This is a genomic window from Gordonia hirsuta DSM 44140 = NBRC 16056 (assembly GCF_000333015.1).
GTDB classification, from domain to species: domain Bacteria; phylum Actinomycetota; class Actinomycetes; order Mycobacteriales; family Mycobacteriaceae; genus Gordonia; species Gordonia hirsuta.
Window position 1 is genome coordinate 1 of sequence record NZ_BANT01000037.1, and the last position, 55,865, is coordinate 55,865.

Here is a 55,865-nt window from a genome sequence, read left to right on the forward strand (position 1 = left end):
TTGACCGACTTCTTCTCCTTACGTGCCTTGATCGGTCCCAGGGTGACATTGTCCAGGATCGTCTTGTGGGTGAACAGGTTGAACGACTGGAAGACCATGCCGACATCGGCGCGCAGCCGTGCCAGATCCTTGCCCTCGGCCGGCAGCAGTTCACCGCCGATCCGGATCTCGCCGGAATCGATGGGTTCGAGCCGGTTGATCGTCCGGCACAGCGTCGACTTTCCCGAACCCGACGGTCCCAGCACCACGACCACCTGACCTTTGGGGATGGTCAGGTCGATGTCTTTGAGGACATGCAGGTCGCCGTAGTGCTTCTGGACATCGGTCATCGCGATCATGGGAGCTTCGCTCGGTGATGGCATGGGCACAACCCTAGTGGTACCGGTCACTGGTGTCGCGGGTTCCCCGGCAGTGGCGCGGACGGATTTGCTCGGGCCCGTATCCTGGGAGGCGTGAGTAGTGCCCTGCAAGAACGTGCACCGTCCGAGACCGGAGGGGTGCAGCGTTCGTACACGGTGCGCACCTACGGCTGCCAGATGAATGTGCACGATTCCGAGCGCATCGCCGGTCTGCTCGAGGACGCTGGCTATGTGCGCGCCGAAGCCGAGAACGACGCCGACCTGGTGGTCTTCAACACCTGCGCCATCAGGGAGAACGCCGACAATAAGCTGTACGGCAACCTGTCGCATCTGGTGCCGATGAAGAAGCGCCGGCCCGGGATGCAGATCGCCGTCGGCGGATGCCTGGCGCAGAAGGACAAGGACACCGTGCTGGAGAAGGCGCCGTGGGTCGATGTGGTCTTCGGAACCCACAACATCGGCTCGCTTCCGGTGCTGCTCGAGCGCGCCCGGCACAACGAGGCCGCGCAGGTGGAGATCGTCGAGTCACTGGAGGCCTTTCCGTCGACGCTGCCGGCCAAGCGCGAGTCCGCGTACGCCGGCTGGGTGTCGGTGTCGGTGGGCTGCAACAACACCTGCACCTTCTGTATCGTTCCGGCGCTGCGGGGCAAAGAGGTGGACCGCCGGCCCGGCGATGTGCTCGCCGAGGTGCAGGCACTGGTCGACCAGGGTGTGCTCGAAGTGACGCTGCTGGGCCAGAACGTCAACGCCTACGGCATGTCGTTCGCCGACCCCGAGATGCCGCGCAACCGCGGCGCCTTCGCGGAGCTGCTGCGTGCATGCGGCCGGATCGAAGGTCTGGAGAGGGTCCGGTTCACCTCACCGCACCCGGCGGAGTTCACCGACGACGTCATCGAGGCGATGGCGCAGACACCGAACATCTGCCCCCAGCTGCACATGCCGCTGCAATCGGGGTCCGACCGCATCCTCAAGGCGATGCGGCGCAGTTACCGGCGCAGCAAGTTTCTGGGCATCCTGGAGCGAGTGCGGCAGGTCATGCCTGATGCGGCGATCACCACCGACATCATCGTGGGCTTTCCGGGGGAGACCGAAGAGGACTTCCAGCAGACCCTCGAGGTGGTCGAGGCCGCCCGGTTCGCCAGCGCCTTCACTTTTCAGTACTCGCCGCGGCCGGGCACTCCGGCGGCCACCATGCCCGATCAGGTGCCGCCGGAAGTCGTCGCCGACCGCTACCGGCGGTTGATCGCGTTGCAGGACCGCCTCAGCCTGGAGGCCGGTACGGCGCTGATCGGCACCGAGGTCGAACTGCTCGTCGCGGCCGGGGAGGGCCGCAAGAGCTCGGAGACCGGCCGGATGAGCGGCCGTGCCCGCGACGGCCGGCTGGTGCACTTCCAGCCGGGCGAGGGCGCAGCGGACATCCGGCCGGGTGATGTGGTGCACACGGTGATCACCGAAGCCGCCCCGCACCACCTGATCGCCGACGGCGGCGTCACCGCGCACCGTCGTACCCGGGCCGGTGACGCCCATGCCGCCGGAACCACACCGACCACCCCGCCGGTGGGTGTGGGGCTGGGACTACCGAGCCTCGGGCGAAAACAGAACACCGAACCGGTCGATGCGTGCGGCAGCGGCGGCTGCTGCTGATCGACGCAGACAGCCACAGCAGTGATCCGGCGGTCTACGCCGGACAGATGAGGAGATGAGCAACCGATGAGTGAGCTTCCGGGCGACAAGCGTGGTCCGCAGCCGCCGACGGCCAGTCAGGACCGCGAGGCGCTGCGCGCCTACGAGAAGGATCTGCGCAAGGCCGAACGCAAGGTGGCCGGCGAGATCGACCCGGGCGCACGCGCCCTGGTGGTGGGGGTGCTGGTCCTGCTGGCGATGGTCTCCCTGCTGATTCCCCATGCCGGCGGTGCCCGCGGTGTGGACGTGCTCACCATGTCGACGGCCGCGCACGATGAGCGGATCGCCCTGCCGTCGCAGATCTTCATCTGGCTGATGGTGGTCTTCGGGATCGGTTTCTCGATGCTGGCGCTGCTTACCCGCCGCTGGGTGATCGCCTGGATCGCATTGTGCGGTTCGGCTGTCGCCTCGGTGGCCGGACTGTTGGCGATCTGGACGCGCAACACCACCGGTGTGGGCGGCATCGAACCGCCCAGCGGGCCCGGTGCGGGCTTGATCCTGGGCTGGCTGGTCATGATCGTGATGACCTTCCACTGGTCGCGCGTGGTCTGGGCACGCAGCTCGTACCAGATGGCGCTGGAGGCCGAACGTCGCGAGCAGGCGGCCATCCACGAGAACTTCAACCGCGCACTGCGTGATCGGCGTGCTTCCGGGCTGCCCAGGCGCTCCTACCAGCAGCCGGGCGGCGCGGCCGCGGGCGGTGCCGGATCAGCCACCGACAAGACCGAATCCGGTGCCGGCAAGGCGGCCAAGGCCGAAGCCGACCGGGTCGCCGCAGACGAGGCCGACGCCGAGGCGACCGACACCGACTAGCGCTCGCCGACCGCGCTCTCGGCCGCCTGTGCCCATTCGGTCCACTGCGTGGCCTGGGCACGCAGCGCGGCAGCCTCGGACCCCTTGCCGGCGGCTGCCGCCTTCTCTGCCTGTTCGGTGAGCTTTGCCGCACGTTCGGCGAACTGTGCGGCCCGGGCCAGCGCCTCGGGGTCGGTGCGCGCCCATTCGGAGTCCTCCTGCGCACGGATCTTCTTCTCCAGCGTCCGGACGCGGCCCTCCAGCGACTGCACCTGATCACGCGGGACCTTGCCGATCTCCTCCCAGCGATCCCGGAACGTCCGGAAGGCCCGGCGGGCGCCGTCCAGGTCGGCGGCCGGATCGATGTTCTTCTCCGCCTCGACCAGCAACTCGAGCTTGGCCTGAGCGTTCTGTTCGAACTCGGCATCGCGCTCGGACAGTTCGGCGTTCCGGGCCGAGAAGAACACATCCTGGGCAGCCTTGAAACGTGCCCACAGGGCGTCGTCGGTGTCGCGCGGTGCGCGGCCGGCGGCCTTCCACTGGGCCATCAGATCGCGGTACTTGGCCGCGGTGGCCGCCCAGTCGGTCGAGGCCGACAGCTGCTCGGCCTCGGCGATCAGTTCTTCCTTGCGTGTCTTGACCACTGCGCGTTCGCGGTCCAGTTCGGCGAAGTGGGCGCCGCGGCGCCGGTTGAACGCATCGCGGGCGTTGGCGTAGCGGCGCCAGAGCGCATCCTCGGCCTTCTTGTCCGAACCACGGATGGTGCGCCACTCCTCGAGGATGTCGCGCAGCCGGTTGCCGCCGGCCTTCCACTGGGTCGATTCGGCACCGATCTTCTCGGCCTCGGTAGCCAGTTCCTCCTTGCGTGCCAGCGCTGCCGCGCGAGCCTGTGCCCGCTGCTTCTTGACCTGACCGGTCAGTTCACCGGCCCGTTCGACGATCGCGGTCAGCCGGGCGTGCAGGGCGTCGACATCGCCGATCACCTGCGCGGTCGGCAATGCCTCGAGCAGATGCTGGGCGGCGGTCTGTGTCTTGCGGGGATCGCCGGATCGGGCGGACAATCGCTCCTCGAGGATCTCGGTCTCGGTGGCAAGGTCGGCGAACTTGCGGGCGAAGTGCGCCATTCCCTCAGCCGGGGTACCGGCCTGCCAGGACCCGATCTGTCGATCACCGGCACCGGTGATCAGCCACACGGTGCCGTCCTGATCGATGCGCCCGAATTGATGCGGGTCGCCCAGATCGGTGTGCGGAGCAGCGACAGCCGGGCGCCCACCCGCCGGCGGCCCCGGACGTGGTCCCGGTCGCGGACCCGGCCGGGGGCCGGGGCGCGGAGTGGTGTCGGGGGTCGGCTGGTTCGGGGTGCTCATCGGTAGTCGCCTTCTCATTCGCTCGCGCCGCGCGTCACGGCTGCCTGAACCGCGGCCGTCGCCGGCTGCATGTCGTGCGGTTCGTCGTTTCCGTTGTTCATTCAAACAGTTCCCCGGGCGCGATGGGGCAGGGCGCGGACATTGAGGCCACCGCGGTAGCGTCGCAGGGGTGTTGGCTCAGATCGCGGTGATCCCCAGTGCCCCCCTGTTGGTGCCCGAATTGGCAGGTCCGGCAGCGACCGATACCGAACCCGTGCGCGCAGCGGTCCTTGCTGCCGGGAATCGGCTCGCGCAGGCCAGTGGACAGTGGATCGCCGTGGGCGTCGGCACCGGAGACCACTGCGCTGTCAGTGGCGACTTCGGCGCCTACGGGGTGCCCGTACCGATCCGGTTGCCGCATCCGAGCGAGTCGACCGCCCCGCCGCCGTTGTCGATGCTGCTGGCGGGCTGGCTCGCCGGACAGAGCCGACCCCAGCCGTCCTCGGTGAGCCCGGTCATCGTCGATCCGGAAACGACGCCGGCGGCGGCGGGCGCACTGGGTGCGGACCTGGCGGCGATCACCGCGTCCGCCGAACAGAACATCGGCCTGTTGGTGGTGGCCGACGGTGCGACCGCGCTGAGCCCCGCGGCGCCCGGCGGCGGTGAGCGGGCTTCGGCGTGGGCGCTGCAACGACGGATCGACGCCGCGGTGGCCGCCGTCGATCCGGACGGCCTGAGCCGGCTACCGGTCGACGAGTGCGCGACCGAGGGCGTCGAGACGCGGGCGGCCTGGCAGGTGCTGGCCGGCGTGCTGTCCTCGCTGCCGCCCATGACCAGCCGGGTCGGCTATGCCGCGGCGCCGTTCGGGGTCGGGTACACCGTGGCCACCCTGCAGCCGGTGGGAACACCATGAGCGGCGCGGCCGACCAGCCCATACCGGTCGCGCTGATCGGTCCGACCGCCAGCGGCAAAAGTGACCTGGCGCTGGATCTTGCCGAAGAGCTCGGCGGAGAGATCATCAACATCGATGCGATGCAGCAGTACCGCGGGATGGACATCGGCACCGCCAAGATTCCCGTCGACCAGCGACGCGGCATCGTCCATCATCAGCTCGACGTGCTCGAGGTAACGCAGACGGCGACGGTGGCCGGCTACCAACAGGCGGCCGGCGCCGATGTCGAACAGTTGCTGCGCGCAGGAAAGACGCCGGTGATCGTCGGCGGTTCGATGATGTACATCCAGGGTCTGCTCGACGGGTGGCGGTTTCCGGCCACCGACCCGGTCGTGCGCGCCCGCTACGAAGAGCAACTCGCGCACCTGGGCGCCGGTGCCCTCCATCGGCGGCTGGCCGAGGTGGACCCTGCCGCCGCCGCCACCATCCTGGACTCCGATGGCCGGCGGATCGTGCGAGCGTTGGAGGTGATCGAACTGACCGGCCGCCCGTTCGCCGCCTCGGCGCCGACGATCGGCCGGCCGCGCTGGGACACCCGGATCATCGCCCTGGACCGCGAGACCGCCGCCCTCGACGAACGGATCCGGCTCCGTACCGCGTCGATGTTCGCCACCGGGTTCGTCGAGGAGGTGGCCGCCCTCTGTGACCAGGGACTGCGATCGGGGAAGACCGCGGCCCAGGCGATCGGCTACGCGCAGATCCTGGCCCATCTCGACGGCGCCTACGATCTGGCCGAAGCCCAGGAGCGCACCTTCATCGGCACACGCCGCTATGTGCGACGACAGCGCTCCTGGTTCCGCCGCGACCATCGGGTGCGCTGGCTGGATGCGGCTGCGGCCGATCTGACCGGGCAAGCGCTGAGCGTCCTGTCGGAGACGGCCGCGCCGGGTCGGTAACCTTCACCTGTGAGCACCGCCCCGCTGCCCTTCGCCAAAGGTCACGGCACCGAGAACGATTTCGTGATCCTGCCTGATCCGGACGGAGCGCTGGACCTGACAGCACAGCTGGTCAGTGCGCTGTGCGAGCGGCGGCGGGGGATCGGCGGCGACGGAGTCCTGCGCGTCGCCCGCGCCGGGGCGCTGGTGCGGTCCGGGGTGCTGGCCGAACTGCCCGCCGGTGTCGCCGGGGACGACTGGTTCATGGACTACCGCAACGCCGACGGTTCGCTGGCGGAGATGTGCGGGAACGGAGTGCGGGTGTTCGCGCACTACTGTCGCGCGGCCGGTCTGGTCGGCGCCGACGAGTTCGTGGTCGCCTCGCGCGCCGGGCCGCGCCCGGTGACGCTGCATTCCTGGGACGACGGCGCTGCCGAGGTGACCGTCGCCATGGGTCGGGCACGCCTGGACGGGCGCAGTACGGTCACGATCGCGGGCCGCGAGCTGACCGGTGAGGCGATCGATGTGGGTAATCCGCATCTGGCGTGCGTCGTCGACGGTCTGACCCCGCAGACGCTGGCCGCGCTCGACTTGTCGGCCGAACCGGTCCTGGTGGCCGGCCGTTTTCCGGGCGGGGCGAACGTGGAGATCCTGACACCCCTGGAACCGGACGCCGCGCCGACCGGCGCCTTCGCTTCCCACCTGCGCGTGATCGAGCGGGGGGTCGGGGAGACCCGGTCGTGCGGCACCGGCCTGGTGGCCGGGGCGGTCGCCGCACTGCATCGACTCGGCCGCGCCGCGGGCGTGGTGGTCATGACGGTGCCCGGTGGCACCGTGACGGTCACGCTGCGGGCAGGCCAGAGCTACCTGCGTGGACCGTCGCGGCTGATCGCACACGGCGAGGTGACCGGCGGTTTTCCGGGCCGATGAACCGGCCGCGACAGTCGGCGGAGACGCGAGCAGAGAAATTCGGATGCACGCAGACCCGAGCATCGGGCATCATGGATGCCATATGACTGAATTGCATGAAACGACCGAAACCGTATCGTCGACGACGCCGACGACCGGTGAACTTCAGCTGGACGACCGTACCGCCCTGCAGCGGGTAGCCGGGCTGTCCACAGAACTGACCGACGTCACCGAGGTCGAATACCGCCGGCTGCGGCTCGAGCAGGTGGTCCTGGTCGGGGTGTGGACCACCGGGACGGCCGACGAGGCGCAGGCGAGTATGGCCGAGTTGGCGGCACTGGCCGAGACAGCCGGCTCGCAGGTGCTCGACGCGGTGATCCAGCGACGGCCCAAACCCGATGCCGCGACCTACCTGGGATCGGGTAAAGCCGAGGAACTGCGCGAGATCGTGCTGGCGACCGGCGCCGACACCGTGATCTGCGACGGTGAACTCACCCCGGCCCAGCTGACCGCGCTGGAGCGGGTGGTGAAGGTCAAGGTGATCGACCGGACGGCCCTGATCCTGGATATCTTCGCTCAGCACGCCACCTCGCGGGAAGGCAAGGCGCAGGTCTCGCTGGCGCAGATGGAATACATGTTGCCGCGGCTGCGAGGCTGGGGCGAGTCGATGTCCCGTCAGGCCGGTGGCCGGGCCGGGAGCAACGGCGGCGTGGGTCTGCGTGGTCCGGGTGAAACCAAGATCGAGACCGACCGTCGTCGGATTCGGGAGCGGATGGCCAAGCTCCGAAAGGAGATCCGCGGGATGAAGACCGCGCGAACGGTCAAACGTGCGCAACGCAGCCGCGGCCCGGTACCTGCGCTGACCGTCGTCGGCTACACCAACGCCGGTAAATCCTCCCTGGTCAATGCGATGACCGGGTCGGGGGTGCTGGTGCAGGATGCCCTGTTCGCCACGCTGGATCCGACCACCCGGCGCGCCCGGCTCGCCGACGGACACGAGGTGGTGTTCACCGATACCGTCGGGTTCGTCCGGCATCTGCCGACGCAGCTGGTCGAAGCCTTCCGGTCCACGCTCGAGGAGGCGGTGCACGCCGATCTGCTCATCCACGTCGTCGACGGCGCCGATGCCTTCCCGGACAAGCAGATCTCCGCGGTACGAAACGTCCTGAACGAGGTCTTCGATGACGAAGAGATCGATCCGCCGCCGGAGCTGCTGGTCATCAACAAGATCGACGCCGTCGATGCCGCCCGGATGACGCAGCTGCGTGCCGAGTACCGCGACGCGGTCTTCGTGTCTGCACGGACGGGGGAGGGCATCGACGAGCTGTTCGCCCGGATCACCGAATTCGTGGAAGCCGGCGATGTGGAGGCGGTGCTGGCGGTGCCGTTCTCCCGCGGTGAGGTGATGGCTCGACTCCATCAGCATGCGCACGTGCTGGAGACCGATCACACCGCCGAGGGCACGCGCGTCCGGGTGCGCATGCCCAAGGCGATCGCCGCCGAATACGCCGACCTGCGGATCGACTGACCCCGCGGGACCGCCGAGTCGGCCCGGGCACCGCAGTGAAAGGTGCCCGGCCCGACTCGCGGCGGACTACTCGGCGTCCAGATCCTGGGCGACCAGGGCCGCGATCTGATCGACGGCATCCTGATCATCGCTCTCGACGATGACGGTGGCGCCCTTCTCGGCGCCCAGGGTCATGATCATCAGCGAGCTGCCGGCGTCCACCGGTTCACCGCCTTCGACGGCGAGGGTCACATCGGCATCCAGGGCCATGGCGGCCTCGGCGATGATGGTGGCCGGACGAGCGTGCAGGCCGACGGCCGAACCGACGGTCACGGTGGTGCTGGGCATTTCTGGGTCCCTTTCGTTGTGGATGAACAGCGTCGATAAGTGGGTGACGAACGGTGTTCCTGCGTCGAACTTACTGCGCGGCAACGGTCTGCGCGGCGGCCTCTTCGGAAGTGGTGCCGATCGCCTTGGCCACGATGACACCGACGGCCGCCACCACCGTGCCCACGGCCAGCGCGATCAGGAACTTCCACCAGGTACCGTTCATCGCGAACAGGACGAATACGCCGCCGTGCGGGGCCCGCAACTGCACGTCCAGGGCCATGACCAGACCACCGGTGACCGCCCCGCCGATCATCATCGGCGGGATGACGCGCAGCGGATCGGCGGCGGCGAACGGAATGGCGCCTTCGGAGATGAACGAGGCACCCAGCAGCCAGGCGGCCTTGCCGTTCTCGCGCTCGGGATCGGTGAACCGGCCCGGACGCAACACCGTCGAGGCCAGCGCCAGCGCCAGGGGCGGTACCATTCCGGCGGCCATGACCGCGGCCATGATCTGCCACTGCGCCACACCGGCCGAAGTCAGCCCCAATCCGGCGACGCCGAAGGCGTAGGCGGCCTTGTTGACCGGGCCGCCCAGGTCGAAGCACATCATCAGGCCAAGAACCACACCGAGGGCGATCTTGGAGCCGCCGCTCATGCTGTTGAGGCCGTCGGTCATCTGCTCGTTGACCCATCCCAGTGGGCGTCCGAGGAACATGTACATGATCACGCCCACGACCAGCGAGGCGCACAACGGGATGATGACCACCGGCATCAAGCCGGCCGCCCACCGCGGCAGGTTCAGCCGGGTGAGCCACAGCGCCACCACACCGGCGAACAGGCCGCCGATCAAGCCGCCGATGAAGCCGGAGCTGACGGCCAGAGCGACCGCACCGGCGGTGAAACCCGGGGCGATACCGGGACGATCAGCGATCGCATAGGCGATGTACCCGGCCAGTACGGGGACCATGAACGCCATGGCCAGACTGCCGATCGCGAAGAAGACCGCGCCCAGATACTGCATGACGCCACCGGGTGGGAGATTCCACAGGCTGTTGTTCAACGCGTAGAACGCAGCGTCGTTCATTCCGTCCATACACCCGGCAGCGGGATACAGGACGGTGCCCTCGTCCAGCCCGCTGGGCACGCAGACCTTCGCGTTGGCGATCTCGTAGCCGCCGAACAGGAATCCCAGGGCCATCAGCAGGCCCCCCGCGGCGACGAAGGGGATCATGTAGCTCACGCCGGTGAGCAGGGCCTGCTTCAGCCGGCCGCCGAAGCCGACCCCGGCGCCGGTCTCCTCCGCCGAGGACCCGCCGTCACCGGCGGCGACGCGCCGGGCGTGCGGATCGGTCGCGGCCGCACGTGCCTCGGCAAGCATCGCATCGGGTTCGTTGATGGCCCGTTTGACACCGGATTCGATCACCGGTTTACCGGCGAAACGTTCGCGGCCCTTGACTCCGACGTCGGTGGCGAAGATGACGGCGCCGGCCCGCTTGATCTGATCGGCGGTGAACGGGGTGGTGCCCGAGGAGCCCTGTGTCTCCACCAGGTATTCCACCCCCGCACGCTCGGCGGCGAGCTTGAGCGCATCGGCGGCCATGTAGGTGTGTGCGATACCCGTCGGACACGCCGTGATCGCCAGGATCAGCTCTCCGGCGGACTCCGGGTCCGCCGCCGCGCCGGAGGATCCGGCCGCAGGCGCTGTGGCCCCCGCAGGAGTCTGGGCCGACGCCGAAGTCTGGGCCGCCGCCGAAGTCTGGGCCGACGCCGGCCGGGTCGCGGAAGATTCGGCGGCCGGTTTCGCAGCGGCCGGTTTAGGCGCGACCGCCTCGCCGACCAGCGTGACGATGGCCTCGGTGTCGGGGGCTTGGCGCAGCTCGGCGACGAAATCGGGCCGGACGAGCGCCCGGGCCAGGGAACTCAGGAGCTTCATGTGCTCGGACCCCGCTCCGGCGGGGGCGGCGATCAGGAAGACGATGTCGGCCGGTCCGTCCGGTCCGCCGAAGTCGACCTTGTGCGACAGCCGCGCCATGGCCAGCGAGGCGGTGCTGACCGAGTCGACCCGGGCATGGGGAATGGCGAGACCGCCGGGCAGCCCCGTCGGCGATTTGGCTTCGCGTTCCAGAGCAGCCTCGGCCAGTTCGCCGGGGTCGCTGCAGCGCCCGGCCTCGGCGAGCAACTGGGCCAGACGCTTGATCACGGCGGCGGCATCGCCACCGGCATCGGCGTCGAGCAGAACCAGCTCCGGCACGATTATCGGTTCGGACATGGGATTTCCTTCACTAGTCGGCCGGTCAGGACAGTTGCCGGACAGCAACGCCGGCGAGATCGAGCTGTTTCGGCGTCGGCGGGGTGGTGCCCGGCAGCGCGGCGGCGGCCGAACCGTAGGCGACTGCGGTGCGCAGACACTTGGCCGGAGCGGACCCGCGTTGCTGGGCGATCAGGTAGCCGGCCAGAGAGGCATCGCCGGCCCCGACCGTGCTGCGCACCCGCACCGGCGGCGGGGTGGCGAACCACGTGTCGGCACCGACGGTCAGCAGCGCCCCCGCGCCGCCCAGAGTGGTCAGGACCGTGCCGCCGGTCCGCTCGGCCAGCGACGCGGCCGCCGTGGCCGCAGGGGCCAGATCACCGGCATCCGCGGCGGCCTCGAGCATCGCGCCGTCACCGCCGGTGAGTTCAGCGAGTTCGAAAGCGTTCGGCTTGAGCAGGTCGGGCCGCACCCCCGGGATCGCCAGCAGCGGGGAACCGGAGGTGTCCACAGCGACCTTCAGTCCAGCAGCATGCAGCCGGACGGTGACGCCGACGTACCAGTCCGCCGGCACCCCCGGGGGGAGCGAACCACTGAGCACGACCCAGGAGGCACCCGCCGAGCAGTCGACGATCAGGTCGGTCAGATGCGCCAGGGCGGTGGGCGACAGTTCGGCGCCGGCCTCGTTGATCTTGGTCGTGGTGCCGTCGGGTTCGGCCAGCGTCAGGTTGACGCGGACATCGTCGTCGATCACCACACTGCGATAGGGCAGACCTGCCGAATCGAGTTGTTTGAGCAGCCGATCGCCGGGCGCGGCCGGGAGCAGTGCCAGCGTCGGCAGTCCGGCTTCGGCGATCGCGCGAGCGACGTTGATGCCCTTACCGCCCGGCTGACTGCGGACGCTCCGGGCGCGCAGCACCTCGCCGCGCGTGAGCGGGCCGGGTAGTTCCACCGTCCGGTCCACGCTGGGATTGGCCGTCACGGTCACGATCATGCGATCACCACTTCGATATCCAGGGCCGTCAGGTCGGCCATCAGTGAGGGGTCGGCTTCGGCGTCGGTGACGAGGACGTCGATATCGGTCAGATCACCGAAGCTGACCAGGTCTTCCCGGTTGAATTTGGACGAATCGGCCAGCACGACCACGGTGTTGGCGGCCGACAGCATCGCCCGCTTAGCGGCGGCCTCATCGGGGTCGGGGGTCGACAGACCATGGTCCAGGCTCAACCCGTTGACGCCCATGAACGCCACCGATGCGCGCATCCGGCGCAGGGTGTCGACGGTCGTCGCGCCCACGGCTGCCTGCGTCTTCCCGCGGATCCGTCCACCGACCACGGTCACTTCACACCGGGGCAGGGTCGAGAGATGGGTGGCCAGCGGGAGGGCATTGGTGATGACGGCCAGATCGCGGTCGCCGGCCAGCGCCAGTGCCGCGCGCAGTGTCGTCGTACCGGCGTCGAAGATGACCGAGCCGCCGGCGGGCGGCAGGAAGGCCTGCGCGGCCCGGCCGATGGCGGTCTTCTCGGCGAGCCGGGACTGCTCCCGTTGAGCCAGGTCAGGCTCATCGATCACGGCGACGATGTCGGGACGGACGGCCCCGCCGTGCACCCGCTGCACCACGCCCTGCCGTGCCAGCACCGCCAGGTCGCGGCGCACGGTCTCACCGGTCACCTCGAAACGCTGTGCCAGCTGGGTGACCGCCACGCGTCCACGTGCGCGGACCTCGCTGGCGATCGCCTGCTGTCGTTCTTCGGCGTACACGCCGGCTCCCTGCGTAGAGTCCACGAATACGGGGCGGTGGGCCCGCTATCCGATTTGGGTATGCCTGTTTTTACCTGTGAATATGTTGACAAGTCAAGCACTTTTAGTAACGTACATCACATGAGCGGAGGAGTGGGCATGGTGGAGAACTTCGGCGCGACGACGGTGGTTCAGGGCACGCCCGTGGTGCACGGCCTCGCCTACGGACCGGTGATCCGGCCCGCCGGTCGACCGGACTTCGGCCTGGACCCGGAGGCGACCGTGCCGCAGGAGGAGCGCGAAGCCGAGGCGCAGCGCTTCACCGCAGCAGTTGCCACGGTCGCCGATCGCTTCTCCGCACGGGCCTCGGCCAGTACCGGGAGCTCGGCTGAGGTGCTGTCTGCGACGGCGACCCTGGCCAAGGACCGCGCGTGGAATCGCGCCGCGACCAAGGCGATCGCCGACGGCACTCCGGCCGCCGCGGCGACGGTGGCGGCCATCGAGCAGATCGCCGAGATGTTCCGGGGACTGGGCGGGCTGATGGCCGAACGAGTCACCGACCTCGACGACATCCGCGACCGGGTGGTTGCCGAACTGCTCGGCCTGCCCGAGCCCGGGATCCCGATGCCGGACGAGCCGTCGGTGCTGTGCGCCGATGACCTGGCTCCCGCCGATACCGCCGGCCTCGATCCGCAGCGAGTGATAGCCCTGGCCACGCGGCTGGGCGGGCCGTCGAGTCATACCGCCATCATCGCTCGGCAACTGGGGATTCCGTGCGTGGTCGCGATCGCTGAACTGGACAGCATCGCTGCCGGCAAGCAGATTTTCGTCGACGGCACGCGAGGACTGGTGGGCGTCGATCCGAATCCGGAGGCGATCGGCGAGGCGGTGCAGCAGGCGCGTGAAGCGGCCGCCGCCGCCGAAGCCTGGCGGGGACCGGGTCGCACCGCCGACGGGACCGAGGTCCTGATCCTGGCGAATGTGGCCGACGGAGCCTCGGCGCGGGCGGCGGCCGGGCTGGGCATCGTCGAGGGAGTGGGTCTGTTCCGTACCGAGCTGGCGTTCCTGGACCGGCCGGACGAGCCCTCGGTGGCTGAGCAGACCGAACTCTATCGCGAGGTGATCGATGCCTTCGACGGCCAGAAGGTGGTGATCCGGACCCTGGATGCCGGTTCGGACAAACCACTCAAGTTCGTCGGGCTGCCCGAGGAGGCCAATCCGTCCCTGGGTGTCCGCGGGAACCGGATCGTTCTCACCGCACCCCAGATCCGCGAGCACCAGCTCGATGCGCTCGCCGCAGCGGCACGGGGAACCACGGTGGTGCCGTGGGTGATGGCGCCGATGATCGCCACGGTCGCCGAGGCTCGGGAGTTCGCGGCTTTGGTGCGGGCCCGGGAGATGGTTCCCGGGGTCATGGTCGAAGTGCCCTCGGCAGCGGTGCAGGCCGACAAGATCCTGGCCGAGGTCGACTTCGTCTCCATCGGCACCAACGATCTGACCCAGTACACGATGGCTGCCGATCGGATGTCGCCGGAGTTGGCGGCGCTGACCGATCCCTGGCAGCCGGCGGTACTGGCGCTGATCGACCGTGTCGGGGCGGCCGGACTGGCGCAGGGCAAGCAGGTCGGGGTGTGCGGCGAGGCCGCCGCCGATCCGTTGCTGGCCTGCGTTCTGGTGGGCCTGGGAGTGCGCTCGCTGTCGGCGGCGCCGGCCGCAGTGGCACCGGTCGGCCTCAAACTCGGTGGTGTGACCCTGGACCAGTGTCGAGAGGCGGCTGCGGCGGCCGTGGGCGCCGAGAGTGCCGCGGGTGCCCGCGAGGCGGCTCGCGCGGTGCTGGGCTGAACGGACGCGGAATCATTCAGGGTGGAGGTCGTCTGGCCCCGGTGCGACCTCCAGGCGATTTCGTCCCAGCGCGCTGATGCCCGGACCGTTCGGTCCGGGCATCAGTGTCGCGAGCGGGTGAGCCGGCGGGTCAGACTCGGCGCATCACGGTCACGACCTTGCCGAGGATCGCTGCATCGTCGCCCGGGATCGGGTCGAAGTGCTCGTTGTGCGGCATCAGCCAGACGTGCCCGTCGATGCGCTTGAAGGTCTTCACGGTCGCCTCGCCGTCGATCATGGCCGCGACGATGTCACCGTTCTCGGCGACGTTCTGCTGGCGTACGACCACCCAGTCGCCGTCGCAGATGGCCGCGTCCACCATCGACTCGCCGACCACGCGCAGCAGGAACAGGGAGCCCTCGCCGACCAATTCCTTGGGCAGGGGGAACACGTCCTCGACGGCCTCCTCGGCCAGAATCGGACCGCCGGCAGCGATCCGGCCGAGGACCGGAACGTATGCGGGCGCCGGCATGCCGGACTCGTCCGAGGCTGCGGCGGCTGCACTCCCCGGCGGCGGTGTCCGGTTGTCGTCGCGGACGTTGACCGCACGCGGCCGGTGCGGATCGCGCTTGAGCAGGCCGCGCCGCTCCAGGGTGCGCAACTGATGGGCGACCGACGAGGTCGACGTCAGCCCGACCGCTTCGCCGATCTCGCGGATGCTGGGTGGATAGCCCCGTTCACGCACCGACGATCGGATGCACTCGAGCACCTCGCGCTGACGCTGCGTCAGCGAGGCCTCCAGGGTCGCTGTCGCCAACAGCGGATCCACATTCGAGCTGCCGTGCGGTCCGTCGTTCATCTCCGGTCCTTTCGTGGGTGGTCACCGGGGGCGGTGATCCCCAAGTTAGTCGAGTAGGTCACAGAAATCAAACAATTGTTCGACGTGTCGCGACATTTGTCGGAGGGGTGGTGTTAACTATCGAACAAGAGTTCTTCGAACATACGAACGACGGAGTTTGACGATGACTATGACGCTGAATCTGCGGACCGCCGACGCCGCCCAGAATCGCCATGCATTGACCGTGACCTGCGATGTTCCGGTCGTCGCTATGCGTGGGCAACGGCCGACCGCAGCGGCCGCCCCCACCTGCCGACCGACCGGGCGTCGCCGGGAGAACCGGCGTCCGGTGGTCCGATCGAGCGATTCCGGGCCGGCGCCGGCCACCTGGACCTCCCGCACTGTTCGAACGACCGAGCCGATGCGGTCCACTCGTTCGAACAGCGCAGAGACGTCCATGTCGGCGCGCAGGGTCTGGGCCGTCGCCGTCCTGACCGGTGTGGCGCTGGCCGCGTTGGTGCTGCTGCTCGGTGCTCTCGGTTCGGACTACGAGCGCGCGGCCACCGGTGCTCCGGCGCAGACGCAGGTGGTGCATGTGCGCTCGGGTGAGTCGTTGTCGTCGCTGGCCGCGCGCCTGGCTCCGGAACAGTCGGCCGCCGCGGTGATCGCCGCGATTCGGGAACTGAACGGGCTGGAGGGTGTGGGCCTGCGCCCCGGGCAGGCGCTCGTGGTGCCGGCGTACCGGTGAACACCGGCGCTGAAGTCGACGGCCCGGGGCCGGTAGGCCGGGGTGTCGGGGGACAGGTGTGCAAATCCTGGCGGCCGTGCAGGTACGCTGAGGGCATGCGCTGCCCGTTCTGCAAGAACGACGACACCCGGGTGGTCGATTCGCGTGCATCCGACGACGGTCTGACCATCCGGCGCCGTCGCGCATGCGCTGAGTGCGGCCGACGGTTCACGACGGTCGAGTCGGCCGTGCTGGCTGTGGTCAAGCGCAACGGAGTCACCGAACCGTTCAGCCGTGAAAAGGTGATGAAGGGCGTGCGGCGGGCATGCCAGGGCCGGCACGTCGACGAGGATTCGCTGGCCAAACTCGCCGAAGCCGTGGAGAACACGGTGCGGGCGTCCGGATCGGCGGAGGTTCCCAGCCATGAGGTGGGGCTGGCTATCCTCGGCCCGCTGCGCGAGCTTGATGAGGTCGCCTACCTGCGTTTCGCCTCGGTGTACCGCTCGTTTGAATCGGCCGACGACTTCCAGCGCGAGATCGACGATCTGCGCAAGGACCGCAGCCCGGTCGCCTGACTCAGCGGAAGCTGTCGAGCGCCTTGATCAGGCGCTTCTCCGAGACCGGACCGGCGGTCCCGAGTTGCTGAGCGAACAGACTGACCCGCAATTCCTCGAGCATCCAGTGCGCCAGGTCGTTCAACGGCTCCTGGCGAGATTCGGGCACCTGCGCCAGTCGCTGATTCCAGTGCGCGATCACCCGGTCGACGGTGTCCAGACCGGCGCCATCGCGGGCAGCAGAGCCGGGTAGTGCCTCGAGCCGGACCCGCGCGGCCGTGAGGTAGCGGGGCACGTGGCGAAGGTGTGACAACGGTGTCTCGGCGATGAACCCGTCGAAGACCAGGTGGGCCAGCTGCTCGGCGACATCGTCGGCCGCGGCCGAGCCGCTGTGGGCATCGATGGCTCTGCGCAACTCGAAGACCTCGGCCAGCACGCTGACGGTGTGTGTGAAGTACTCCGGTGCCGCCGCCCGGACCTGAGGCGAGAGGCGTTGGGCCAGAGCATTGAATTCCTGGGGGGTGCGCAGGGCCGCCACATCCGACTCCGCTCCGAGCGCATCGGCGATCGCCCGACGAGTACAGTCGGCGAACATGCGCGCCGGATCGGCGTAGGGACACTGGCTCAGCGACAGTCGCTGCGCCGGCGGCAGGCCGTTGGCGATCTTCTTGGTCAACGGAGTGATCGTCTGCTCCAGCAGGATCTGGACCCCGGCGTGCAGGCCGGCATCCCGGGCGGCAGGGCTGGTGACCGCAGTGACACGCACGCCGTCACCGGCGGGCTCGAGGGTCGGATAGGTGACCACGGGCTGACCGGAGACCACGGTGTCGAGGCGATCGGCCAGAACTCCGATCCCATCGTCGCTCCAGGCACGGTAGACCGGAGCGGTCGGGGGTGCCGGGCGGCGGGCGGTGAACTGGCGACGCAGTTCGTCCAGATCGTCGGAGGTGCCGATGATCACGCCCTGTTCGTCGGCGACGGCATAGTGCATGCGCAGATGGGTGGGCAGGGTGTCGATGCGGAAGTCGGCGGGGGACAGGCTGATGCCGGTGATCACTCCCAGTTCGCGCGCCAGCGCCGGCACGAACGGCTCGGAGCGGGCCTGGAGGGCCGATAACGCCAGTTCCGCGTACTGGGAGGCCGGGGACAGCGATTTACGGAGCCCTTTGGGCAGTGATCGGATCACCGCGGTGGCCAGCTCGACCCGCAGCCCGGGCACCAGCCAGTCGAAGCCGGCGGCCTGCACATGGGCCAGCAACGGCTGCGGGATGACCACGGTGACACCGTCGTCGGGCTCACCAGGAGCGAAGTGGTAGCGCAACTCAAGCCTGGTCTGACCCTGCTGCCAGGCGGCTGGATAGTCCGCTGCCGCGGGGACACCGGTCGCGGCGGGCCCGGCTTCGTCCAGGTGGAGCAGCCGCGGGTTCTTCCGGCTCTCCTTCTTCCACCACGAATCGAAGTGTCGGGCCGACACCACGTTCGCCGGGATCCGTGCGTCGTAGAAGTCATAGACGTCGGCGTCGCTGCGACGGACCACCCGGCGCGAACGATGCTCGAGATCTTCGGCTTCGGAAAGCAGGCGCTGATTGTGAGCGTAGAACTCGTGGCGGGTGCGCCAGCGTCCCTCCACCAGTGCCGCCTGCAGGAAGATCGCGCGCGACTCCGCCGGGTCGATGCGACCGTAGTTGACCCGGCGAGCGGCGACCAGGGGCACTCCGTACAGGCTGACCTTCTCGTCGGCCATGACCGCTCCGCGACGCGACGACCAGGCCGGTTCGCTGTAGGTGCGGGTGACCAGCTGGGGGGCGATCTGCTCGACCCATTCGGGATCGATCGAGGCGACGGTGTGCGCGAACAGGCGGGAGGTCTCCATCAATTCGGCGGCCATCACGAAGGCCGGCGGCTTACCGGCGAGCTGGGATCCGGGGAAAAGGGTGAACTTGGTGCCGCGCGTGCCCAGGTAGTCCCGGCCGTCACCGAACTTGACCCCGATGTTGGTCAGCAGACCGGTCAGCAGACTGCGGTGGATCGCCGCGGCGTCGACCTGCGTCCGGGGCACCTCCCAGCCGAGTTCACGGACGGTGCGCCGCAACTGCCGATGCAGATCGAACCACTCGCGGATCCGGAGGTAGTGTAGAAAGCCGCGCTCGCACTGTCGTCGGAACTGGTTGCCCGACAGCGCTTCTCGCTGCTCCTGCAGGTGTTCCCAGAGACGCAGCCGACTGAGGAACTCCGAACCGGCCACCGCGTACTGACGATGGGCGGCCTGTGCGGCTTCGCGCCGGTCGGCGGGGAACTCGCGAACGTCGGGCAGTGCGAGTGCCGCGGCGATCACCAGCACATGATCCAGACAGCCGTTCTCGTGAGCGGCGATGAGCATCCGGGCCAGACGCGGGTCGATGGGCAGCCGGGCCAGGTCGCGACCGACCTTGGTCAGCTGGGCCTGTGCAGAATCGAGCTCGGTGACCGCACCGAGTTCGGAGAGCAGGGCCATACCGCCGTTGATCGCTCGTGGAGACGGCGGTTGCACAAAGGGGAAGTCGGCGACGTCGCCCAGACGCAGCGACAACATGGACAGGATGACCGCCGCCAGATTCGCCCGCAGAATCTCCGGATCGGTGTACTCGGGGCGGGTATCGAAATCGTCCTCGGAGTACAGGCGGATGCAGATTCCCGGGGCGACGCGGCCGCACCTGCCGGCGCGCTGGCGGGCGCTGGCCTGCGACACCTTCTCGATCGGCAGTCGCGTCACTTTGGTCCGGCTGGAGTACCGCGAGATCCGCGCGGTACCGGTGTCGATGACATAGCGGATCCCCGGGACCGTCAAGGACGTCTCGGCGACGTTGGTCGACAACACGATTCGCCGCCCGTTCGACGGGGTGAAGATCTTCTGCTGTTCGGCCACCGACAGGCGTGCGTACAGCGGAACGATCTGCGCGTCTCGCCGGTGTTTGAGGGCATCGGCGGTCTCGCGGATATCCCGTTCGGTGGGCAGAAACACCAGGATGTCGCCGCGCTGGGCCGACCACAGCTCGCCGACGGCCGCGTCGATCGCGGCGATCTGGTCCAGATCGGCCTGCTCGGGATCGTCGGTTTCCAGCGGTCGGTACCGGATCTGCACCGGATAGGTGCGGCCGGAGACCTCCAGCATGGGGACCTGGTCGTCGGCGGTGGCGAAATGCCGGGCGAAACGATCCTGTTCGATGGTGGCCGAGGTGATGATCACCTTCAGGTCGGGGCGCCGGGGCAGCAGCCGCTTGAGATAGCCGAGCAGGAAGTCGATGTTGAGACTGCGTTCGTGGGCTTCGTCGATGATGATGGTGTCGTAGCGCCGCAACTGCGGGTCCGAAGTGATTTCGCGCAGCAGGATACCGTCGGTCATCACCTTGACCTTGGTCGCTTTGCTGGTCTTATCGGAGAAGCGGACGCTGTAGCCGACGAGGTCGCCCAGTTCGGTCCGGGTCTCATCGGCGATGCGCCGGGCGACCGATGTGGCCGCCAGCCGCCGCGGTTGCGTATGTGCGATGGAGTCGCGGCCCAGCTGCAGGCAGATCTTCGGCAGCTGGGTGGTCTTTCCCGAGCCGGTTTCGCCGGCGATCACCACGACCTGGTGTGCTGAGATCGCCTGGGCGATCTCGTCGCGGCAGGCACTGACCGGAAGCTCCGGCGGAAAAGAGAGAACGGGGACAGCCATGATGTCCCGAGTCTAGGGCTCGAGGAAACATGATCCCGGCCACACCGACCCGGTCGCCTCGTGCAATATTGAATCCATGGGTTCTCTCTGGCATGGATTCGCCGATATGGGCGCAGTCACCGACAACGGTCCGTTCGTGATCACCCGCGGGGAGGGTGCGCGGATCTACGACGCGGACGGCAACGAATACCTGGATTCGACTGCGGGTCTGTGGTTCACCAATGTCGGCCATGGCAGAACCGAGATCGCCGACGCCGTTGCGCGTCAGCTGTCGACGATCGCACATTTCTCCAATTTCGGTGACCACGCCAACGACACCCTGATCGAACTGGCCGAGCGGGTTGCCGCGATGGCACCGGTACCCGGCTCCAAGGTGATGTTCACTTCCGGTGGCAGCGATGCGGTCGACTCGGCGTTCAAACTCGCGCGCCGCTACTGGACCGAACAGGGCCGACCGGAGAAGCGGATCATCGTCTCGCGTACCAAGGCCTATCACGGGATGCATATCGGCGGGACGGCGCTGGCCGGGATCCCGCTGAATCGCGAGGGCTACGGGCCCGATTTCATGACCGACACCGAATGCATCGACTGGGACGACGCCAAGGCGCTGCTGGGGCTGATCGAACGGGTCGGCGCCGAGAACATCGCCGCCTTCATCGCCGAGCCGATCATCGGTGCCGGCGGGATCTATCTGCCACCGGACGGCTATCTGCGTGAAGTCCGCGAGATCTGCCGCGACCACGATGTGCTGTTCATCGTCGACGAGGTGGTGACCGGTTACGGCCGGATCGCCCACGGCCACTGGTTCGCGGCGGGCCGCTTCGACCTGGCCCCGGACATCATCACCTCAGCCAAGGGACTGACCAGTGGATATGTCCCGATGGGTGCGATGATTGCGGCGCCGCACCTGGCCGAGCCGTTCTTCGCCGGTGGTACCTGGTGGCGTCACGGCTACACCTACGGCGGTCACTTCGGCGCGGCGGCGGCCGCACTGACCAACTTCGACATCATCGAACGGGAGAACCTGCTCGATGAGGCCACGCGACTGGAAGGGGATCTGGCGTCGGCGTTCGGTCCGCTCGCCGATCTCGATGCGGTAGCCGAGGTCCGGACCGGATTGGGTGCGGTGACCGCTGTGCAGCTGGCCGACCCGTCGGACGCGCCGGCGGCGGTGCTGCGTCTTCGCCGCCTCGGGGTGGCCGCTCGGGCCGCCGGAGCGGGCGCGCTGCAGATCTCGCCGGCGTTCGTGATGAGCACCGAAGACGTCAACGAACTGGCGGCCCGGTACGCCCAAGCCCTGTCCTGACCGGACAAACGAACTGCCCCGCCGGGATCACCGGCGGGGCAGTCGTCGTTTATCCGACCCAGGGGGTCAGGCGGGGGTGCCCGCCAGATCCTCAGCGATCGTGATCGCCTGGGCGACGCCCTGGATGATCGAGGCGGCCTTGAGCGCCTCGAAGATCGGCTCCCGGTCGAGACCGGCCTCGCGGACCACGTGCTCGTGGGCGCCGACGCAGTGCTCACAGCCGTTGATGGCCGAGACGGCCATCGACCACAGCTCGAAATGCGCCTTGTCCACGCCCGGGTTGCCGATGATGTTCATCCGCAGACCCACGCGCAGGTCATCGTACTGACCGCCCAGGTAGCCGCGGCCACGGTAGAACACATTGTTCATACCCATGATCGAAGCCGCGCCCAGGGCGGCGTTGTACGCCTCCGCCGACAGGTTGTCGGCGGCCTCGTCGGCGATCTCCCGCAGCACGGTGGTGTTGCGCGTTGCGGCGGCGCAGGCCAGCAGGGTGCCCCACAGCTGCTCCTCATTCAGCAGCGTGGTGCGGCTGAGCGAACTGAGGTTGAGCTTGAGGTCCTTGGCGTACTCCGGAAGGGCGTCCTTCAGGTTGTCGATGCTCATAGAGGTGAGATCTCCTTGTGGTGGGGAAAGGAACGCGATCGGGCCGGATGCACCGGCCCGCGACCGGTCAGGCCGAAGCGCTCATCAGTTCGCCGGCGTCGATGGTCGGGTCGCCCTTCTTCCAGTTGCAGGCGCACAGCTCGTCGCTCTGCAGCGCGTCGAGGACACGCAGGACCTCGTCGACGTTGCGGCCGACGCTGCCGGCGGTCACCGAGACGAACTGGATCTCGTTGTTCGGGTCGATGATGAAGGTGGCGCGATCGGCCACGCCGTCGGCGTTCAGAACGCCGGTGGCCTCGACGAGCTCACGCTTGAGGTCGCTCATCATCGGGAACGGCAGGGTCTTGAGGTCCTCGTGCTGGGCGCGCCACTGGAAGTGGACGAACTCGTTGTCGGTCGAGGCGCCGAGCACCTGGGTGTCGCGGTCCTCGAACTCGTCGTTCAGCTTGCCGAACGCCGCGATCTCGGTCGGGCATACGAAGGTGAAGTCCTTCGGCCAGAAGAAGACCACGCGCCACTTGCCCTTGTAGTCGTCGGAGGTGACGGTGGTGAAGTAGTCGTCCGGCTGCTGAGCGTCGACCTTGCTCAGGTCACCGCCGATGACCGCGGTCAGGTTGTACTCGGGGAACTGATCGCCGATGGTAAGCAGCGCCATGTCATGACTCCTTTGTCGTGGGGTGAATCACTCGGCCGGGCTGCGGGATTCCGCTGTCTGGTTACTGCCCGGCGGTGACTTCCATTCTGCCTCAGAACGTCTAAAAATAAAAGGTGATAACACGCACTATATTGATAGGTATGAACGATCAGAGTTATCAGCCGACCCTGGGCGGCATCCGGGCCTTCGTCGCAGTGGCCAAGAAGCTTCACTTCGGTTCGGCGGCAACAGATCTGGGAGTCAGTCAGCCGTCACTGTCGCAGGCTCTGCGCGGTCTGGAGCAGGGGCTGGGAGTGCAGTTGGTGGAACGGACCACACGGCGGGTGATGCTGACCGCCGAAGGGCAGCGGCTGCTGCCGGCGGCGATGGCCGCCTGCGACGCGGTCGACAACTTCCTCTCCGATGCCGCCGGCCAGGATGATCCGCTGCGTGGTCCGCTGCGGCTGGGACTGATCCCCACGATCGCCCCGTACCTGCTCCCGCGCCTGCTCAAAGGTCTGCCCGTACGCCGGCCAGAACTGGACCTGCGGGTGGTCGAGGATCAGACCTCGCGCTTGCTGGAGCAACTGCGTGAAGGAAGTCTGGATGCGGCGGTGCTGGCTCTGCCGGCCAACTCGCCGGGTATCGGGGAGATCGAGATGTACGACGAGGACTTCGTCCTGGCGGTGCCGGCCGGTCATGCGCTGGCCGGACGCAAACAGCTGGCGCCGACGATGCTCGCCGATCTGCCGCTCCTGCTGCTCGACGAGGGGCATTGTCTGCGCGATCAGGCGCTGGAGGTGTGCCAAGCGGCCGGGGTCCACCCGGATCTGCGGCAGACCCGGGCCGCCTCACTGACCACGGCCGTCCAGTGCGTGGAAGGGGGGCTGGGAGTGACGCTCATCCCGCGTACATCGGTGGCGGTGGAGACCGCTTCGGGGGGCCTGTCGACCGCCGAATTCGCCCGGCCGCGGCCGGGGCGCCGAATCGGGCTGGTCTACCGGATGTCTTCGGGTCGGGGACCGGCCTACAGTCAACTGGCCGCTGAGATCGCGGCGCTGGCACTGGAATCCGGGGAGGTGACCGCGGTCTGACGGCTGGTCCTGCTCGAGGGCTCGAGCAGGACCAGGGGAGAAACGGTCTCAGACCGGTGCGGTCAGCTCTTCCCATTCGTCGATCAGACTCGAGTCCACAGCGCGGATCAGATCGCCCAGATCGTCGGTGATGTCCTCGATCCGTTCGGTGACCGCAGACATCGGCAGCCCGCTGCGCAATGCCCGATAGCAGTCGGTGAGATAGCGCAGTACGACGCCCTCGCTGCGCTGCAGGCCGAATTCACTGATCAGATCGGCGAACGTCAGATCGCGCTCGAGCATGTAGCGCAGCACCGACTTGGGGGACGGTACGGTTCCGGCCAGCCACGGATGGCCGCGCCGGTAGGTCTCGTAGGCGAAACCGATCTCTTCGGCGAGCGGTTGCGGCCAGCTGATCTCCTCGAGCCTGGCCATCCGTTCCTCGTACTCGATGCCGTCGGCCTTCATCTCGGCGATGGCCGCGTCCCGGGCGATCTTGCGCTGGGCGAGCAGGACCTGCCGGGGATCTTCCAGGGTGGACTCCAAGACCGAGACGACGTCGAGCGGGAAGTCTGCCGAGTCCGGATCGAGCAGCTCGAAGGCGGCCACGGCGAACGCCGACAGGGGATTGGTCAGGGCGAAGTTCTCCGGTAGATCCACCGAGATCTCCACCTGTTTGCCGTCGGCGGCCGGGGTGTCGAGCCGTGCGACGATGCCGGTGTCGATCAGGTCCCGGTACAGGGCGATGGTGTGCTTGATGTGTCGGAGCTGACGTTTGCGCGGTTCATGGTTGGCTTCGAGCAGATGGCGCAGCGCCGTGAAGCAGTCGCCGGGCCGTTCGAGGACCTCCATCAACATGGCGGTGGTGATCTTGAAGTGGGAACGCAGTTCCTCGTCGGGGGCGTCGACCAGCCCGAAGAAGGTCTGCTCGCCCCAGCCGACGAACCCCTCCGGTGGTTTGCGCCGCACCAGTTTGCGCAGCTTCTTGGGGTCGTCGCCGGCCTTGGCCACCAGGCGTGCGTTCTCCACGTCGTGTTCGGGCGCCTGGGCGATGACGTAGCCGACGGTGTCGAAACCCGCGCGGCCGGCGCGACCGGCGATCTGGTGGAACTCCCGGGCTCGCAGCCGTCGCACCCGATGGCCGTCGTACTTGGTGAGGCCGGCGAACAGCACGGTGCGGATGGGCACGTTGATGCCCACGCCCAGGGTGTCGGTGCCGGCGACCACCTTGAGCAGCCCGGCCTGAGCCAGCCGTTCGACCAGCCGCCGGTAGCGCGGCAGCATCCCGGCGTGGTGCACGCCGATCCCGGCGCGCAGCAGCTTGGACAGGGTGTTGCCGAAGCCGGTGCGGAACTCGAAATCGCCGATGGCCTCGACGATGGCGGCCTTCTCCTCCTTGGTGCAGATCTTGGCCGACAGCAGGGCCTGCGCGCGTTCGACGGCCTGGGCCTGGGTGAAGTGCACCACGTACACCGGTGCCTGACCCGCGCCGACCAGTTCTTCGATGGTCTCGTGGATCGGCGTCATCGCGTAGCGGTATTCCAGCGGGACCGGCCGCTGGGCCCCGGAGACCTCGACGGTCGGGCGACCGGTGCGCCGGGTCAGATCGTCGACGAAGAACGAGACCTCGCCCAGGGTCGCCGACATCAGCAGGAACTGCGTGTGCGGCAACTCGATGAGCGGCACCTGCCAGGCCCAGCCGCGATCGGACTCGCCGTAGTAGTGGAACTCGTCGGCGACGAGGACTCCGATGTCGGAGGCCGGTCCGTCACGCAGCGCGATGTTGGCGACGATCTCGGCGGTGGCGCAGACGATCGGAGCGTCGGGGTTGACGCTGGCGTCGCCGGTTGCCAGGCCGACGTTCTCGGCGCCGAACTGCTCGCACAGGTCGAAGAACTTCTCGCTGACCAGGGCCTTGATCGGCGCGGTGTAGTAGGCGCGCCGGCCGGTGCACCGAGCGAAGTAGATCGCACCGGAGGCCACCAGCGATTTACCCGAGCCGGTCGGGGTCGCCAGGATCACGTTGCTGCCGGAGACCAGCTCCAGCAGGGCATCCTCCTGATGCGGATACAGCTCGATACCGCGGGACGCCCACCACGACAGGAAGTGCTCGAAAGCGGCATCTTCGTCGGTGGTGGGCGTCAGCGGACCCGGGTCGGGGTGGTCGTCGTTCGCCGGCTGGTTCAGGGCGTGTCCTGCTCGTCGGGGTGTTCGGGATCCTCCGGCTGGTCGCCGAGGCCGCCGAATTCGGCGGCGTGCTCGGCCAGGAACTTCTCGAACTCGGCGCCCAGTTCGTCACCGGACGGCAGATCGTTCTCGCCGACCAGCAGTTCGCGTTCGGCTTTGGCCTTCATGTACGCGTCGTATTGCTGCTCGAGCGCCTGAACCACCGTGCCGATCTCGGCATTGTCGCCGACCTCGGCGTCGATCTGCTGGTGGACCTTGGTCGCCGCGTTCTCCAGTGCCGCCACCGGCAGGTTCAGGCCGCTGACCTTGCTCAGCGCCTCCAGCATCGCGGCCGAGGCGGCGGGGTAGTTGCTCTGGGACAGGTAGTGCGGAACCTGGGCGGCCAGTCCGGCGGTGCGGTAGCCGGCCTCGCCCAGGCGTAACTCCAGCAGCATCGACGCGCTCGAGGGCAGTTTCATCTCGTTGCCCCAGCGCGGCAGATCGCCCAGTGCGGCGGCATCGTTGCCGTGGGCGATCACCGCGGACGGCCGCGTATGCGGAACGGCCATCGGGATCGAGTTGAGCCCGACCACCTGGCTGACTCCGAACTGCTGGGCCAGGGCGGCGATGGCGGTGACGAACTGTTCCCAGCGCAGGTCCGGCTCGGCGCCGTCGAGCAGCAGGAACGGACTGCCGTCGTTGTCGACCAGGGCGTGCATGGTCAGCTTCGGCATCGTCACCTCCTCGAACTGTTCGCCGGAGAACGACATCATCGGCCGCCGCGAGCGGTAGTCGATCAGTTCGTCGGTGTTGAACGTCGCCACCAGCTGGCCGTCGAGTGCCTCGCGCAGATGTGTCGCGGCAAGGGTGACAGCGTGCCCGGCATCGGCGAAGCCTTCCAGGGCGTGGACCAGAACCGGGCCATCACCCTGCGGTCCGGAGACGGCCGGGGCGGGGAACTCGAGCTCGTACAACGGCGGGCTGTATTCATGCTCATCCATGGAGGGTTCTCCCTTCGGTAGTAGAGGTAGGGGCGCTGCGCAGCCGGTCCTCTGCAGGCCGGTACCGCATTCAGTCTCCCAGGTATTGGATGCTCGATCGAGTTCAACGCTGAACCCGGGCGGGTCATTCCCGGATCCGGGCGGGACTTGCTGGCACAGTGGACGGTGTGAAGATTGTTGCCTCTGTTGCTGCAGTTGTCGCTGTGGGTATTTTTGCGACCGGGTGTTCGGTATCGGGAACGCCTCAGGCTGCGCCCGACCACGCGGCGCTGCTGCTGCCCGCGGACAGCTTCCCCGGCGGAGCCGGTACGACGGTGCCCGACGCACAGATCCCCGGCATCATCGCCGATGTCACTCAGCGACCGCTGCGAGGGGAGGTGGACCCGGCCGAGTGCACGCCGCCACAGGTGCACGCGGCCGGCGCGGCAGCGGTTGTCGGTCCTGCCTCGGCCGGTGGCGCGACGCTGACCGAACTGGTTGTGGAGGCGCCCGATTCGCTTGAGCGGTTCGCGACGGTCACCTCCGCGTGCAACACCTTCCGCAGCGGCGCCACCGGGAACCAGGAGGTGTCGACCACGGTGACCGCGCAACCCTTGGAGCGGGACGGTGTCTCCCGCATGCAGCTGACCAGAACACTGCGGTCGGCGGGGGCAGACACGACGACCGACCTGGAGGACTGGATCGCTCAGCGTGGCCGGACCCGGCTGATCGTCCAGCTCCGCGGTCAGGGCCCGGCCTCGGACAACGATCGGCAGGCCGCCCAGACGTTCTTCGACGAGGCCGTGACGCACGCCTTCTCCCGCCGGTGACTGCGGCGCGCCGGGCGCGATCCTACGGCGGCCGGGCGCATCCGGCAAGGCCGCGGTGGCCGGTCCTGTGGATGGTGCCCGGCGACGAGGTGGTCGTCCACAGGCTCTAGTGCCGGGTCCTTTTCCCGGCGGGCGAGGCGGTGGAACGTGAGGCCCATGACCTCACTACCGCACCTGCCCGAACGCCCGACCGTCGTCGTAGATCCGGATCCGCTGCTGTCCTCGGTGCCCGGCCTGATGGGTTTCACTCCCGAACGTTCGGCCGTGCTGATGGCGTTTTCGCCGGAACGGGTTCTGCTGGCCACCATGCGATTGGATCTGGTGTTCACCGCCCAGGGCCGGCCGGACCGGCAGATGCGCGCGCAGGTGCACCAGCTGGGCACCATCGTCGCCGAGTACGGCGCCGCCGGGGTGGTGTGCGTCGTGGCCGACGATCGTTTCGACAGCTCCGATCTGGCCGGTGAGATGGTCCGCTACGGATCGACGTTCCGCCTGGTCGAGCGCAGTTGCCGTGCGGCCGGCGGTTTGTCGGCGGGCTTCGTGCTGCCCGCGTTCGCCGCCGGTGCACAGTGGTTCACCGGCTGGTTCCCCGAGTGCCGCCGGGGAGCCTCGAAGCCGCCGGCACCGTTCGCCGGACCGGTCGCCGATACCGGCCTGCTGAGCGATCCGGCACTGTCGTCGGTGGCACTGCAGCGGGCGGTCTACAACGGGCGGCCGGTGCTGGCGCATCGCTCCGACCTGGCCGCGATTCTGACGCCGGGGCCGCACTGCGACTCGGCGCGTTGCCGCCCGGTGACACCGATCGTCCCACCTGCTGCACCGGGGCCGCGTGACAGCGAAGGTGCGATCCGGGTGCTCGAGGTGGTGCGCCGCGCCGCCGACCGTGCACGCGGGGCCGAACTGACCCTGGACTGCACGCAGGTCAACAGCCTGGCCGAGGCCCTGTATGCGGTGCACACCCGGGATGTGCTGCTGGCCTTGGCGGTCACCGAACTGCGTGAGGCCGCCGAGTATCTGTGGATCCGGCTGGCCCGCGGTCTGCGCGGTCGCGCCGGCGCCGCGGCGGCGACGCTGCTGGGCCACCTGCACTATCTGCGCGGAGAAGGCGCCCTGGCGTCGGTCGCCATCGAACGGGCCCTCGAGCTGGATCCGGAATACAACCTGGCCCGGCTCATCGACTCGGCGCTGTACCACGGGATGCGCCCGTCCGCCCTCGCCGAAGTGGTGGCCTACTCGTTCGAACTCGGCGCCGAACTGGGAGTCGACCTACCGCCGCAGGTGTATGCGGCGGCCGGTTAGCCGCGAAGGCGGCGCCGGCGCCCGGTCAGCAGCGTTCGACGAAGATCGCGTGAGCCATCTCCGAGGACAGCGACAGGCCCTGGTGGCCCGGGGAGCTGATCTCCACCGAACGAGGATTGACCACGATCGCGACCCGAGCGTTGGGAACCACCCCGGCCTCGCGCAGTTCGGTGATCAGCTCCGGATCGGCCTGGACGTGCTCGCCCATCCGGCGGACGATCACCACCGACTCACCCTGCGGCATCTCCACCAGCCGCTCGGCCTTGTCCTCGGGGACCTCGACCTCCAGACCCAGCTCCTCCAGTCCGGGGATCGGGTTGCCGTACGGGGAGGTGGTCGGATTGTCCAGCACCTTCAGCAGTCGCCGCTCGACGTTCTCGCTCATCACGTGTTCCCAGCGGCAGGCCTCCTCGTGGACCTCGTCCCAGGGCAGACCAATCACATCGACCAACAGCCGTTCGGCGAGGCGATGTTTGCGCATGACCTGTACTGCCAGGCTGCGGCCGGCCGGGGTCAGCTGCAGGTGCCGATCACCCCCGACCCGGACCAGACCGTCGCGCTCCATCCGGGCAACGGTCTGGGAAACAGTGGGACCACTCTGCTCAAGCCGTTCCGCGATGCGTGCTCGCAGGGGAACGATCCCCTCCTCTTCGAGGTCGTAAATCGTGCGGAGATACATCTCGGTGGTATCGACGAGTTCGTTCACGAGTGACTCAATTCCTTTCGCCGCTGTACAGATTACCTGGATAACGTGACGAAGGAGGCACTAGCGTGCTGGTGTGACACATGAAGGGGATCAGCGGTGAAGACAGCTGTCATCTGGAGCGACGAGTTCCTGGACTACAAGTGGGCGTACACCCATCCGATGAGTCCGGTGCGCCTGGCTCTGACCATGGATCTGGCGCGCAGCCTGGGGGTGCTCGACGACGTTGAGACGATACCGCCGCTGCCGGTCGGCGACGACATTCTGCGCACGGTGCATACCCAGGGGTACATCGATGCGGTGCGGGCGGTCGGCTCGGGGATGGCCTCGCTCAGCGGCCCGATGCTCGAGCGGCTCTTCGGGCTGGGCAGTGAGGACAATCCGGTCTTCGACCGGATGCACGACGCCGGCGCCATGCTGGTCGGCGGCACCCTGGCAGCCGCGCAGGCGGTGCACTCCGGTCAGGTGCAGCGCGCGGTCAACATCGGCGGCGGGATGCACCATGCGATGGCCGGGCATGCGGCCGGATTCTGTATCTATAACGACGCCGCGGTGGCCATCGAGTGGCTCCTTGCCCAGGGCTACGACCGGATCGCCTATGTCGACATCGACGCCCATCACGGCGACGGCGTCCAAGTGCAGTTCGAGCATGATCCGCGCGTGATGACGATCTCCCTGCATCAGCACCCGGCGACGCTGTGGCCCGGAACGGGCTGGCCGACCGAGGTCGGTCCCGACGATGCCGCCGGCACCGCGGTGAACGTCGCGCTCATGCCCGGGATCGAGGACCGGTTGTGGCTGCGGGCCTTCCACGCGACCGTCCCGTCGATGATCGCGGCGTTCAAACCGCAGATCATCATCAGTCAGATCGGGGTCGACAGCCACCGGGCAGACCCGCTCACCGATCTGGCGCTGACCGTCGACGGTCAGGCGATGGCCATGCGCGCGCTGCGCGATCTGGCCGACAAGTACTGCGAGGGTCGCTGGGTAGCGATCGGTGGCGGTGGCTACGGCGTGATCAACGTCGTACCCCGGGCCTGGACGCACCTGCTGGCCACCGCCCTGGATCGGGATATCGATTTCACGACGCCGGTCGGCGCCGAATGGCTGGCCAGTGCCGTGGATCTCTCTGCTCAGGTCCACCCGGACTACTCCCGGCCGCCGGTGGGCATGATGGGAGACAACGGTGACGTCGACTATGTCCCCTGGGACGGGGACGCCGGCGCCGCCCCGCCGGACGGCATCAGTGACGCCGCCCAGCAGCAGACCGACCGCGCGATCCTTGCGACCCGCCGCGCGGTCTTCCCCCTGCACGGACTCGACCCGGAGGATCCACGTGACTGACCAGCCGACATCTGCTGCCGAACCCGAAGCGGCCGACCCTGCGCCGCAGGCCGGCCAGACCGAGGCCGGTGCGGCCGCCGGCACCGATCCGGCGACCGGCACCACCGATGTCGAGGTGGTCGAGGCCCCCGCGACACGGACCGCGCCGCGGCATTGGGCAGCCGATGTGTTGGCCTCCGACGGCGGGGTGGTGAACCTGCGTCCGATCACCCCCGAGGATGCCGACGCTCTGGTCCGCTTCCATGAGGGGCTGTCCGAACGCACCCGCTACCTGCGCTACTTCGGTCCCACTCCGAAGCTCCCGCCCCGGGAGGTGGTGCGGATGACGACCGTGGACTACCGGGATCGGGTCGCCATGCTGGCCTGGCTCGGTGACGACGTCATCGCGATGGGCTTGTACGAAGGGCTGGGCGAGAGCGGCAAACCGCATTCGGCCGAGGTCGCCTTCGTGGTGGCCGACGAACATCAGGGCCGGGGACTGGGCCCGATCCTGCTCGAGCACCTGGCCGGTGCCGCCGCCGAGAACGGCTTCGCCAAATTCGAGGCGGAGGTCCTGTCGGAGAATCCGAACATGGTCGCGGTGTTCAAAGCGGCCGGTTATCAGATCAGCCGCAGCTTCGACGGCAGCACGGTACACGTCGAGTTCGACATCGATCGCACCGACGCGATCGAGGCGGTGCGTAATGCGCGCGAACGTGCCTCCGAGGCCCGCAGTATCGCCAACCTGCTCAGTCCGCAGTCGGTGGCGGTGATCGGCGCGTCGTCGGACCCGAAGAAAGTCGGTCACGTCCTGTTGGCGAACCTGATCGCGGCTGGTTTCACCGGACCGGTCTATCCGGTCAACGGCCCCGGCCAGGCCCGATCGGTGCGTGGCATCCGGGCCTACGAACGAGTGATCGACATCCCCGATCCGGTTGACCTTGCCGTCGTGGCCGTGCCGGCGGCTGGGATGGCCGAGGTGCTCGACGACTGTCTGATCAAGGGGGTCAAAACCCTCGTGGTGGTCTCGGCAGGCTTCGGCGAACTCGGCGACGAAGGACTGGTGACCGAACGGGCGCTGGTCCAGCAGGTCCGGTCGCACGGCATGCGGCTGGTCGGCCCCAACGCCCTGGGTGTGGTGAACAACGCTACCGAGATCAGGCTCAACGCGACGCTGGCCCCGCGCATCCCCGGACCCGGACGCGTCGGCTTCTTCTGCCAGTCCGGTGCGCTGGGCATCGCGATTCTCGATCATGCCGCACAGCGTCATCTGGGGCTGTCGACCTTCGTCTCGGCCGGCAACCGCGCCGACGTCTCCGGTAACGACGTGCTCCAGTACTGGGACTCCGATGAGAGCACCGATGTGGTCCTGCTGTATCTGGAGAACGTGGGTAACCCCCGCAAGTTCAGCCGCATCGCCCGCCGGGTCACCCGCAAGAAACCGGTGGTGGCGATCAAGTCCGGCCGCGGCGCGATGACCCGCGTCGGCGAGCAGAAGGAACGGTTCGGGGCCGTCGACGATCGCATCGCGCAGATGATCCTGGCGCAGGCCGGAGTCATGCAGGTCGACACTCTCAACGATCTGTTCGACGCGGCGACCGTGCTGGCCTACCAGCCGCTTCCCGCCGGTCCGCGCACCGCGATCGTCGGCAACTCCTCGGTCATCGCCTCCCTGGCCGGCCACACGGCCCGGAGCTCGGGACTTGAGGTGGTCTCCCTGATCGATCTGGGTCCGGCCGTCTCCGAAGATCAGTTGTCCGAGGCCGTCACCGGTGCGCTGGACGATCCCGGTATCGATGCGGTGATCGTTGTCTTTGTGCCGCCGGTCGCCGTCGATGCCGCGCAGTACTCGCGGGCGCTGATGAGTGCGGCGGGCAACTGTGCCGATCCCGGCGCCAAGACGATCGTGACGACGTTCCTGGCCACCGAGGGCATTCCGGAGGGGTTGTCGGTGTTCGGGCCGGAGGGGGTGCCGATGCGCGGTTCGATCCCGTCGTACCCGACCCCCGAACGGGCCGCGAGCGCCCTGGCGCTGAGCTGGCGGTACTCGCAGTGGCGTTCCCGGCCCGAGAGTGGCGAGGTGGAGCTGGAGAACGTCGCCACCGAACACGCCCGCAGCTATGTGCGTGAACTGATGGGCGAGGGGACGCGCGAACTGACGGCGGTCGAGGCGGCCACGGTGCTGGCCTGGTACGGCATCGACGTCGTCGAATTCCGCGAGGTGCGGACCCTGCACGAGGCCTCGGCCGCGGCCCGGGAACTGGGCTTCCCGGTCGCGGTCAAGGCCTCCGATCCCGAGTGGGTGGGCCGGCTGGACCGGGACGGGGCCCGCCTGGACCTGTCCGACGCCACCGCGGTGATCACCGCCTTCGCCGAACTGCAGGCACTGACCGGGGAGGAGGTGCTGCAGGTCCAGCGCATGGCCCCCAAGGGGCTGGGGCTGACGATCAAGGTCACCGACACGACGGCTTTCGGTCCCGTCGCCTCGTTCGGGCTGTCCGGCCAGCTCTTCGAATCCCTGGACGACCGCAGTCACCGCGGCGTGCCGCTGACCGTCGAAGATGCGCACGATCTGCTCGACGAGCCGAGATCGGCACAGCTGCTGAGCGAGGAGGTCGGCGGCCGGCCGGTCGATCGGGAGGCGCTGGTGGATCTGCTGTTGCGGGTCTCCCGGCTCGTCGAGGACATTCCGGAGATCCGGGAGATCAAACTCGACCCGATCCTGTCCTCGGCCGACGGCACGTCGGTGCTGACCGGATACCTGGTGGTCGGCCCGGTGCCGTCGCTGGGCGATACGGGGCCGCGCCGCCTGGGCTGACCAGACGAGGAACGCATTCGGGCCGGTGTCCCCGCGGGGACACCGGCCCGAATGCTTCCGGTTGCCGGAGAGATCAGCTGGCGTAGGCGCGCAGCTTCTCGGCGCGATCGCCCTCGCGCAACTTGCCCATAACCTCTCGTTCGATCTGCCGGACACGCTCGCGGGAGAGCCCGAAGCTGCGGCCGATCTGGTCGAGGGTGCGCGGCTGCCCGTCCTCCAGACCGAAGCGCAGGGTGATCACCTGGCGTTCACGATCGTCCAGGGTGGCCAGTACCGTGCGGATGTCCGAGTGAAGCAGGTGCGAGATCACGACGGTCTCGGCGGAGACCGCTTCGCTGTCCTCGATGAAATCGCCCAGCGGAGCCTCTTCGTCGTTTCCGACGGGCATATCGAGGCTGACGGTGTCGCGACTGTGGTCCATCAGGTCGGCGATCTTGGCCGCGGGGATGCCGGTCTCGGAGGCCAGTTCCTCGTCGGTGGCCTCGCGCCCGAGCTGCTGATGCAGTTCACGGCGGATGCGGGAGATCTTGTTCACCTGCTCGACCAGGTGGACCGGCAGCCGGATCGTGCGGCTCTGATCGGCCATACCGCGGCTGATGGCCTGACGGATCCACCAGGTCGCGTAGGTGGAGAACTTGAACCCCTTGGCGTAGTCGAACTTCTCCATCGCGCGGATCAGTCCGAGGTTGCCTTCCTGGATCAGATCCAGCAGCGGCATTCCGCGGCCGGTGTAGCGCTTGGCCAGGGAGACCACCAGGCGCAGGTTGGCCTCGAGCAGGTGGGCGCGAGCCTGTTCGCCTTCGCGGACCAGGATGTTCAGATCACGCTTGCGGGCCGGGCCCATCCGCTTGGTGGTATCGAGCAGGTGCCGGGCGTAGAGTCCGACCTCGATGGCTTTGGCCAGATCGACTTCCTGTTCGGCGTTGAGCAGTGCGGTGCGGCCGATCCCGTTGAGGTACACGCGGACCAGGTCCGCCGAGGGCGACTGGGCGTCCAGATCCTGGGCGGTGGGAGCGGGACGGGTGCGGGTTGCGGTGGACATGCGGCCTCCTCGTATCGACGGCGGATCTAGCAAGGCATTCACCAGGTCCAACGCCACAGGGGCCCAGAAGGTTCCCGATCCGGCTGAGAACTCGCTGAGGAAGTGTTCCCGTCGAGGTCAGGGCGGGATCAATCGGCCGGATCGGGCCCGGGAGGTTCGACGATGCTGCCGTCGATCACCTCGTCGGCGGTGCCGAGAGCATCGGCGGTACCCGGAAGCGGGCCGGGCGGGGTACCCGGACGGTTCCCGGCCGACGAGGATGCCTCGGCGGTCAACTCGGCCGGGCCGACGGTGCGGCCGGAACCGAACCGGTAGTACTGGACCTCGCCGCGCCGGCGCGGCGGGCGGTCGTTGGCGATGATCACCGCGACCCACGGCAGCGGGATGGAGAACAAGATGATGCCGATCGCCCACCAGGGGCTGCCGGTCCAGATGTAGACCAGACCGGCGATCACCAGCGCCGGGACCCGGAAGCTCATCATGAACAGATACTTGCGGACACGGGCGCGGTGCTGCTCGTCGAGACTGGTCTCGGCGCGGGTGATCAGGAAGGCATCCTCGTCGCCGCGCGAGTGTTTGCCCTCTGCGCTGTCGGCTCCGCCGCTCGTTCGTCCCATACCTCCACTGTGGCACTTCCCGGCGGCTCGTGCACAGGCGGCCCGGTGCTGCTGCGCGCTTGCCCCCGGGTAGGCCACAATGGAGACATGACGACCAAGACCATCGAACGGCCCGACCTTGACGAGCGCACAGACGTCGACGAGCACACCGGCTCCGACGACGACACACCCAAGGTCTTCCACTACGTCAAGAAGGACAGCATCGCCGAGAGCGCGGTGATGGGAACGCACGTGGTGGCGCTGTGCGGCGAGGTCTTTCCGGTCACCAAGTCGCCCAAGCCCGGTTCGCCGGTCTGCGAGCGCTGCAAGAAGGTCTACGCCAAGCTGAAGAAGTAGGGGTTCAGGGCGCCCGGCCGATGTCGTCGGGCGGCTGGCGCCGGTCCGGCCGGATCGCTCGCCGCCGCAGAGTGTCGGTGATCTCGGTGGTCTGCGTCGTCATCCAGTGGCGGACCACCGGCCCGCTGCTTTCGCGCGGCCAGAGTTCCTGGATGGCGGCATTGAACTCGGCGCCCATCACGATGGCGAAACCGAGGAAGAAGCCGAAGAGCAGGAAGGCGATCGGCGTCGCCAGCGCGCCGTAGGTGTATCCCACGTTCGCCAGGGCCGTCAGATAGGCGCGGAGCAGGTAGGTGGCGAGCCAGAAGGCCACACCGGCCAGGAAGGCGCCGGGAACCAGCCGCAACCACGGCAGCGGATAGGGAAGCGCGAAGCGGTACAGCAGCACCAGGACGCCGATCAGCAGCAGCCCGACGAAGGGGAAGTATCCCCAGTCGATCAGGACGTTGACGTAGCTGCCCCAGTCCTGCGGCACGATCTCGCGCAGGTAGGTCGGTCCCAGTGCCACCAGTGGCAGCACCAGCACCGCGGCGATCAGGAAGAACACGTAGATGATCAGCGCGAAGATCCGCTGCCACACCGGATGGCGGACCTGATGCTGGTCGTGCGCGGTCACGATGGCGGCCACATAGCAGCTCATCGCCGACGAACCCGCCCACAGCGACATGACGAAACTCACCGAGATGATCGCCCCGCGCCCGCGGCTGAGCACGTCGTTGACGGTCGGGGCGATCAGATCGTCCACCACCTGCTCGGTGAAGATGCTGCCGGCGAACGAGATGAACCGGGAACTGATGATCTGCACGGTGTCGGGCCCGAACCAGCCGCCGATGTAACCGAGGCTGCCCAGGACCCCCAGCAGCAGCGGGACCAGCGACAGCGACTGCCAGAACGCCGCCTGCGCGGACCAGCCGATGATGCCGTCGTCCCAGGATTTGACGGTGGTACGCCAGGCGACCTGACCGAATCTGCGGAGCACGCCGGGCCGGGCGGCGGCGGGACCGCCGTCACCCGGCGGCGGTGGTGTGCGGCCGTCGATGCTGATGAATACCAGCATGGCCGATCCCGGCCCGGACGTTCGGTTCGGGGCGCTTGCGGCGTGGCGGACCCTGCTGCCCGACGGGCTAGAATCGACTCCGCTATGACAGAACCGGGGAGCTCCACCACGATGGCCGAGGACACCGCAGCGACGACGTCGCAAGGGGGCCGGCGGCAGCCGGTGGCGACCGGGCCGCTGCGTGCCTGGCAGCGCCGTGCGCTGACCAAGTATCTGACCGCCCGGCCCAAGGACTTCCTGGCCGTGGCCACTCCTGGTGCGGGTAAGACGACCTTCGGCCTGCGGGTGGCAGCCGAACTGCTGTCGGACCGGACAGTGGAACGCATCACCGTGGTCGCACCCACCGAACACCTCAAACATCAGTGGGCGCAGGCGGCCGCCCGTGTGGGGATCGCGCTGGATCCGAACTTCTCCAATGCGGCCGGCTCGACCAGCTCCGACTACGACGGCGTGGTGCTGACCTATGCGCAGGTCGCGGCCCACCCCTACCGTCACCGCGAGCGCACGGTGCGGCGGCGCACGCTGGTCATCCTGGACGAGATCCATCACGGCGGTGACGCCAAGTCGTGGGGTGAGGGCATCCGGGAGGCCTTCGACGACGCCGAGCGCCGCCTGGCCCTGACCGGTACGCCCTTCCGCTCCGATGACTCGCCGATCCCGTTCGTCACCTACGAACCCGAACCCGGCGGCGGCGCCCGGTCCAAACCGGACCACGCCTACGGGTACGCCGACGCCCTGCGCGACGGGGTCGTGCGACCGGTGGTGTTCCTGGCCTACTCCGGGCAGGCGGCCTGGCGCACCAGCGCCGGCGAGGAGTTCACCGCCCGCCTGGGAGAACCGTTGTCGGCGGCGCAGACCGCCCGGGCCTGGCGCACCGCCCTGGATGCGCACGGCGACTGGATTCCGGCGGTCCTGGGCGCCGCCCACCGTCGCCTGCAGAAGCTGCGGGACTCCGGTGTCCCCGATGCCGGCGGTCTGGTGATCGCCACCGATCAGGACTCGGCGCGCGACTACGCCGAACTGCTGCATTCGATCACCGGCACCCGGCCGACGCTGGTGCTCTCGGACGAAGCCGGATCCTCGGCCCGGATCGAGCGGTTCGCGGCGTCGGACGACGAATGGATGGTGGCCGTCCGGATGGTCTCCGAAGGCGTTGACGTGCCGCGGCTGGCCGTCGGTGTCTATGCCACCAACGCCTCGACCCCGCTGTATTTCGCCCAGGCGATCGGCCGGTTCGTCCGGTCGCGGCGGCCGGGGGAGACCGCGAGCGTCTTTCTGCCGTCGGTGCCGGTACTGCTGCAGCTGGCCAGCGAGCTGGAGGCGCAGCGTGATCACGTGCTGGGCAAACCGCACCGCGAAGAGTCCGGACTCGACGACGCTGCCCTGATCGAGGCCAACAAGACCGAGGACGAGCCGGGCGACGACGAACCGGCCTTCCAGTCACTGCATGCCAGCGCCGAACTCGACCAGGTGATCTACGACGGTGCCTCCTTCGGAACGGCCACCATGCCGGGTTCGGACGAGGAATCGGACTATCTGGGGTTGCCGGGCCTCCTCGATGCCGATCAGGTCCGGACGCTGCTGCAGCAGCGTCAGGCCCAGCAGATCGCCAAACCGGCGCCGGCCCGCCCGCGGGATGCGACCGAGGCTGCCGCCGCACCCAACGCCGCTGAGCGTCGCACGGGGGAGAACCTGCACGCGCTGCGCAAGGAACTGAACACCCTGGTCGCCTTGCGGCACAACCGCACCGGGCGGCCGCACGGGCAGATTCACAACGAGTTGCGCGAACGCGTCGGTGGCCCGCCGACGGCGATGGCCACCGCCGATCAACTGCGCGAACGGATCGCCGAACTGCGCACCTGGCGGTAACGCCGCCCGATGCGCGACGCCCGGGTGGTCAGCGTGGTCGCTGGCCGCCCGGGCGTCGTCGTTCGTCTGAAGGGGCTACTCGCTGATCAGCGCGCCCAGTTCGGCGAGGCGAGCCTCGTGGCCGTTGTAGTGATGCCGGCAGAACAGCAGTTCACCGCCGGCGGTGAGGGTGGCGCGCACCTTCGCCGCCGCACCGCAGCGATCGCAGCGGTCGGCATTGGTCAACGGGTTCGGGACGATTGTGGTCGTGGCGTTGTCGGTCATGGAATCCACCTGCCCTTTCGGTCATTGGCCTTCGGCGAGGGCACCCGAACGGGAACTCTCACCTCTACTGTGTCAGACGTTGGCGGGGCCGGGTTTGTTCCCCGGCCATATCGGGTGTGTCGCAACGCACTCGTCAGACGGGATCGGCCTGCACCATCAGCAACGCCAGATCGGCGTACGAGCGCGCCAGCGCTTCGGGGGCGGGGGAGCCGGGCGCGGAGTACCAGCGGGCGATGTCGATGTTCATGGACAGGATCGCCAGGTTCACCGTCTGCACATCGGCGGTGTGGAAGTCCCCGGCGGCCACCCCGTCCTCGATGACCGTGCGGACCCGCCGGGTGATCTCCCTGCGCAGTTCACGGATCTGCGCGAAGTGTTCGGGAGACAGCGACGCCAACTCGTAGTTCACGATCCGGGCGGTGGTGTGATCGAGCGCGTGATGCAGAGCGAAGGCGTAGATCAGCCGGTGCAGCCGTGCCGCCGATCCGAGGGCCGGGTCGTCGTTGGCGTTGATTTCGGCGAGCGTCTTCTGATGCCCGGCCAGCGACAGTTCGTAGAGCAGGTGCTCCTTGGAGGGGTAGTGAACGTAGACCGCGGCCGGGCTCATGCCGGCGGCGGTGGCCAGATCACGGGTTGTGGTGCCGTGGAAGCCGCGTTCAGCGAAGGCCTCCACCGCCGCGTTGAGCAGCCGCGTCCGCGTCTGCTGTGCCTTGGACGCGATTTCAGTCACGTTCTCCATCTCTCCTCCCCGGCGCCGCCCACCTGGTGAGGTGAAGGTAGGCCGGTTCCAGGTTCGGTCCGGCCTGCGGCGGGTATTGACGTATCAACCTCTTCCCGGCAGAGTAGAGCACAGATTACTAAGCGAACGCTTGATCGGTCGGATCGGGCAGGAGACAGAGGTATGGAAACGATGAGTGCATTCGATCCGGCTGGGTCGGTCGCGGTGGTGACGGGAGCCGGTAACGGCATCGGCGCGGCTCTGGCCGAAGCTCTGGGCTCACGCGGCGCCAAGGTCGTGGTGGCAGACCTGGACGCCGCCGGTGTCGAACGCACGGTGGCTGCCGTCGAAACCGCCGGTGGTACCGCGGTCGGGGTGGCCGGAGACGCCGCCTCCGAGAGCGGGATCGAGTCGCTGATCGCCGGCGCCACCGAGGCCTTCGGCCCCATCGACGCCTGGTTCGCCAATGCGGGCATCGATCGCGGCCGCGGACTGCAGGCCTCCGAAGCCGATTGGGAGTCGTCCTTCCAGGTGAATGTCATGGCCCATGTCCGCGCCGCCCGCGCCCTGGTGCCGGGCTGGCTGGAATCCGGCGGCGGACGTTTCGTGGTGACCGCTTCGGCAGCGGGCCTGCTGACCATGCTCGGCGCACCGGCCTATTCGGTGACCAAACACGGTGCGGTCGCCTTCGCCGAATGGCTCTCGGCGACCTACCGTCACCGCGGCATCGTCGTGCAGGCCGTGTGTCCGCAGGGCGTGCAGACCCGGATGCTCGACGACTCGGGGCCGTTGCAGGAGATCCTCAGCCACGATTCGGCGCTGACGGCCGAACAGGTGGCCGCCGATGTCCTGGCCGCTCTGGACGGCGACGACTTCCTGATTCTTCCGCATCCGGAGGTGGCCGAGTACTACACTGCCCGCGCCGGTTCCACGGACCGCTGGATCGGCGGCATGAACCGGATCCAGCAGCGGCTCGACGAGCACTGATCCGACCTTTCGACACGACCGACACCGACACGAGGAAGCGAACACAGATGAGCGACGACCCCATCCGGACCATCCGCGGAGCGCAGGAGCTCACGGACGCGGTCGGGCAGGTGCTGGGCACCTCCGACTGGAACACCATCACCCAGGAGCAGGTGGATACGTTCGCCGAGGCCACCGGCGATCACCAGTGGATCCACGTCGATCCCGACCGCGCCGCGACCGGCCCGTTCGGGGGCACCATCGCGCACGGCTATCTGACGATGTCGCTGGTGCCGATGCTGCGTAAGCAGGCGTGGGCCATCGAAGGGACGACGATGGGCGTGAACTACGGTGCCAACAAGCTCCGGTTCCCCGCGCCGGTACCGGTGGGATCGCGGCTGCGGGCCACCTTCGAGCTGCTCGAGGTGACCGAGGGCCGGGCCGGCTACCAGGTGGTCGAGCGCGTCACCGCCGAGGTCGACGGCGGCGAGAAGCCGGTGATGATCGCCGAAACCGTCACGGTTCTGGTGTTCTGATGAGCTCGGCAGAGGCTGCGGGTGCCGCGCTTCCCGGACTGGACCTGGTGGCGCTGACGCCCTGGTTCGCCGAGCACGTCGGCGACGTGGGCGACGGCATCACCGCCGAGCACATCACCGGCGGCAAATCGAACCTCACCTATCGCCTGCGGGCCGACGGCCGCGAGTACATCCTCCGGCGCCCTCCGGTGGGCACCCTGCTGGCCACCGCGCACGATATGGGCCGTGAGCATCGCATGATGGCGGCACTGGCCGAGACGGCGGTGCCGGTTCCGGTGATGTACGCCTTCTGCGACGATGAATCGGTGCTGGGTGCACCGTTCTATGTGATGGAGGCGGTCGAGGGTACGCCGTACCGGCGCGCCAGTGAGCTGACGGCCCGGGGAACCGAACGCACCCGGCAGATCTCGGAGCGGCTGGTCGACACGCTGGCGACCCTGCACGCGGTCGACCCGGCAGAGGTCGGACTGGCAGATTTCGGCCGCCCGCAGGGCTACCTGCAACGGCAGGTCGGCCGCTGGCGCAAACAGTTCGATGCCAGCCACACCCGCGAGCTCCCGGACATGCTCACGCTCTACGCGGCGCTGGCCGAGCGCGCAGCGCAGGTCGAGGTCCGCTCGGGCAGTCCGGCCGGCATCGTTCACGGCGACTTCCGCCTGGACAATGTGCTCTTCGATAACAACGACCAGCCGACGGCCGTGCTGGACTGGGAGCTGTCGACCATCGGCGATTCCCTGACCGATCTGGCCCTGATGGGGGTCTACGACACCATGGGCAAGCTGATGCCCGGGGCGGTCAGTGACGTCTCGGCAGCACCCGGGTACCTGTCCGACGAGGAGGTCGTCGCCCGGTACGCGTCGACCTCGACGCGCGACCTGTCCGATTTCAGCTTCTACACTGCACTGTCGTGGTTCAAGCTGGCCGGCATCGTCGAAGGAATCCACTATCGCTACGTCAACAAGCAAACGGTCGGTGAGGGCTTCGCCGGTATCGGTGACGGGGTGTTCCCCCTGCTCTCCGCCGGCCTGGCAGCACTCAACGACCACTGATGATCAAGGAGAACCCAGATGGACTTCACATTCGATGAGACCACGGAGAAGTACCGGGCCGAGTTGCTCGACTTCATGGACAAGCACATCTACCCGGCTGAACCGGTCTTCGCCGAGCAGCTGGCGCAACTGGACGACCGCTGGGACTGGGACAGTGTCCCGGTGCTGGCCGAGCTGCGCGCCGAGGCCCGCAAACGCGGCCTGTGGAACCTGTTTCTGCCGGGCGAACACGGTGCGGGCCTGACCAATATCCAGTACGCACCGCTGGCCGAGATCACCGGCCGCAGTCCGCAGCTGGCACCTGCCGCCCTCAACTGTGCCGCACCGGATACCGGCAACATGGAGGTCCTGGCGGCCTTCGCCAACGAAGAACAGCAGGCGGCCTGGCTCACGCCGCTGCTCAACGGCGAGATCCGCTCGGCGTTCGCGATGACCGAACCCGATGTCGCCAGCTCCGATGCCACCAATATCGAGCTGTCCATCGTGCGCGACGGAGACGAGTACGTCATCAACGGCCGCAAGTGGTGGATCACCGGTGCGATGAGCCCCAATGCGAAGATCTTCATCGTCATGGGCAAGACCGACCCGAATGCCGACCGGCATCGTCAGCAGTCGATGATCCTGGTCGAACGGGACACCCCGGGCCTGGAGATCATCCGCGGGATGGACGTCTACGGTTACGACGATCACAGCCACGGCGGTCACGCCGAACTGCAGTTCACCGATGTGCGGGTGCCGGCCGCCAACCTGATCGGTGAGGAGGGCGACGGTTTCGCCATCGCGCAGGGACGTCTGGGACCGGGCCGTATCCACCACTGCATGCGGTCGATCGGCATCGCCGAACGCGCCCTGGAAATGATGTGCGACCGGGTGGAGCAGCGTGTCGCCTTCGGTAAGCCGCTGAGCGAACAGGGGGTGATCCGGGACTGGATCGCCGAATCCCGCGTCAAGATCGAACAGCTGCGGCTGCTCACCTTCAAGGCGGCCTGGCTGATGGACACGGTCGGCAACCGCAAGGCACACACCGAGATCCAGGCGATCAAGATCGCCACCCCGCGCACCGTCGAGTGGATTCTGGACAAGGCCATTCAGGCGCACGGAGCCGGCGGTCTGTCGCAGGACTTCCCGCTCGCCGAGATGATCGCCGGTGTGCGCACGCTGCGCTTCGCCGACGGCCCCGACGAGGTGCACAAGAACGCGCTGGCCCGCCACGAACTGCGCAAGCAGGCCGCGCGCCACGGCTGACGCCGCCACGGCGAAGACGACGATGGGGCTCCCGCGAATCGCGGGAGCCCCATCGTCGTTCGGTCTGATGTCGCGGCGGCAACGATCAGACCGGCGGCGGACCGGATCAGTCCAGATAGTCTCGCAGGACCTGCGAGCGGCTCGGGTGGCGCAGCTTGCTCATGGTCTTGGATTCGATCTGCCGGATGCGTTCGCGGGTGACGCCGTAGACCTGGCCGATCTCATCGAGGGTGCGCGGCTGACCGTCGGTCAGACCGAAACGCAGTCGCACCACACCGGCCTCACGCTCGGACAGGGTGTCCAGGACATCCTGCAACTGGTCCTGCAGCAGGGTGAAGCTGACTGCGTCGACGGCGACCACGGCCTCCGAATCCTCGATGAAGTCGCCCAGCTGGCTGTCGCCCTCATCACCGATGGTCTGGTCCAGGGAGATCGGTTCACGCGCATACTGCTGGATCTCCAGCACCTTCTCCGGCGTGATGTCCATCTCCTTGGCGAGTTCCTCGGGAGTGGGCTCGCGGCCCAGATCCTGCAGCAGCTCCCGCTGGATCCGGCCGAGTTTGTTGATCACCTCGACCATGTGCACGGGAATGCGGATGGTGCGCGCCTGGTCGGCCATGGCGCGGGTGATCGCCTGTCGGATCCACCAGGTCGCATACGTGGAGAACTTGTATCCCTTGGTGTAGTCGAACTTCTCCACTGCGCGAATCAGACCCAGGTTGCCTTCCTGAATCAGGTCCAGGAACGCCATGCCCCGACCGGTGTACCGCTTGGCCAGGGACACCACCAGTCGCAGGTTGGCCTCGAGGAGGTGGTTCTTGGCGCGATTGCCGTCGCGGGAGATCCAGTTCAGATCGCGGCGCTGGGCGACCGACAGCTTCTCGCCGGCCTCCATCACCCGGCGCAGCCGTTCGGTGGCGAACAGACCGGCCTCGATGCGCTTGGCGAGTTCGACCTCCTCTTCGGCGTTGAGCAGGGCGACCTTGCCGATCTGCTTGAGGTAGGCGCGGACCGAGTCCGCCGAAGCGGTCAGCTCGGCGTCCTTGCGTGCCTGACGCAGCGCCTCGGACTCCTCTTCGTCCCAGACGAAGTCGCTGGAAGACTTCTCGTCGCCGCCCTTGGCCGTCTTATCGCCGCCCTTGGCGTCGGCCGCAGGCGTCTCGTCCTCGGCGTCGAGCTCCTCGTCGGCCAGGTCGATCTCGGTGTCTTCCAGGTTCTCGGGAGCGTCTTCGTCCAGACCGTCGGTGATCACACCGTCGTCGGCCGTCGTCGGCGCCGCCTTCTTCGCCGCGGTCTTGCGTGCGGCGGTCTTCTTGGCGGGCGCCTTCTTGGCGGCGGTCTTCTTGGCGGCGGTCTTCTTGGCCGGTGCCTTCTTGGCGGCGGTCTTCTTGGCTGCCGCCTTCTTCGCCGGTGCCTTCTTGGCGGCCGTCTTCTTCGCGGGAGCCGCTGTAGTGGCGTCGTCGTCAGTGACGGCGGCCTGGGCCGCAGCCTTCTTAGCCGGAGCCTTCTTCGCGGCGGCCTTGGTGGCCGGTGCCTTCTTGGCGGCGGTGGCTGCGGGGGTCCTGGTGGTTGCCACGTACGACCTTTCACACACTCATCTGCGGCACGACGGACCGCGACGGCATCGCCGGTGGTCGCCGTGTGCGGCACCGGCTGCGCCGCGCTGGGGCGTCATACCTGGTTAAGGGCGTCGATCCGGCGTTGCGGGCTCGACGTGTTCCATTGTAACGAAACTACCTGCCGCTCGGGTCTGCCGGTGGCCGGTTCGGGCCCGTCGGCAGCTCACAGGCGGGCGTCGGTGACGGCTAGTGCCGCACCCACGATCCCGGCGGTGTTGCGCAGCTGAGCCGGGACGACGGGGACTTCGTTGGTCAGGAACGGGATCCACCGGTCGGACTTTCGGCTGATCCCGCCACCGACGATGAACAGGTCGGGAGTGAAGATCCGTTCGTAGCTGACGAGCACCTTCGACAGTTGCTTCGCCCACTTCTCCAACGACCAGCCCTTGTCGACGCGGACTTTGGCGGCGGCGCGCTTCTCGGCGATCTTGCCGTCGACCTCGATGTGACCGAACTCGGTGTTGGGGACCAGCGTTCCGTTGTAGAGCAGGGCAGAGCCGATTCCGGTGCCCAGGGTCAGCAGGATCACCACGCCCTGGGTCAGCCGGGCCCCGCCGCCGTAGGAGAGTTCGGCCAGACCGGCCGCATCGGCGTCGTTGAGCACCGTCACCGGGCGTCCCCCCAGAGCGGTGCTGAACAGGTCCTGCACATCGACCCCGATCCAGGCCGGATCGATATTGGCGGCGCTGCGGACGATACCGTGTTTGACCACGCCGGGGACAGTGGCGCCGACCGGTCCGGTCCAGCCGAAATGCTCCACGATCTGAGTCACTGTGGCGGCGATGGCCTCCGGGGTGGCCGGCTGCGGGGTGGCGATACGGTGACGTTCGCCGACGAATTCTCCCGTGCGCAGATCCACGATCGCTCCCTTGACGCCGGTCCCGCCGACATCGACGCCGAAGCTCAGACCGGTGCCGGGGCTCGGGGCGCGGTCGGCGCCGAGGTAGCTGATATCGGACATGGCCAGTTCCTTCGCTGCCGGGAGTCGGTGTCTTCGGCAGCTTACGTTGCCGGTCTGCCAGGGCGGGCGCGACGCACTAAGGTCGAAGCCGTGACCGCAGACCAGTCCCGTCCGACCCCCGAACCGCAGGAACTCTCGGCGATCGCCTGCCGGATCGCACAGGAAGCCGCCGATTACGTCCGACGACGACGGGCCGACCTGTTTCCGGTCTCCGGTTTGAGTGCGACCGCCGAGGCAGTCAGTACCAAGTCGACCCGCACCGATCCGGTGACGGTCGCCGACACCGAGACCGAACAGCTCATCCGTCGGCTGCTGGCTCGGCAGCGGCCCGGCGACCCGATTCTGGGGGAGGAGCAGGGCGACGACGGCGGAGCCGGTGGGCACGTGCGCTGGGTGGTCGACCCGATCGACGGCACCGTCAACTTCCTCTACGGAGTTCCGGTCTACGCCGTCTCCATCGCCGCGCAGATCGACGGCGTCTCCGTTGCCGGGGCGGTCGTCGACGTGGCGCGCTCGGTGGCCTACTGGGCCTGGACCGACGGTGGCGCCTGGGCGCAGGGGCCTGCCGATGTCCAGCCGCGCCGGTTGCGGGCCAACCCGGTCGACGATGTCGCACTGGCCCTGGTGGCCACCGGATTCGGCTACTCGGCCGGCCGTCGCCGCGCGCAGGGGCGTTTGATCGCCGAGCTGGCGCCGCAGGTGCGTGATCTGCGTCGCCTCGGGGCGGCCGCACTGGACCTGTGCATGGTGGCCTCCGGGGCCGTCGATGCGCACATCGAACACGGTCTGTCGCCGTGGGACTGGGCGGCCGGCGGTCTGATCGCCGCCGAAGCCGGTGCGACGGTCATCATGCCGCCGACGTCGTCGACGTCGTCGGACGGCTATCCGACGATCGCGGTGGCACCGGGAATCGCCGACGACTTTCTGGCGATCCTCACCACCGCCGGCGCCGACGAGCGGCTGCCCGAGTAGCGGCCGTCAGCAGGGCTGGCGGTGCACCGCTTCGATCAGTGATTTGTCCACCCCGGTCTTCGGATTGCGCGGATCGACCGACCGCAGCGATTCCAGCGCGGCCTGCTGCTCCTGCGTCGAGGGGGCCGAGTGGTAGAACTCGCCCAGCGCCACGTCGACATCGGCGCCGGCCCGGTCGTCGTTGACCAACTGGGCGCAGGGCACGGCCAGCCAGACCGCTGCGGCCGCATTCTGGCCACCGGGACCGAACCGGATCTGTGCGACGCAGTCCAGATCGCGTTCGGTGTAGAGGGTGTCGTCGCCGTAGGCCGGTTCGCCGGGAGTGAAACCCTGGCGCGCCAGATCGTCGGAGACCGAACGGGCCGATCCGCGGGCAGCCGCCGAGTTGAGCACCGTCACCCGGAAGGTCGACTGGGCCGCCGGTGCCACCTCGATCATCTCGCCGGTGCCGACCACTGTCAGCTTGACGTCCTGCTTCGTGGGCATCGCGCAATCGACGGGGTAGCTCTCGGTGCTGCCTCCGGTCAGCGCGAACGCCCACGCGGCGATCGCCGCCACCGCCAGGACCGTGCCGATCACGATCGCGGGGGTGTAGTTGCGCCGCTTGAACGGGCGGCCCTGCGCGTCGGTGGCATAGCCGGTGGCGAACTGGGAGACCATGGCGCCAACTGTAACGTCCAAGGGCCCACAAGCCCGGGATCAACGAGGCCGAGCCGCACCGTTGATCGGCCGTCTACTGTGCCGGCGGACCCCTGTTGACCCGGCGGGGTCGTTCCCCTAGAATACGGGCGCCGCAAGCGTTTTCCGTACGCTTGACGGGTCGGGGGAGACGTGCCACAAGCGGCGTTTTCTCCGTGAACATCGAACGCATAACGACCCAGTAAGGCGCACATAGATGGCAACCGATTACGACGCACCGCGGCGCAGCAACGACGATGATCTGGCGACCGATTCGCTGGAGGAGTTGAAGGCGCGGCGCAACGAGGCGAGCACTGCCGACGTCGACGTCGACGAGACCGAAACCGCCGAATCCTTCGAGCTGCCGGGCGCCGACCTGTCCGGCGAAGAGCTGTCGGTGCGGGTGGTCCCCAAGCAGGACGACGAGTTCACCTGCGCCAGCTGCTTCCTGGTGTACCACCGCAACCGTCTGGGCTCGGAAGAGGGCGGTCGACTGATCTGTGTCGACTGCGCCTGAACCGCTCTGTGGGCTGACCGTTCAGCCCGGTGACGTCCGGCCGATTCCCTGCGGGGAGCGGCCGGACGTTCGTCGTTTCGGGCCATGCGGATCCCGGTCCGTCAGTGCGTCGGTCAGCCGGTTCCGGGGGCGCCTCGCCCGATCGTGTCGCGCCTCGTTTGGGCACGGCGCGCAGACCGGTGGGGCGCGGCGCGCAGAAATGGGCCGCGACACGACGGTGGGGTATGCGTCACAGAGGTCTGCGCCGCGGGTGCCCGGCGGAGATGATTTGCGACACACCGGGATGCACGGACGCTGTGGTCGTCACCGCCGTCGATGCCGACCGGGGCGATGGCGTGTCGTGCAGCGTCAGGCGTCGCCGGCGGCCGGAGCGTTCTGGGCTGCGGCAGCGTCGTCGATGCCCATCGCGGCGAGCACCTTGTCCGGGTGCCGCGAGGACACCAGCCAATAGGGCGTCGGATCGTCGGGATCGTCGATCACCAGCAGCACCATCGGCTTGATCCAGGAGCGATAGATCAAGAACGCGGCCGGGTCGAGCTGGCGGCCCATCGCGGCCCGGCGTGCCGACGGCGGCACCACCGCACCGCGGCCGACCACCGACGCCGGCAGCATCGCCTTGTGTGCGTGCAGGGTCCCCTCCGCATCCACCCGCAGCTGCAATCGGCCCATCGACAGCAGCAGCCAGCCCACCAGCACCGCCAGGATCGGATAGAAGACGATGCTCCAGGACTGCCCGTAGGCGGCCATCTGCGCTTCGTAGCCGAGCAGGGCGACCAGAACCGCCGCCATCAGCCACCACCACCAGGGAACGGTCAACCGTTCGGTGTAGCGGTCGGGGCCCTTGGCGGTAGGAAGATCGGGAGTGCTCACCAGACCAGACTAGCCGTCTGAGGCAGCGCCCGGCCGAGTAGGCTGCGGGGGTGACCCCGACTGCTCCAGACTTCCCTCCGCTGCGCCTGGTGCGCCTCGATCCGGATCTGCCGCTGCCGCAGCGTGCCCACCCCGGGGACGCGGGTATCGACCTGTATTCGACCACCGATCTGGAACTGGCACCGGGACGCCGTCAGGTGGTGGGCACCGGCATTGCACTGGCGCTGCCCTACGGCACCGTCGGACTGGTGCATCCGCGGTCGGGGCTGGCCGCACGTGCCGGACTGTCCATCGTGAACGCGCCCGGCACCATCGATGCCGGCTACCGCGGTGAGGTCAAGGTGTGTCTGATCAACCTGGACCCGGAAGCGCCGATCGTCATCGCCCGCGGTGACCGGATCGCTCAGCTGCTCATCCAGCGAGTCGAGCTGCCCGAGGTCCTGGAAGTAAGCGAACTCGACGATACCGAGCGCGGCACCGGTGGATACGGCTCCAGCGGCGGCCACGCGACTCTTCATCCGTCCCGACCCTGAGCTACGAGGGGAGCTAACTGACATGAGCGAACAGCGGATCGGCGACGGCGCCGGCCCCTACGACATCGATGATCTGACGACCGAACCGGAAGAACTGGCCAACTCGCACCTGGATCTGGGATCTGTCCTGGTCCCGGTCGTCGAGGGCGGTCAGGTCACCGTCGAGATGTCACCCCAGCACGAGCCCGAGGCGGTCTACCTGGTCACTCCGGTCGGCCGCATCGGCGTCCATGCTTTCGCGGCCCCCCGCACCGGCGGCCTCTGGCGCGAGGTGGTGCGTGAATTGGCAGAGTCGCTGAGCGCCGAAGGCGCCTCCATTGCGATGGAGGACGGGCACTGGGGCCGAGAGGTCATCGCCGCGGTCCCCGGCGGACAGCATCGGTTCATCGGGGTCGACGGCCCGCGGTGGATGGTGCGGTGTGTGGCCAGCGGTCCGGAAGAGGACAGCGGTCAACTGGCCCAGCTGGCCCGCGCGGTCCTGGCCGAGACCGTCGTGCGGCGGGGGAAGGCTCCGTTTCCGCCACGGGATCTGCTGCCCCTGGTGTTGCCACCGGTCCTGGCCGATCAGGTCATCGCAGCTCAGCATCAGATGGCGCAGGAGATGGGGGTCGACACCGACGGGGCGCCGCTGGCCTCGCCGCTGGAGCAGGCGCCGGCCGAGAGGTCCGTCGAGAACGGCGGTGCGCCGGTGATTCCGGGTGGGGCGGTGGCCCAAGCGGCGGCCGCGACGGTGTTCACCGACGACGTCGAACCCGAACCGGAGATCGAGTCGGATCTGTCCGGGAACAGGCCCGACGAGGAATCTGCTCCGGGGCCGTCGGAGGGGTCGGCCATGCAGCGGCTGCGCGGCCAGAAGAAGAAGCGCCGCCGCCGCTGATCAGTCCAGGCCGGCGCCGGTCAGCCGCCGCCAGGAATCCAGACAAGCGGTGCCCAGGCGCGCCTCGTCCGGACCCCAGGTGGACAGCGGCAGTTCGGTCAGGGCACCCGCGGGTGCGGCCTGCGCCCAGTCCCGGGCCACCTGGATCGGATGGAGTGGGTCGTCGGGGGCGCCGGCGATGGCCAGCGGCACCTGCAGGCCGGCGATCTCGTCGAGGGTGGGTGCGGGGACGCTCGCGGCCAGCCGCAGCTGCCCGACCAGATCGCGGTCGGCCAGCGCCCGCCACGAGCGGGACAGCTCGCCGGCCAGCCAGGCCGGACTGGTGGCGGCCATCGCCGCGATGGTGGGTTCGAGCCCGTCGTCGTCGATCGCCTGCGCGGTCAGCCGGGCGCTGAGAGCGGCGAGACTATCGCCGACCGGGCCCGACCACGGCGGTAACGCAGCCAGGACGCCCTTGCACGCGCGGGGTCCGCGATCCAGCGCCCAGCGCAGGCCGACGACCGCACCGATCGAGACACCGCCGGTCACGATGGGACCCGTCCGTTCGGCCGCGGCATCGAGGGCGGCCCGGTAATTCTCGATCAGCCCGGCCGTGGGCGCCAGAGCGATCAGCTCGCCGCCCGCGCCGGCGACGGCCGGGCCGAATGAGCGGCGCAGATAGTCGTCGTCCGATCCGGTACCGGCCATCAGTACCACCGTCGCCATGCAATGCCTCCCGGAGAGTTATAGAGTGGCGGACACGGCATCGAATACGCCGCACCGTCTTGTCGTCGGAGGATATGGCATGGCCACAACGGGCTTGCTCAAGCGGCTCGGCCGCATGCTCACCGAGGATCTGGACGTCGCCGAAGACGTTCGGGTCGAACGCGAGTGCCGTGAGCCGGGTACCCAGCGCGCCAAGGACTGCGATCGCGGTGACGAGGCGACCATGACCGGGGAACTGCGTTCGGTTCAAACCGGTTGCAAGGGAAAGACGGGGGTGCTCGCCGAATTCTTCGACGGCACCGACACCGTGCTGCTCAAATGGATCGGCCGCAATCGGATCCCGGGTGTGGAACCGGGCCGGCGGATCACCGTGCACGGCCGGGTCGCCACCGCCGACGGGATGAAGCTGATCTACAACCCGTCGTACGAGCTGCACTCATCGACCGAGTAGTCGGGCCGGTCGCCGACGACCGGGCGACGGACTACGCTACAACAGCAGGATCCCGGCGCTCAGCAGTCCGGCGACCTTCACCAGCTCCAGGGCCACGTAGAACAGGTGGGCGGTGCTGCGCTGGGTCGGGACGTTCGCCGGATCGGCCAGCACGGCATCGGTGCGCCGGGCCAGCGCGGGCCGCACGCCGACCAGTTGGCAGGCCAGCGCGGCGATGGCGACCAGCAGTGCCCAGGTGGCCGCTCGCGGCCAGTCGTCGGCCAGCACCGCCAGGATCACCACAGTTGCGGCGAGCACCGATTCGGCGGCGTTGAGCGCCCGGAACACCAGTCGTCCGATGCCAAGACCCAGCGGGAGTGTGATCCCGGGGGCGGTGAACTTCAGCGGTGCCTCAAGAAACGAGATCGCCAGCACCATGCCGAGCCAGAGGAAGACCAGTGCCACCGAGGCGCCCAACGCCGCGCTCATCAGTTACCGACCTGCTCGAGACGGCCCGCATCCTGGCCGCGGCCGCCGACCCGAACCAGTTCGGGACCGAAGGTCTCGTAGTGGATGCGTTCCTCCGGGAGCTGCTTGTCCAGCAGTGATCCGCGGACGGAGCTGAGGAAGCCGGCCGGTCCGCACAGCAGCGCCACCGTATCGGGATCGACGGTGACGTCGTCGAGCGTCATCAGCCCGACCCGGGCGCCGTCGCCGGCATCGAAGCCGTTCTCGTACCACTGGAGCAAAGTGGCCTCGGGCAGCTGGTCGACCAGTTCGGCGAGCTCACCGCGGTGCGGCTGCTGTGAGCGTGAGCGGTCGGCGTGCAGCACCTGCACCGGCCGCGTATCCCCTGTGTTGACCAGGTGATTGAGTAGCCCGATGACCGGGGTGCAGCCGATACCGGCCGAGGCCAGCAGCAGCGGGCCGTCGCCTTCGGGCAGGGCCAGGTCGCCGAACGGGGTGCTCACCCGCAGGCGATCGCCCTCGAAGGCGCGGTCGTGCAGCCACGACGAGACCTCGCCGTCGCGTTTGACCGAAAAGCGCCAGTGCGGCTCGCCCGGCACACCGGTCAGGCTGTACTGACGGATCTGGTGCGCCCCGTCGTCCAGCGGAGTCTGGATCGAGATGTACTGGCCTGGGGTGAAACCGGGCAGCGGCCCGTCGCTGGAGGCCACCGTGAACGAAACGGCGTCGGGGGCGACCTGCTCGCGGGCGGCGACCACCACCTCGCGCCAGACATCGCCGGGGACCACACCGGCCGCGTCGTACAGTTCGTTCTCCCGGCCGATCAGGACGCGGGCCATCTCCCAGTAGAGCTCGTCCCAGGCGGCGGCGACCTCGGGGGTGACCGCAGCGCCGAGGACCTCCACGATCGCGCCGAACAGATGCTCGTGCACGATCGGGTACTGCTCGGCGATCACGCCGAGGGAGGCGTGCTTATGGGCGACGCGGTCGATGATGAACTTCTGCTGCTCGGGGTCGGGATGCAACTGCAGGCGGGCGAAGGCGGCGATGGAGCCGGCCAGCACCTTGGGCTGGGTGCCGATCTTCTGGTTGGTGCGGTTGAACAGGTCGTCGAGCAGCTGCGGGTGTGCGGTGAACATCCGGTTGTAAAAGTTCGGGGTGATGTCGTCGAGGGCACCCTCGACGGCGGTCAGCGTCGCGGCGAGCACCTGGCGGGTCTGATCGGAGATCATGATCGATTCCTGTTCTCTGCGGAGAGGGTTGAGCTGGGGCCGGATCCGGCCCCAGCGTCCCGCACGGCTGCGGTGCGGGAGATCAAGGGCAGCACGCGGCCGGCACCGGTCCCGGCGTGCTCGGTATCGCCCGACGCAGGCAGCGCCAGATCGCTGACGGTGAGCGCATCGAGGCTGTCGTAGAAAGCGTTCTGCGCGCGGGCCAGCGCACCTCGCAACCGGCACGACGGCAGCAGCGGGCAAGGGGTCGCGGCGTCGCAGTCGACCACCGGATCGTCGCCTTCGAGCTGCCGGACCACCCAGCCCACGCGGGCAGTGCGGCCCAGGGAGGTGATCGACAGGCCGCCGGAGCGGCCGCGACGGGAGTGCACGACGCCGATCTCGGAGAGACGGCTGACCACCTTGGCGGTGTGGGTAGGCGGAACCGACAGCTCGGCGGCCAGATCACGCGCGGTGCGCGTGGTCGTCCCGGAATCGGCGGCCAGGCGCATGAGCACCCGGAGGCCGATGTCGGTGAATCGCGTCAGTTGCACGAACCGATCAGACCATATTCCGAATGCCGGATACCTATTTAGGTGGCCAAGCTCTCACAGGTCGAAAGTCCCTGTGAGACAAGGGATTTCGGGTCCTATCCGGAGGTCAGGGGCTCGCTGCCGCCCGGCATGCGAATCACCTGCGCCAGGTGCCGCTCGGCCTCCTCGGGGGCGATGAAGACGAGCTCGTCGCCGCCCTCGAGGGCATCGTCGGGCTGGGGCACGATGACCCGGCGGCCCCGGATGATGGTCACCAGAGCCACATCGCGGGGCAACTGCAGCCGCCGCACCGCCTTCCCGGCCAGGGGAGTGTCGTCGGGCAGGGTGAGCTCGACCAGGTTGGCCTGGCCCTGGCGGAAGGTCATCAGCCGGACCAGATCGCCGACGCTGACGGCTTCTTCGACCAGGGCCGCCATCAGGCGCGGCGTGGACACAGCCACATCGACCCCCCAGTCCTCGGTGAACAGCCACTCGTTCCGGGGATCGTTGACCCGGGCCACCACCCGGTTGACGGCGAACTCGGTGGTCGCCAGCAGGCTCAGCACCAGATTCGCCTTATCGTCGCCGGTCGCCGCGATCACCACGTCGTAGGTTTGCAGCTGCGCGTTCTCCAGATCGTGCAGCTCGCAAGCATCGGCGTGCACCCACTGCGCCTGGGGCAGTGATTCGGGAAGCAGGTTCGACGCGTTCTTCTCGAAAAGCGTCACCGTGTGGCCGCTGACGACCAGCTCGCGAGCGATGGCCCGGCCCACGGCGCCGGCACCGGCGATGGCGACCTTCATTCTCCGGCTCCTTCGACGGGGGGCAGCTTGGCCGCGGCGCGGGCGGCCTCCAGCTGGGCGGCCAGGACGGCGACGAAGACCTCGTCGCCGTCCTGCAAGGCGGTGCGGGGCTCGGGCAGGACCGGACCGCCGTAGCGCTGCAGGAAGGCCACGCGGGCGCCGGTCTGCTCCTGGAAGTGTGCGCAGCCCAGGCCGTACCACTCCTCATGGACGTCGACCCGGGCGATGACCAATGCGCCGGTGGGGTCCTGCCACAGCGGTGCCTGCGGCGTCTGGCCCAGGGCGCTGATGAACCGCTCGGTGGCCCACGGCACGGTCGCGACCGTCGGTATCCCGAGGCGCTCGTAGACGGCGGCCCGTTTGGCGTCGTAGATCCGGGCGACGACCCGTCGGACTCCGAAGACCTCCCGCGCCACCCGGGCGGAGATGATGTTGGAGTTGTCGCCGGAGGAGACTGCGGCGAAGGCCTCGGCGCTCTCGACTCCGGCCTCGATCAGGACATCACGGTCGAAACCGACACCGCGGACGGTGCGACCGGCGAAGCCCTCGCCGAGGCGACTGAACGCGGTCTGATCCCGATCGATGACGACCACATGGTGTCCGCGACGGTCCATCGCAGTGGCCAGTCCGGCGCCCACGCGTCCGCAACCCATGATGATTACCCGCACCCGATGGACGTTACTCCGCAGCAGGCCTACTGTGGCGGAGTGTCTGGTTTGACCACGGCGACCACCGCCGCGAAACGCCTGCTGCTGGGCAGACCGTTTCGCAGCGATCGGCTGGGTTCGCAACTGCTGCCCAAGCGCATCGCCCTGCCGGTGTTCGCCTCCGATGCGATGAGCTCGGTGGCCTATGCGCCGCAGGAGATCTTCCTGG

55 protein-coding genes (1 of these 55 running past the window's edge) are annotated in these 55,865 nt (G+C 68.4%); 27 read left to right on the top strand and 28 right to left on the bottom strand.

Annotated features, from left to right (window positions below):
* The coding region (locus tag GOHSU_RS12415; RefSeq protein WP_005942189.1) for an ATP-binding cassette domain-containing protein at positions 1-338 on the bottom strand (338 nt) is incomplete at its 3' end.
* A gap of 114 nt (positions 339-452) precedes the next feature.
* Between GOHSU_RS12415 and miaB the strand changes: the two genes are divergently transcribed.
* Both miaB and GOHSU_RS12425 read left to right on the top strand, forming a co-directional pair.
* Complete coding sequence (miaB, locus tag GOHSU_RS12420; RefSeq protein WP_005942191.1) at positions 453-2,003, top strand: tRNA (N6-isopentenyl adenosine(37)-C2)-methylthiotransferase MiaB; 1,551 nt, start codon at positions 453-455, stop codon at positions 2,001-2,003.
* Positions 2,004-2,069: 66 nt separating this feature from the next.
* Positions 2,070-2,855: an Rv2732c family membrane protein gene (locus tag GOHSU_RS12425; RefSeq protein ID WP_005942194.1), complete on the top strand. Its 786-nt coding sequence runs from the start codon at positions 2,070-2,072 to the stop codon at positions 2,853-2,855.
* Here GOHSU_RS12425 and GOHSU_RS12430 read toward each other — a convergent pair.
* A complete protein-coding gene (locus GOHSU_RS12430; protein ID WP_005942196.1) occupies positions 2,852-4,201 on the bottom strand; it encodes a DUF349 domain-containing protein in 1,350 nt (449 codons plus the stop codon). The two genes, GOHSU_RS12425 and GOHSU_RS12430, sit on opposite strands and share 4 nt — an antisense overlap.
* 169 nt (positions 4,202-4,370) lie before the next feature.
* On the opposite strand from GOHSU_RS12430, the gene GOHSU_RS12435 reads away from it, so the two are divergent.
* From GOHSU_RS12435 to hflX, 4 genes are all read left to right on the top strand, one after another.
* The gene (locus GOHSU_RS12435; protein WP_005942198.1) at positions 4,371-5,093 is read left to right on the top strand and encodes a class III extradiol ring-cleavage dioxygenase family protein; all 723 of its coding nucleotides are present in this window, start codon (positions 4,371-4,373) and stop codon (positions 5,091-5,093) included.
* The gene (gene miaA, locus GOHSU_RS12440; protein WP_005942200.1) at positions 5,090-6,028 is read left to right on the top strand and encodes a tRNA (adenosine(37)-N6)-dimethylallyltransferase MiaA; all 939 of its coding nucleotides are present in this window, start codon (positions 5,090-5,092) and stop codon (positions 6,026-6,028) included. Before GOHSU_RS12435 ends, miaA begins: the two co-directional genes overlap by 4 nt.
* Before the next feature lie 9 nt (positions 6,029-6,037).
* The gene (dapF, locus tag GOHSU_RS12445) at positions 6,038-6,937 is read left to right on the top strand and encodes a diaminopimelate epimerase (RefSeq protein WP_005942202.1); all 900 of its coding nucleotides are present in this window, start codon (positions 6,038-6,040) and stop codon (positions 6,935-6,937) included.
* Between the two features lie 82 nt (positions 6,938-7,019).
* Positions 7,020-8,444, top strand: a complete 1,425-nt coding sequence (hflX, locus tag GOHSU_RS12450; RefSeq protein WP_005942204.1) for a GTPase HflX — start codon at positions 7,020-7,022, stop codon at positions 8,442-8,444.
* A 66-nt stretch (positions 8,445-8,510) separates the two neighbouring features.
* Here the strand turns inward: hflX and GOHSU_RS12455 are convergent, their stop codons facing one another.
* The 4 genes from GOHSU_RS12455 to GOHSU_RS12470 all read right to left on the bottom strand — a co-directional run bounded on the left by GOHSU_RS12455 (position 8,511) and on the right by GOHSU_RS12470 (position 12,762).
* The gene (locus GOHSU_RS12455; RefSeq protein WP_005942206.1) at positions 8,511-8,771 is read right to left on the bottom strand and encodes an HPr family phosphocarrier protein; all 261 of its coding nucleotides are present in this window, start codon (positions 8,769-8,771) and stop codon (positions 8,511-8,513) included.
* A gap of 70 nt (positions 8,772-8,841) precedes the next feature.
* Positions 8,842-11,022 (bottom strand): PTS fructose transporter subunit IIABC, encoded by a 2,181-nt coding sequence (locus GOHSU_RS12460; RefSeq protein WP_005942208.1) that lies wholly within the window; start codon positions 11,020-11,022, stop codon positions 8,842-8,844.
* Between the two features lie 25 nt (positions 11,023-11,047).
* The gene (locus GOHSU_RS12465; protein ID WP_005942210.1) at positions 11,048-11,995 is read right to left on the bottom strand and encodes a 1-phosphofructokinase family hexose kinase; all 948 of its coding nucleotides are present in this window, start codon (positions 11,993-11,995) and stop codon (positions 11,048-11,050) included.
* Positions 11,992-12,762 (bottom strand): DeoR/GlpR family DNA-binding transcription regulator, encoded by a 771-nt coding sequence (locus GOHSU_RS12470; RefSeq protein ID WP_005942212.1) that lies wholly within the window; start codon positions 12,760-12,762, stop codon positions 11,992-11,994. Before GOHSU_RS12470 ends, GOHSU_RS12465 begins: the two co-directional genes overlap by 4 nt.
* Positions 12,763-12,882: 120 nt before the next feature.
* Between GOHSU_RS12470 and ptsP the strand changes: the two genes are divergently transcribed.
* Entirely contained in the window at positions 12,883-14,583 is a 1,701-nt protein-coding gene (ptsP, locus tag GOHSU_RS12475; RefSeq protein WP_005942214.1) for a phosphoenolpyruvate--protein phosphotransferase, read from the top strand.
* A 130-nt stretch (positions 14,584-14,713) separates the two neighbouring features.
* Here ptsP and lexA read toward each other — a convergent pair whose 3' ends face one another.
* Positions 14,714-15,421, bottom strand: coding sequence for a transcriptional repressor LexA (gene lexA, locus GOHSU_RS12480; protein WP_005942217.1), 708 nt, complete (start codon positions 15,419-15,421; stop codon positions 14,714-14,716).
* 436 nt (positions 15,422-15,857) lie between these two features.
* On the opposite strand from lexA, the gene GOHSU_RS12485 reads away from it, so the two are divergent.
* A complete protein-coding gene (locus GOHSU_RS12485) occupies positions 15,858-16,148 on the top strand; it encodes a LysM peptidoglycan-binding domain-containing protein (protein WP_005942223.1) in 291 nt (96 codons plus the stop codon).
* A gap of 95 nt (positions 16,149-16,243) precedes the next feature.
* Positions 16,244-16,702, top strand: a complete 459-nt coding sequence (gene nrdR / locus GOHSU_RS12490; protein WP_005942226.1) for a transcriptional regulator NrdR — start codon at positions 16,244-16,246, stop codon at positions 16,700-16,702.
* A gap of 1 nt (position 16,703) precedes the next feature.
* Here the strand turns inward: nrdR and hrpA are convergent, their stop codons facing one another.
* Entirely contained in the window at positions 16,704-20,375 is a 3,672-nt protein-coding gene (gene hrpA, locus GOHSU_RS12495) for an ATP-dependent RNA helicase HrpA (protein WP_005942229.1), read from the bottom strand.
* Between the two features lie 76 nt (positions 20,376-20,451).
* Between hrpA and GOHSU_RS12500 the strand changes: the two genes are divergently transcribed.
* Positions 20,452-21,681, top strand: a complete 1,230-nt coding sequence (locus GOHSU_RS12500) for an aminotransferase family protein (RefSeq protein WP_005942232.1) — start codon at positions 20,452-20,454, stop codon at positions 21,679-21,681.
* A gap of 66 nt (positions 21,682-21,747) precedes the next feature.
* On the opposite strand, the gene GOHSU_RS12505 is transcribed toward GOHSU_RS12500, so the two are convergent.
* On the bottom strand, positions 21,748-22,287 hold the full coding sequence (locus GOHSU_RS12505) for an alkyl hydroperoxide reductase (RefSeq protein WP_005942235.1): 540 nt from the start codon (positions 22,285-22,287) through the stop codon (positions 21,748-21,750).
* 67 nt (positions 22,288-22,354) lie between these two features.
* Positions 22,355-22,942: a peroxiredoxin gene (locus tag GOHSU_RS12510; protein ID WP_005942238.1), complete on the bottom strand. Its 588-nt coding sequence runs from the start codon at positions 22,940-22,942 to the stop codon at positions 22,355-22,357.
* 140 nt (positions 22,943-23,082) lie between these two features.
* On the opposite strand from GOHSU_RS12510, the gene GOHSU_RS12515 reads away from it, so the two are divergent.
* Positions 23,083-24,015 (top strand): hydrogen peroxide-inducible genes activator, encoded by a 933-nt coding sequence (locus tag GOHSU_RS12515; RefSeq protein WP_005942242.1) that lies wholly within the window; start codon positions 23,083-23,085, stop codon positions 24,013-24,015.
* Between the two features lie 48 nt (positions 24,016-24,063).
* Here GOHSU_RS12515 and GOHSU_RS12520 read toward each other — a convergent pair whose 3' ends face one another.
* Both GOHSU_RS12520 and GOHSU_RS12525 read right to left on the bottom strand, forming a co-directional pair.
* Positions 24,064-26,181 (bottom strand): DEAD/DEAH box helicase, encoded by a 2,118-nt coding sequence (locus tag GOHSU_RS12520; RefSeq protein WP_035739568.1) that lies wholly within the window; start codon positions 26,179-26,181, stop codon positions 24,064-24,066.
* Positions 26,178-27,161: a proteasome assembly chaperone family protein gene (locus GOHSU_RS12525; RefSeq protein ID WP_005942248.1), complete on the bottom strand. Its 984-nt coding sequence runs from the start codon at positions 27,159-27,161 to the stop codon at positions 26,178-26,180. Before GOHSU_RS12525 ends, GOHSU_RS12520 begins: the two co-directional genes overlap by 4 nt.
* Positions 27,162-27,328: 167 nt before the next feature.
* Here GOHSU_RS12525 and GOHSU_RS12530 point away from each other — a divergent pair, with 167 nt between their 5' ends.
* Positions 27,329-27,970, top strand: a complete 642-nt coding sequence (locus GOHSU_RS12530) for a hypothetical protein (protein ID WP_005942251.1) — start codon at positions 27,329-27,331, stop codon at positions 27,968-27,970.
* Positions 27,971-28,126: 156 nt separating this feature from the next.
* On the top strand, positions 28,127-29,269 hold the full coding sequence (locus GOHSU_RS12535) for a DUF4192 domain-containing protein (protein WP_005942254.1): 1,143 nt from the start codon (positions 28,127-28,129) through the stop codon (positions 29,267-29,269).
* Positions 29,270-29,294: 25 nt separating this feature from the next.
* Here the strand turns inward: GOHSU_RS12535 and GOHSU_RS12540 are convergent, their stop codons facing one another.
* Positions 29,295-29,975: an iron-dependent transcriptional repressor DtxR gene (locus GOHSU_RS12540; protein ID WP_005942257.1), complete on the bottom strand. Its 681-nt coding sequence runs from the start codon at positions 29,973-29,975 to the stop codon at positions 29,295-29,297.
* A 96-nt stretch (positions 29,976-30,071) separates the two neighbouring features.
* Here GOHSU_RS12540 and GOHSU_RS17285 point away from each other — a divergent pair, with 96 nt between their 5' ends.
* Both GOHSU_RS17285 and GOHSU_RS12550 read left to right on the top strand, forming a co-directional pair.
* Positions 30,072-31,316, top strand: a complete 1,245-nt coding sequence (locus GOHSU_RS17285; RefSeq protein WP_005942261.1) for an acetoin utilization protein AcuC — start codon at positions 30,072-30,074, stop codon at positions 31,314-31,316.
* Positions 31,309-34,113 carry a bifunctional acetate--CoA ligase family protein/GNAT family N-acetyltransferase gene (locus GOHSU_RS12550; RefSeq protein ID WP_005942264.1) on the top strand — a complete coding sequence of 935 codons (2,805 nt, stop codon included), beginning with the start codon at positions 31,309-31,311 and terminating at the stop codon, positions 34,111-34,113. The genes GOHSU_RS17285 and GOHSU_RS12550 overlap by 8 nt, the downstream gene beginning before the upstream one ends.
* Positions 34,114-34,186: 73 nt before the next feature.
* Here the strand turns inward: GOHSU_RS12550 and GOHSU_RS12555 are convergent, their stop codons facing one another.
* Both GOHSU_RS12555 and GOHSU_RS12560 read right to left on the bottom strand, forming a co-directional pair.
* Positions 34,187-35,155, bottom strand: coding sequence for a sigma-70 family RNA polymerase sigma factor (locus tag GOHSU_RS12555; RefSeq protein ID WP_005942267.1), 969 nt, complete (start codon positions 35,153-35,155; stop codon positions 34,187-34,189).
* A 128-nt stretch (positions 35,156-35,283) separates the two neighbouring features.
* Entirely contained in the window at positions 35,284-35,772 is a 489-nt protein-coding gene (locus GOHSU_RS12560; RefSeq protein WP_005942269.1) for a DUF3099 domain-containing protein, read from the bottom strand.
* An 87-nt stretch (positions 35,773-35,859) separates the two neighbouring features.
* Here GOHSU_RS12560 and GOHSU_RS12565 point away from each other — a divergent pair, with 87 nt between their 5' ends.
* Positions 35,860-36,108: a DUF3039 domain-containing protein gene (locus GOHSU_RS12565; RefSeq protein WP_005942272.1), complete on the top strand. Its 249-nt coding sequence runs from the start codon at positions 35,860-35,862 to the stop codon at positions 36,106-36,108.
* 4 nt (positions 36,109-36,112) lie between these two features.
* Here GOHSU_RS12565 and GOHSU_RS12570 read toward each other — a convergent pair whose 3' ends face one another.
* On the bottom strand, positions 36,113-37,165 hold the full coding sequence (locus tag GOHSU_RS12570) for a YihY/virulence factor BrkB family protein (RefSeq protein ID WP_005942275.1): 1,053 nt from the start codon (positions 37,163-37,165) through the stop codon (positions 36,113-36,115).
* 111 nt (positions 37,166-37,276) lie between these two features.
* Here GOHSU_RS12570 and GOHSU_RS12575 point away from each other — a divergent pair, with 111 nt between their 5' ends.
* Entirely contained in the window at positions 37,277-39,034 is a 1,758-nt protein-coding gene (locus tag GOHSU_RS12575; protein WP_051139476.1) for a DEAD/DEAH box helicase, read from the top strand.
* 75 nt (positions 39,035-39,109) lie between these two features.
* Here the strand turns inward: GOHSU_RS12575 and GOHSU_RS12580 are convergent, their stop codons facing one another.
* Both GOHSU_RS12580 and GOHSU_RS12585 read right to left on the bottom strand, forming a co-directional pair.
* Entirely contained in the window at positions 39,110-39,298 is a 189-nt protein-coding gene (locus tag GOHSU_RS12580) for a DUF7455 domain-containing protein (RefSeq protein ID WP_005942282.1), read from the bottom strand.
* A 133-nt stretch (positions 39,299-39,431) separates the two neighbouring features.
* Complete coding sequence (locus GOHSU_RS12585; RefSeq protein WP_005942285.1) at positions 39,432-40,037, bottom strand: TetR/AcrR family transcriptional regulator; 606 nt, start codon at positions 40,035-40,037, stop codon at positions 39,432-39,434.
* Positions 40,038-40,208: 171 nt separating this feature from the next.
* Between GOHSU_RS12585 and GOHSU_RS12590 the strand changes: the two genes are divergently transcribed.
* The 4 genes from GOHSU_RS12590 to GOHSU_RS12605 are packed head-to-tail and all read left to right on the top strand — an operon-like array spanning position 40,209 to position 43,812.
* The gene (locus tag GOHSU_RS12590; protein ID WP_024332595.1) at positions 40,209-41,003 is read left to right on the top strand and encodes an SDR family NAD(P)-dependent oxidoreductase; all 795 of its coding nucleotides are present in this window, start codon (positions 40,209-40,211) and stop codon (positions 41,001-41,003) included.
* A 47-nt stretch (positions 41,004-41,050) separates the two neighbouring features.
* Positions 41,051-41,518: a MaoC family dehydratase gene (locus tag GOHSU_RS12595; RefSeq protein WP_005942290.1), complete on the top strand. Its 468-nt coding sequence runs from the start codon at positions 41,051-41,053 to the stop codon at positions 41,516-41,518.
* On the top strand, positions 41,518-42,567 hold the full coding sequence (locus GOHSU_RS12600; protein WP_005942298.1) for a phosphotransferase family protein: 1,050 nt from the start codon (positions 41,518-41,520) through the stop codon (positions 42,565-42,567). Before GOHSU_RS12595 ends, GOHSU_RS12600 begins: the two co-directional genes overlap by 1 nt.
* Before the next feature lie 18 nt (positions 42,568-42,585).
* Positions 42,586-43,812, top strand: coding sequence for an acyl-CoA dehydrogenase family protein (locus GOHSU_RS12605; RefSeq protein WP_005942301.1), 1,227 nt, complete (start codon positions 42,586-42,588; stop codon positions 43,810-43,812).
* Between the two features lie 106 nt (positions 43,813-43,918).
* Here GOHSU_RS12605 and GOHSU_RS12610 read toward each other — a convergent pair whose 3' ends face one another.
* Together GOHSU_RS12610 and ppgK are read right to left on the bottom strand one after the other, a co-directional pair.
* On the bottom strand, positions 43,919-45,388 hold the full coding sequence (locus GOHSU_RS12610) for an RNA polymerase sigma factor (protein WP_005942304.1): 1,470 nt from the start codon (positions 45,386-45,388) through the stop codon (positions 43,919-43,921).
* Positions 45,389-45,594: 206 nt separating this feature from the next.
* Entirely contained in the window at positions 45,595-46,392 is a 798-nt protein-coding gene (ppgK, locus tag GOHSU_RS12615) for a polyphosphate--glucose phosphotransferase (protein ID WP_005942307.1), read from the bottom strand.
* Positions 46,393-46,482: 90 nt separating this feature from the next.
* On the opposite strand from ppgK, the gene GOHSU_RS12620 reads away from it, so the two are divergent.
* Complete coding sequence (locus tag GOHSU_RS12620; protein WP_005942309.1) at positions 46,483-47,364, top strand: inositol monophosphatase family protein; 882 nt, start codon at positions 46,483-46,485, stop codon at positions 47,362-47,364.
* Between the two features lie 6 nt (positions 47,365-47,370).
* Here the strand turns inward: GOHSU_RS12620 and cei are convergent, their stop codons facing one another.
* The gene (gene cei / locus GOHSU_RS12625; protein ID WP_005942312.1) at positions 47,371-48,024 is read right to left on the bottom strand and encodes an envelope integrity protein Cei; all 654 of its coding nucleotides are present in this window, start codon (positions 48,022-48,024) and stop codon (positions 47,371-47,373) included.
* Positions 48,025-48,259: 235 nt separating this feature from the next.
* Between cei and GOHSU_RS12630 the strand changes: the two genes are divergently transcribed.
* Positions 48,260-48,559 (top strand): DUF4193 domain-containing protein, encoded by a 300-nt coding sequence (locus tag GOHSU_RS12630; protein ID WP_005942314.1) that lies wholly within the window; start codon positions 48,260-48,262, stop codon positions 48,557-48,559.
* 348 nt (positions 48,560-48,907) lie between these two features.
* Here the strand turns inward: GOHSU_RS12630 and GOHSU_RS12635 are convergent, their stop codons facing one another.
* A complete protein-coding gene (locus GOHSU_RS12635) occupies positions 48,908-49,429 on the bottom strand; it encodes a DUF3093 domain-containing protein (protein ID WP_005942316.1) in 522 nt (173 codons plus the stop codon).
* A 50-nt stretch (positions 49,430-49,479) separates the two neighbouring features.
* On the opposite strand from GOHSU_RS12635, the gene dut reads away from it, so the two are divergent.
* Together dut and GOHSU_RS12645 are read left to right on the top strand one after the other, a co-directional pair.
* Positions 49,480-49,962: a dUTP diphosphatase gene (gene dut / locus GOHSU_RS12640; RefSeq protein WP_005942318.1), complete on the top strand. Its 483-nt coding sequence runs from the start codon at positions 49,480-49,482 to the stop codon at positions 49,960-49,962.
* 22 nt (positions 49,963-49,984) lie between these two features.
* On the top strand, positions 49,985-50,839 hold the full coding sequence (locus tag GOHSU_RS12645) for a DUF3710 domain-containing protein (protein WP_005942320.1): 855 nt from the start codon (positions 49,985-49,987) through the stop codon (positions 50,837-50,839).
* Here GOHSU_RS12645 and GOHSU_RS12650 read toward each other — a convergent pair whose 3' ends face one another.
* Complete coding sequence (locus GOHSU_RS12650; RefSeq protein WP_005942322.1) at positions 50,840-51,544, bottom strand: alpha/beta fold hydrolase; 705 nt, start codon at positions 51,542-51,544, stop codon at positions 50,840-50,842.
* Positions 51,545-51,623: 79 nt separating this feature from the next.
* On the opposite strand from GOHSU_RS12650, the gene GOHSU_RS12655 reads away from it, so the two are divergent.
* The gene (locus GOHSU_RS12655; RefSeq protein WP_005942324.1) at positions 51,624-51,995 is read left to right on the top strand and encodes an OB-fold nucleic acid binding domain-containing protein; all 372 of its coding nucleotides are present in this window, start codon (positions 51,624-51,626) and stop codon (positions 51,993-51,995) included.
* 36 nt (positions 51,996-52,031) lie between these two features.
* On the opposite strand, the gene GOHSU_RS12660 is transcribed toward GOHSU_RS12655, so the two are convergent.
* The 5 genes from GOHSU_RS12660 to GOHSU_RS12680 all read right to left on the bottom strand — a co-directional run bounded on the left by GOHSU_RS12660 (position 52,032) and on the right by GOHSU_RS12680 (position 55,657).
* On the bottom strand, positions 52,032-52,463 hold the full coding sequence (locus GOHSU_RS12660) for a hypothetical protein (RefSeq protein ID WP_005942326.1): 432 nt from the start codon (positions 52,461-52,463) through the stop codon (positions 52,032-52,034).
* The gene (locus GOHSU_RS12665; RefSeq protein WP_005942328.1) at positions 52,463-53,674 is read right to left on the bottom strand and encodes a globin domain-containing protein; all 1,212 of its coding nucleotides are present in this window, start codon (positions 53,672-53,674) and stop codon (positions 52,463-52,465) included. Before GOHSU_RS12665 ends, GOHSU_RS12660 begins: the two co-directional genes overlap by 1 nt.
* Positions 53,671-54,207 carry an RrF2 family transcriptional regulator gene (locus tag GOHSU_RS12670; RefSeq protein ID WP_005942330.1) on the bottom strand — a complete coding sequence of 179 codons (537 nt, stop codon included), beginning with the start codon at positions 54,205-54,207 and terminating at the stop codon, positions 53,671-53,673. The genes GOHSU_RS12665 and GOHSU_RS12670 overlap by 4 nt, the downstream gene beginning before the upstream one ends.
* 95 nt (positions 54,208-54,302) lie before the next feature.
* A complete protein-coding gene (locus GOHSU_RS12675) occupies positions 54,303-54,989 on the bottom strand; it encodes a potassium channel family protein (RefSeq protein WP_005942332.1) in 687 nt (228 codons plus the stop codon).
* Positions 54,986-55,657, bottom strand: coding sequence for a potassium channel family protein (locus GOHSU_RS12680; protein ID WP_005942335.1), 672 nt, complete (start codon positions 55,655-55,657; stop codon positions 54,986-54,988). Before GOHSU_RS12680 ends, GOHSU_RS12675 begins: the two co-directional genes overlap by 4 nt.
* Before the next feature lie 39 nt (positions 55,658-55,696).
* Here GOHSU_RS12680 and GOHSU_RS12685 point away from each other — a divergent pair, with 39 nt between their 5' ends.
* Positions 55,697-55,865, top strand: the beginning of a protein-coding gene (locus GOHSU_RS12685) for an APC family permease (protein ID WP_024332597.1). It continues 1,853 nt past the right edge of the window; 169 of the gene's 2,022 nt are visible here — the first part of the coding sequence; the start codon lies at positions 55,697-55,699; the stop codon falls past the right edge of the window.

Bases quoted from the DNA above. Each gene is read 5' to 3' on its own strand.
- GOHSU_RS12560 (WP_005942269.1), bottom strand. From the start codon at position 35,772: ATGGGACGAACGAGCGGCGGAGCCGACAGCGCAGAGGGCAAACACTCG.
- nrdR (WP_005942226.1), top strand. From the start codon at position 16,244: ATGCGCTGCCCGTTCTGCAAGAACGACGACACCCGGGTGGTCGATTCG.
- miaA (WP_005942200.1), top strand. From the start codon at position 5,090: ATGAGCGGCGCGGCCGACCAGCCCATACCGGTCGCGCTGATCGGTCCG.
- GOHSU_RS12455 (WP_005942206.1), bottom strand. From the start codon at position 8,771: ATGCCCAGCACCACCGTGACCGTCGGTTCGGCCGTCGGCCTGCACGCT.
- GOHSU_RS12665 (WP_005942328.1), bottom strand. From the start codon at position 53,674: ATGATCTCCGATCAGACCCGCCAGGTGCTCGCCGCGACGCTGACCGCC.
- ppgK (WP_005942307.1), bottom strand. From the start codon at position 46,392: ATGTCCGATATCAGCTACCTCGGCGCCGACCGCGCCCCGAGCCCCGGC.
- GOHSU_RS12590 (WP_024332595.1), top strand. From the start codon at position 40,209: ATGAGTGCATTCGATCCGGCTGGGTCGGTCGCGGTGGTGACGGGAGCC.
- lexA (WP_005942217.1), bottom strand. From the start codon at position 15,421: ATGAACGACGGACCGCACGGCAGCTCGAATGTGGATCCGCTGTTGGCG.
- GOHSU_RS12575 (WP_051139476.1), top strand. From the start codon at position 37,277: ATGGCCGAGGACACCGCAGCGACGACGTCGCAAGGGGGCCGGCGGCAG.
- GOHSU_RS12505 (WP_005942235.1), bottom strand. From the start codon at position 22,287: ATGAGCATCGACAACCTGAAGGACGCCCTTCCGGAGTACGCCAAGGAC.
- GOHSU_RS12650 (WP_005942322.1), bottom strand. From the start codon at position 51,544: ATGGCGACGGTGGTACTGATGGCCGGTACCGGATCGGACGACGACTAT.
- cei (WP_005942312.1), bottom strand. From the start codon at position 48,024: ATGGTCTCCCAGTTCGCCACCGGCTATGCCACCGACGCGCAGGGCCGC.
- GOHSU_RS12500 (WP_005942232.1), top strand. From the start codon at position 20,452: ATGGGTTCTCTCTGGCATGGATTCGCCGATATGGGCGCAGTCACCGAC.
- GOHSU_RS12525 (WP_005942248.1), bottom strand. From the start codon at position 27,161: ATGGATGAGCATGAATACAGCCCGCCGTTGTACGAGCTCGAGTTCCCC.
- GOHSU_RS12465 (WP_005942210.1), bottom strand. From the start codon at position 11,995: ATGATCGTGACCGTGACGGCCAATCCCAGCGTGGACCGGACGGTGGAA.
- GOHSU_RS12645 (WP_005942320.1), top strand. From the start codon at position 49,985: ATGAGCGAACAGCGGATCGGCGACGGCGCCGGCCCCTACGACATCGAT.
- GOHSU_RS12515 (WP_005942242.1), top strand. From the start codon at position 23,083: ATGAACGATCAGAGTTATCAGCCGACCCTGGGCGGCATCCGGGCCTTC.
- GOHSU_RS12585 (WP_005942285.1), bottom strand. From the start codon at position 40,037: ATGGAGAACGTGACTGAAATCGCGTCCAAGGCACAGCAGACGCGGACG.
- GOHSU_RS12580 (WP_005942282.1), bottom strand. From the start codon at position 39,298: ATGACCGACAACGCCACGACCACAATCGTCCCGAACCCGTTGACCAAT.
- hrpA (WP_005942229.1), bottom strand. From the start codon at position 20,375: ATGGCTGTCCCCGTTCTCTCTTTTCCGCCGGAGCTTCCGGTCAGTGCC.
- GOHSU_RS12675 (WP_005942332.1), bottom strand. From the start codon at position 54,989: ATGAAGGTCGCCATCGCCGGTGCCGGCGCCGTGGGCCGGGCCATCGCT.
- GOHSU_RS12630 (WP_005942314.1), top strand. From the start codon at position 48,260: ATGGCAACCGATTACGACGCACCGCGGCGCAGCAACGACGATGATCTG.
- GOHSU_RS12660 (WP_005942326.1), bottom strand. From the start codon at position 52,463: ATGAGCGCGGCGTTGGGCGCCTCGGTGGCACTGGTCTTCCTCTGGCTC.
- GOHSU_RS12565 (WP_005942272.1), top strand. From the start codon at position 35,860: ATGACGACCAAGACCATCGAACGGCCCGACCTTGACGAGCGCACAGAC.
- GOHSU_RS12570 (WP_005942275.1), bottom strand. From the start codon at position 37,165: ATGCTGGTATTCATCAGCATCGACGGCCGCACACCACCGCCGCCGGGT.
- GOHSU_RS12485 (WP_005942223.1), top strand. From the start codon at position 15,858: ATGTCGGCGCGCAGGGTCTGGGCCGTCGCCGTCCTGACCGGTGTGGCG.
- GOHSU_RS12655 (WP_005942324.1), top strand. From the start codon at position 51,624: ATGGCCACAACGGGCTTGCTCAAGCGGCTCGGCCGCATGCTCACCGAG.
- hflX (WP_005942204.1), top strand. From the start codon at position 7,020: ATGACTGAATTGCATGAAACGACCGAAACCGTATCGTCGACGACGCCG.
- ptsP (WP_005942214.1), top strand. From the start codon at position 12,883: ATGAGCGGAGGAGTGGGCATGGTGGAGAACTTCGGCGCGACGACGGTG.
- GOHSU_RS12430 (WP_005942196.1), bottom strand. From the start codon at position 4,201: ATGAGCACCCCGAACCAGCCGACCCCCGACACCACTCCGCGCCCCGGC.
- GOHSU_RS12535 (WP_005942254.1), top strand. From the start codon at position 28,127: ATGACCTCACTACCGCACCTGCCCGAACGCCCGACCGTCGTCGTAGAT.
- GOHSU_RS12510 (WP_005942238.1), bottom strand. From the start codon at position 22,942: ATGGCGCTGCTTACCATCGGCGATCAGTTCCCCGAGTACAACCTGACC.
- GOHSU_RS12425 (WP_005942194.1), top strand. From the start codon at position 2,070: ATGAGTGAGCTTCCGGGCGACAAGCGTGGTCCGCAGCCGCCGACGGCC.
- GOHSU_RS12605 (WP_005942301.1), top strand. From the start codon at position 42,586: ATGGACTTCACATTCGATGAGACCACGGAGAAGTACCGGGCCGAGTTG.
- GOHSU_RS12460 (WP_005942208.1), bottom strand. From the start codon at position 11,022: ATGTCCGAACCGATAATCGTGCCGGAGCTGGTTCTGCTCGACGCCGAT.
- GOHSU_RS12555 (WP_005942267.1), bottom strand. From the start codon at position 35,155: ATGTCCACCGCAACCCGCACCCGTCCCGCTCCCACCGCCCAGGATCTG.
- GOHSU_RS12595 (WP_005942290.1), top strand. From the start codon at position 41,051: ATGAGCGACGACCCCATCCGGACCATCCGCGGAGCGCAGGAGCTCACG.
- GOHSU_RS12600 (WP_005942298.1), top strand. From the start codon at position 41,518: ATGAGCTCGGCAGAGGCTGCGGGTGCCGCGCTTCCCGGACTGGACCTG.